The 57,671-nt window shown below is 30.7% G+C and carries 62 protein-coding genes and 1 tRNA gene (2 of these 63 running past the window's edge); 28 read left to right on the plus strand and 35 right to left on the minus strand.

The features are described 5' to 3' along the window. Nucleotides 1-130, plus strand: the 3' portion of a protein-coding gene (locus tag P9515_RS05390) for a hypothetical protein (RefSeq protein WP_011820421.1). 74 nt of this gene lie to the left of the window's left edge; the window shows 130 of its 204 coding nt (coding positions 75-204); the start codon falls outside the window, past its left edge; the stop codon is at nt 128-130. A gap of 622 nt (nt 131-752) precedes the next feature. On the opposite strand, the gene P9515_RS05400 is transcribed toward P9515_RS05390, so the two are convergent. Both P9515_RS05400 and P9515_RS05410 read right to left on the minus strand, forming a co-directional pair. Further along, a complete protein-coding gene (locus P9515_RS05400; RefSeq protein ID WP_011820423.1) occupies nt 753-959 on the minus strand; it encodes a hypothetical protein in 207 nt (68 codons plus the stop codon). 561 nt (nt 960-1,520) lie between these two features. Beyond that, nucleotides 1,521-1,904 carry a DUF1499 domain-containing protein gene (locus P9515_RS05410; RefSeq protein WP_011820425.1) on the minus strand — a complete coding sequence of 128 codons (384 nt, stop codon included), beginning with the start codon at nt 1,902-1,904 and terminating at the stop codon, nt 1,521-1,523. 303 nt (nt 1,905-2,207) lie between these two features. On the opposite strand from P9515_RS05410, the gene P9515_RS05415 reads away from it, so the two are divergent. The 4 genes from P9515_RS05415 (at nt 2,208) to P9515_RS10065 (ending at nt 3,790) form a co-directional block, all read left to right on the plus strand. Beyond that, nucleotides 2,208-2,498, plus strand: a complete 291-nt coding sequence (locus P9515_RS05415; RefSeq protein ID WP_011820426.1) for a hypothetical protein — start codon at nt 2,208-2,210, stop codon at nt 2,496-2,498. Nucleotides 2,499-3,156: 658 nt separating this feature from the next. Further along, nucleotides 3,157-3,297 carry a hypothetical protein gene (locus P9515_RS09745; RefSeq protein ID WP_187146015.1) on the plus strand — a complete coding sequence of 47 codons (141 nt, stop codon included), beginning with the start codon at nt 3,157-3,159 and terminating at the stop codon, nt 3,295-3,297. 8 nt (nt 3,298-3,305) lie between these two features. Beyond that, nucleotides 3,306-3,554, plus strand: a complete 249-nt coding sequence (locus P9515_RS05420) for a hypothetical protein (protein WP_011820428.1) — start codon at nt 3,306-3,308, stop codon at nt 3,552-3,554. A gap of 101 nt (nt 3,555-3,655) precedes the next feature. Next, nucleotides 3,656-3,790, plus strand: a complete 135-nt coding sequence (locus P9515_RS10065) for a hypothetical protein (protein ID WP_263969682.1) — start codon at nt 3,656-3,658, stop codon at nt 3,788-3,790. A gap of 7 nt (nt 3,791-3,797) precedes the next feature. Here the strand turns inward: P9515_RS10065 and P9515_RS05425 are convergent, their stop codons facing one another. Further along, nucleotides 3,798-4,586, minus strand: coding sequence for a metal ABC transporter permease (locus P9515_RS05425; protein WP_011820430.1), 789 nt, complete (start codon nt 4,584-4,586; stop codon nt 3,798-3,800). 56 nt (nt 4,587-4,642) lie between these two features. Here P9515_RS05425 and P9515_RS05430 point away from each other — a divergent pair, with 56 nt between their 5' ends. Further along, nucleotides 4,643-5,050, plus strand: a complete 408-nt coding sequence (locus tag P9515_RS05430; RefSeq protein WP_011820431.1) for a Fur family transcriptional regulator — start codon at nt 4,643-4,645, stop codon at nt 5,048-5,050. 2 nt (nt 5,051-5,052) lie between these two features. Here the strand turns inward: P9515_RS05430 and P9515_RS05435 are convergent, their stop codons facing one another. Next, nucleotides 5,053-5,823 carry an ABC transporter ATP-binding protein gene (locus P9515_RS05435; protein WP_011820432.1) on the minus strand — a complete coding sequence of 257 codons (771 nt, stop codon included), beginning with the start codon at nt 5,821-5,823 and terminating at the stop codon, nt 5,053-5,055. A 142-nt stretch (nt 5,824-5,965) separates the two neighbouring features. On the opposite strand from P9515_RS05435, the gene P9515_RS05440 reads away from it, so the two are divergent. The 3 genes from P9515_RS05440 (at nt 5,966) to P9515_RS05450 (ending at nt 9,987) form a co-directional block, all read left to right on the plus strand. After that, on the plus strand, nt 5,966-7,486 hold the full coding sequence (locus P9515_RS05440; protein WP_011820433.1) for a metal ABC transporter solute-binding protein, Zn/Mn family: 1,521 nt from the start codon (nt 5,966-5,968) through the stop codon (nt 7,484-7,486). An 81-nt stretch (nt 7,487-7,567) separates the two neighbouring features. After that, the gene (locus P9515_RS05445) at nt 7,568-8,926 is read left to right on the plus strand and encodes a CobW family GTP-binding protein (RefSeq protein ID WP_011820434.1); all 1,359 of its coding nucleotides are present in this window, start codon (nt 7,568-7,570) and stop codon (nt 8,924-8,926) included. Next, entirely contained in the window at nt 8,914-9,987 is a 1,074-nt protein-coding gene (locus P9515_RS05450) for a WD40 repeat domain-containing protein (protein ID WP_011820435.1), read from the plus strand. The genes P9515_RS05445 and P9515_RS05450 overlap by 13 nt, the downstream gene beginning before the upstream one ends. A gap of 16 nt (nt 9,988-10,003) precedes the next feature. Here P9515_RS05450 and P9515_RS09750 read toward each other — a convergent pair whose 3' ends face one another. After that, nucleotides 10,004-10,168 carry a hypothetical protein gene (locus tag P9515_RS09750; RefSeq protein ID WP_011820436.1) on the minus strand — a complete coding sequence of 55 codons (165 nt, stop codon included), beginning with the start codon at nt 10,166-10,168 and terminating at the stop codon, nt 10,004-10,006. Between the two features lie 615 nt (nt 10,169-10,783). Between P9515_RS09750 and P9515_RS09755 the strand changes: the two genes are divergently transcribed. Further along, nucleotides 10,784-10,933 carry a hypothetical protein gene (locus P9515_RS09755; RefSeq protein WP_187146016.1) on the plus strand — a complete coding sequence of 50 codons (150 nt, stop codon included), beginning with the start codon at nt 10,784-10,786 and terminating at the stop codon, nt 10,931-10,933. Nucleotides 10,934-11,051: 118 nt separating this feature from the next. After that, a complete protein-coding gene (locus P9515_RS05455; RefSeq protein ID WP_011820438.1) occupies nt 11,052-11,318 on the plus strand; it encodes a DNA gyrase in 267 nt (88 codons plus the stop codon). 8 nt (nt 11,319-11,326) lie between these two features. Here P9515_RS05455 and P9515_RS05460 read toward each other — a convergent pair whose 3' ends face one another. After that, nucleotides 11,327-11,500 (minus strand): hypothetical protein, encoded by a 174-nt coding sequence (locus tag P9515_RS05460; RefSeq protein ID WP_225867077.1) that lies wholly within the window; start codon nt 11,498-11,500, stop codon nt 11,327-11,329. Nucleotides 11,501-12,014: 514 nt separating this feature from the next. On the opposite strand from P9515_RS05460, the gene P9515_RS05465 reads away from it, so the two are divergent. Further along, nucleotides 12,015-12,533: a pentapeptide repeat-containing protein gene (locus tag P9515_RS05465; protein WP_011820439.1), complete on the plus strand. Its 519-nt coding sequence runs from the start codon at nt 12,015-12,017 to the stop codon at nt 12,531-12,533. An 11-nt stretch (nt 12,534-12,544) separates the two neighbouring features. Here the strand turns inward: P9515_RS05465 and P9515_RS05470 are convergent, their stop codons facing one another. Next, nucleotides 12,545-12,898, minus strand: a complete 354-nt coding sequence (locus P9515_RS05470; RefSeq protein ID WP_011820440.1) for a hypothetical protein — start codon at nt 12,896-12,898, stop codon at nt 12,545-12,547. A 200-nt stretch (nt 12,899-13,098) separates the two neighbouring features. Further along, nucleotides 13,099-13,968, minus strand: coding sequence for a carbohydrate kinase family protein (locus P9515_RS05480; protein WP_011820442.1), 870 nt, complete (start codon nt 13,966-13,968; stop codon nt 13,099-13,101). Between the two features lie 41 nt (nt 13,969-14,009). Here P9515_RS05480 and P9515_RS05485 point away from each other — a divergent pair, with 41 nt between their 5' ends. After that, nucleotides 14,010-14,378: a DUF2834 domain-containing protein gene (locus P9515_RS05485; RefSeq protein ID WP_011820443.1), complete on the plus strand. Its 369-nt coding sequence runs from the start codon at nt 14,010-14,012 to the stop codon at nt 14,376-14,378. Between the two features lie 20 nt (nt 14,379-14,398). Here P9515_RS05485 and P9515_RS05490 read toward each other — a convergent pair whose 3' ends face one another. Then, entirely contained in the window at nt 14,399-15,625 is a 1,227-nt protein-coding gene (locus tag P9515_RS05490; RefSeq protein ID WP_011820444.1) for an MFS transporter, read from the minus strand. Nucleotides 15,626-15,630: 5 nt separating this feature from the next. Here P9515_RS05490 and P9515_RS05495 point away from each other — a divergent pair, with 5 nt between their 5' ends. After that, complete coding sequence (locus P9515_RS05495; protein WP_011820445.1) at nt 15,631-17,193, plus strand: alpha/beta hydrolase family protein; 1,563 nt, start codon at nt 15,631-15,633, stop codon at nt 17,191-17,193. Here the strand turns inward: P9515_RS05495 and P9515_RS05500 are convergent. The 9 genes from P9515_RS05500 to P9515_RS05540 all read right to left on the minus strand — a co-directional run bounded on the left by P9515_RS05500 (nt 17,190) and on the right by P9515_RS05540 (nt 25,045). Next, nucleotides 17,190-18,212 carry an ABC transporter permease gene (locus P9515_RS05500; protein ID WP_041710727.1) on the minus strand — a complete coding sequence of 341 codons (1,023 nt, stop codon included), beginning with the start codon at nt 18,210-18,212 and terminating at the stop codon, nt 17,190-17,192. The two genes, P9515_RS05495 and P9515_RS05500, sit on opposite strands and share 4 nt — an antisense overlap. After that, complete coding sequence (locus P9515_RS05505) at nt 18,205-19,776, minus strand: ABC transporter substrate-binding protein (protein ID WP_011820447.1); 1,572 nt, start codon at nt 19,774-19,776, stop codon at nt 18,205-18,207. The genes P9515_RS05500 and P9515_RS05505 overlap by 8 nt, the downstream gene beginning before the upstream one ends. A gap of 23 nt (nt 19,777-19,799) precedes the next feature. Continuing rightward, nucleotides 19,800-20,057: a hypothetical protein gene (locus P9515_RS05510; RefSeq protein ID WP_011820448.1), complete on the minus strand. Its 258-nt coding sequence runs from the start codon at nt 20,055-20,057 to the stop codon at nt 19,800-19,802. A gap of 62 nt (nt 20,058-20,119) precedes the next feature. Continuing rightward, a complete protein-coding gene (locus P9515_RS05515; protein WP_011820449.1) occupies nt 20,120-21,421 on the minus strand; it encodes a homoserine dehydrogenase in 1,302 nt (433 codons plus the stop codon). Between the two features lie 35 nt (nt 21,422-21,456). Further along, nucleotides 21,457-21,882: a SufE family protein gene (locus P9515_RS05520; RefSeq protein WP_011820450.1), complete on the minus strand. Its 426-nt coding sequence runs from the start codon at nt 21,880-21,882 to the stop codon at nt 21,457-21,459. Nucleotides 21,883-21,919: 37 nt separating this feature from the next. After that, nucleotides 21,920-22,477, minus strand: coding sequence for a 5-formyltetrahydrofolate cyclo-ligase (locus P9515_RS05525; RefSeq protein WP_011820451.1), 558 nt, complete (start codon nt 22,475-22,477; stop codon nt 21,920-21,922). A 9-nt stretch (nt 22,478-22,486) separates the two neighbouring features. Continuing rightward, the gene (gene ruvC / locus P9515_RS05530) at nt 22,487-22,960 is read right to left on the minus strand and encodes a crossover junction endodeoxyribonuclease RuvC (protein WP_011820452.1); all 474 of its coding nucleotides are present in this window, start codon (nt 22,958-22,960) and stop codon (nt 22,487-22,489) included. Between the two features lie 4 nt (nt 22,961-22,964). Next, nucleotides 22,965-24,053 carry a magnesium chelatase ATPase subunit I gene (gene bchI, locus P9515_RS05535; protein WP_011820453.1) on the minus strand — a complete coding sequence of 363 codons (1,089 nt, stop codon included), beginning with the start codon at nt 24,051-24,053 and terminating at the stop codon, nt 22,965-22,967. Between the two features lie 248 nt (nt 24,054-24,301). After that, nucleotides 24,302-25,045 (minus strand): RNA methyltransferase, encoded by a 744-nt coding sequence (locus P9515_RS05540; RefSeq protein ID WP_080513412.1) that lies wholly within the window; start codon nt 25,043-25,045, stop codon nt 24,302-24,304. Nucleotides 25,046-25,487: 442 nt separating this feature from the next. Between P9515_RS05540 and petG the strand changes: the two genes are divergently transcribed. Beyond that, nucleotides 25,488-25,607, plus strand: coding sequence for a cytochrome b6-f complex subunit V (gene petG / locus P9515_RS05545; protein WP_011820455.1), 120 nt, complete (start codon nt 25,488-25,490; stop codon nt 25,605-25,607). Here the strand turns inward: petG and rsmD are convergent. From rsmD to P9515_RS05565, 4 genes are all read right to left on the minus strand, one after another. Beyond that, the gene (rsmD, locus tag P9515_RS05550; RefSeq protein ID WP_011820456.1) at nt 25,593-26,180 is read right to left on the minus strand and encodes a 16S rRNA (guanine(966)-N(2))-methyltransferase RsmD; all 588 of its coding nucleotides are present in this window, start codon (nt 26,178-26,180) and stop codon (nt 25,593-25,595) included. The two genes, petG and rsmD, sit on opposite strands and share 15 nt — an antisense overlap. A gap of 13 nt (nt 26,181-26,193) precedes the next feature. After that, the gene (gene hisH / locus P9515_RS05555) at nt 26,194-26,811 is read right to left on the minus strand and encodes an imidazole glycerol phosphate synthase subunit HisH (protein ID WP_011820457.1); all 618 of its coding nucleotides are present in this window, start codon (nt 26,809-26,811) and stop codon (nt 26,194-26,196) included. Nucleotides 26,812-26,820: 9 nt separating this feature from the next. Further along, entirely contained in the window at nt 26,821-27,144 is a 324-nt protein-coding gene (gene trxA, locus P9515_RS05560; protein ID WP_011820458.1) for a thioredoxin, read from the minus strand. Between the two features lie 208 nt (nt 27,145-27,352). Then, nucleotides 27,353-28,516 carry a GuaB3 family IMP dehydrogenase-related protein gene (locus P9515_RS05565; protein WP_041710729.1) on the minus strand — a complete coding sequence of 388 codons (1,164 nt, stop codon included), beginning with the start codon at nt 28,514-28,516 and terminating at the stop codon, nt 27,353-27,355. A gap of 178 nt (nt 28,517-28,694) precedes the next feature. Here P9515_RS05565 and gyrA point away from each other — a divergent pair, with 178 nt between their 5' ends. Together gyrA and crtL are read left to right on the plus strand one after the other, a co-directional pair. Continuing rightward, nucleotides 28,695-31,286: a DNA gyrase subunit A gene (gene gyrA / locus P9515_RS05570; RefSeq protein ID WP_011820460.1), complete on the plus strand. Its 2,592-nt coding sequence runs from the start codon at nt 28,695-28,697 to the stop codon at nt 31,284-31,286. A 25-nt stretch (nt 31,287-31,311) separates the two neighbouring features. After that, complete coding sequence (crtL, locus tag P9515_RS05575) at nt 31,312-32,523, plus strand: lycopene beta cyclase (RefSeq protein WP_011820461.1); 1,212 nt, start codon at nt 31,312-31,314, stop codon at nt 32,521-32,523. A gap of 6 nt (nt 32,524-32,529) precedes the next feature. Here crtL and P9515_RS05580 read toward each other — a convergent pair whose 3' ends face one another. Next, nucleotides 32,530-34,113, minus strand: coding sequence for a glycoside hydrolase family 57 protein (locus P9515_RS05580; protein ID WP_011820462.1), 1,584 nt, complete (start codon nt 34,111-34,113; stop codon nt 32,530-32,532). A 221-nt stretch (nt 34,114-34,334) separates the two neighbouring features. Here P9515_RS05580 and P9515_RS05585 point away from each other — a divergent pair, with 221 nt between their 5' ends. Together P9515_RS05585 and P9515_RS05590 are read left to right on the plus strand one after the other, a co-directional pair. After that, nucleotides 34,335-35,975, plus strand: coding sequence for a 2-isopropylmalate synthase (locus P9515_RS05585; protein WP_011820463.1), 1,641 nt, complete (start codon nt 34,335-34,337; stop codon nt 35,973-35,975). 84 nt (nt 35,976-36,059) lie between these two features. Next, complete coding sequence (locus P9515_RS05590; protein WP_011820464.1) at nt 36,060-36,452, plus strand: hypothetical protein; 393 nt, start codon at nt 36,060-36,062, stop codon at nt 36,450-36,452. 8 nt (nt 36,453-36,460) lie between these two features. Here P9515_RS05590 and P9515_RS05595 read toward each other — a convergent pair whose 3' ends face one another. Then, complete coding sequence (locus P9515_RS05595) at nt 36,461-37,933, minus strand: HDIG domain-containing metalloprotein (RefSeq protein WP_011820465.1); 1,473 nt, start codon at nt 37,931-37,933, stop codon at nt 36,461-36,463. Nucleotides 37,934-38,007: 74 nt separating this feature from the next. Between P9515_RS05595 and folD the strand changes: the two genes are divergently transcribed. Genes folD through P9515_RS05610 form a run of 3 tightly spaced genes read left to right on the plus strand, consistent with a single transcriptional unit; the run spans nt 38,008 to nt 40,338 of the window. Next, nucleotides 38,008-38,904, plus strand: a complete 897-nt coding sequence (folD, locus tag P9515_RS05600) for a bifunctional methylenetetrahydrofolate dehydrogenase/methenyltetrahydrofolate cyclohydrolase FolD (RefSeq protein ID WP_011820466.1) — start codon at nt 38,008-38,010, stop codon at nt 38,902-38,904. A 37-nt stretch (nt 38,905-38,941) separates the two neighbouring features. After that, nucleotides 38,942-39,844 carry a geranylgeranyl diphosphate synthase CrtE gene (gene crtE, locus P9515_RS05605; protein WP_011820467.1) on the plus strand — a complete coding sequence of 301 codons (903 nt, stop codon included), beginning with the start codon at nt 38,942-38,944 and terminating at the stop codon, nt 39,842-39,844. 14 nt (nt 39,845-39,858) lie between these two features. Then, a complete protein-coding gene (locus P9515_RS05610) occupies nt 39,859-40,338 on the plus strand; it encodes a divergent PAP2 family protein (RefSeq protein WP_011820468.1) in 480 nt (159 codons plus the stop codon). Here the strand turns inward: P9515_RS05610 and P9515_RS05615 are convergent. The 4 genes from P9515_RS05615 to P9515_RS05630 all read right to left on the minus strand — a co-directional run bounded on the left by P9515_RS05615 (nt 40,335) and on the right by P9515_RS05630 (nt 45,835). Further along, nucleotides 40,335-41,726 carry a cobyrinic acid a,c-diamide synthase CobB gene (locus tag P9515_RS05615; RefSeq protein ID WP_041710730.1) on the minus strand — a complete coding sequence of 464 codons (1,392 nt, stop codon included), beginning with the start codon at nt 41,724-41,726 and terminating at the stop codon, nt 40,335-40,337. The genes P9515_RS05610 and P9515_RS05615 overlap by 4 nt on opposite strands. 10 nt (nt 41,727-41,736) lie before the next feature. Continuing rightward, on the minus strand, nt 41,737-43,038 hold the full coding sequence (locus tag P9515_RS05620) for a glucose-6-phosphate dehydrogenase assembly protein OpcA (protein ID WP_011820470.1): 1,302 nt from the start codon (nt 43,036-43,038) through the stop codon (nt 41,737-41,739). A gap of 7 nt (nt 43,039-43,045) precedes the next feature. Next, nucleotides 43,046-44,569: a glucose-6-phosphate dehydrogenase gene (zwf, locus tag P9515_RS05625; protein WP_011820471.1), complete on the minus strand. Its 1,524-nt coding sequence runs from the start codon at nt 44,567-44,569 to the stop codon at nt 43,046-43,048. A gap of 111 nt (nt 44,570-44,680) precedes the next feature. Continuing rightward, nucleotides 44,681-45,835 (minus strand): FAD-binding oxidoreductase, encoded by a 1,155-nt coding sequence (locus P9515_RS05630; RefSeq protein WP_011820472.1) that lies wholly within the window; start codon nt 45,833-45,835, stop codon nt 44,681-44,683. Nucleotides 45,836-46,016: 181 nt separating this feature from the next. Between P9515_RS05630 and P9515_RS05635 the strand changes: the two genes are divergently transcribed. Continuing rightward, on the plus strand, nt 46,017-46,556 hold the full coding sequence (locus P9515_RS05635) for an SRPBCC family protein (protein WP_011820473.1): 540 nt from the start codon (nt 46,017-46,019) through the stop codon (nt 46,554-46,556). 20 nt (nt 46,557-46,576) lie between these two features. Here the strand turns inward: P9515_RS05635 and P9515_RS05640 are convergent. Next, nucleotides 46,577-46,649, minus strand: a tRNA-Glu gene (locus P9515_RS05640). 41 nt (nt 46,650-46,690) lie between these two features. Continuing rightward, nucleotides 46,691-47,809 (minus strand): histidine kinase, encoded by a 1,119-nt coding sequence (locus tag P9515_RS05645; RefSeq protein ID WP_011820474.1) that lies wholly within the window; start codon nt 47,807-47,809, stop codon nt 46,691-46,693. A 106-nt stretch (nt 47,810-47,915) separates the two neighbouring features. Here P9515_RS05645 and P9515_RS05650 point away from each other — a divergent pair, with 106 nt between their 5' ends. Then, a complete protein-coding gene (locus tag P9515_RS05650) occupies nt 47,916-48,458 on the plus strand; it encodes a hypothetical protein (RefSeq protein ID WP_011820475.1) in 543 nt (180 codons plus the stop codon). A gap of 69 nt (nt 48,459-48,527) precedes the next feature. Next, entirely contained in the window at nt 48,528-48,953 is a 426-nt protein-coding gene (locus P9515_RS05655) for a hypothetical protein (RefSeq protein ID WP_011820476.1), read from the plus strand. Nucleotides 48,954-48,966: 13 nt separating this feature from the next. On the opposite strand, the gene P9515_RS05660 is transcribed toward P9515_RS05655, so the two are convergent. Then, nucleotides 48,967-49,962 (minus strand): ribose-phosphate pyrophosphokinase, encoded by a 996-nt coding sequence (locus tag P9515_RS05660; RefSeq protein WP_011820477.1) that lies wholly within the window; start codon nt 49,960-49,962, stop codon nt 48,967-48,969. Between the two features lie 260 nt (nt 49,963-50,222). Between P9515_RS05660 and malQ the strand changes: the two genes are divergently transcribed. Next, complete coding sequence (malQ, locus tag P9515_RS05665; protein ID WP_011820478.1) at nt 50,223-51,743, plus strand: 4-alpha-glucanotransferase; 1,521 nt, start codon at nt 50,223-50,225, stop codon at nt 51,741-51,743. A 15-nt stretch (nt 51,744-51,758) separates the two neighbouring features. On the opposite strand, the gene P9515_RS05670 is transcribed toward malQ, so the two are convergent. After that, the gene (locus tag P9515_RS05670; protein ID WP_011820479.1) at nt 51,759-52,247 is read right to left on the minus strand and encodes a helix-turn-helix domain-containing protein; all 489 of its coding nucleotides are present in this window, start codon (nt 52,245-52,247) and stop codon (nt 51,759-51,761) included. 780 nt (nt 52,248-53,027) lie between these two features. Continuing rightward, nucleotides 53,028-54,686: an ABC1 kinase family protein gene (locus tag P9515_RS05675; RefSeq protein ID WP_011820480.1), complete on the minus strand. Its 1,659-nt coding sequence runs from the start codon at nt 54,684-54,686 to the stop codon at nt 53,028-53,030. A gap of 64 nt (nt 54,687-54,750) precedes the next feature. On the opposite strand from P9515_RS05675, the gene P9515_RS05680 reads away from it, so the two are divergent. Then, nucleotides 54,751-56,148 carry an aminotransferase class I/II-fold pyridoxal phosphate-dependent enzyme gene (locus P9515_RS05680; protein ID WP_011820481.1) on the plus strand — a complete coding sequence of 466 codons (1,398 nt, stop codon included), beginning with the start codon at nt 54,751-54,753 and terminating at the stop codon, nt 56,146-56,148. Nucleotides 56,149-56,157: 9 nt separating this feature from the next. Then, entirely contained in the window at nt 56,158-57,015 is an 858-nt protein-coding gene (locus P9515_RS05685) for a phosphatidate cytidylyltransferase (RefSeq protein ID WP_011820482.1), read from the plus strand. Here P9515_RS05685 and P9515_RS05690 read toward each other — a convergent pair. Together P9515_RS05690 and P9515_RS05695 are read right to left on the minus strand one after the other, a co-directional pair. Next, nucleotides 57,012-57,620: a hypothetical protein gene (locus P9515_RS05690; RefSeq protein ID WP_011820483.1), complete on the minus strand. Its 609-nt coding sequence runs from the start codon at nt 57,618-57,620 to the stop codon at nt 57,012-57,014. The genes P9515_RS05685 and P9515_RS05690 overlap by 4 nt on opposite strands. Further along, a protein-coding gene (locus tag P9515_RS05695; RefSeq protein ID WP_011820484.1) for an alpha/beta fold hydrolase crosses the window boundary here: on the minus strand, nt 57,613-57,671 show its end. 841 nt of this gene lie beyond the right edge of the window; only the last 59 of its 900 coding nucleotides appear in the window; the start codon falls outside the window, past its right edge — the gene reads right to left on this strand; it ends in the stop codon at nt 57,613-57,615. Before P9515_RS05695 ends, P9515_RS05690 begins: the two co-directional genes overlap by 8 nt.

Here is a 57,671-nt window from a genome sequence, read left to right on the forward strand (position 1 = left end):
GCATGCTATTGCTCAAGCAGAAATGATGATTAAAGAATCAAAGATGAGTCAAGAAGATTTAAGTTTTTTGAAAAGAAAAATTGCAGATTCAAGACAGGATCTAGAGATTCTTTATTTAATGAAAATTTAAATAAATAAGTTCTATTCAAATTTTACTTTCAATATATTCGGAAAATTATAAATAATTGAAACAACTTAAATATAAATAAAATATTATGCAGAAGAAAAATATCTATATATCGTTAAAAGGTGTTTCATATATTTTTGTCGCACTTCCAGCAATTACAATTACTAATATTAATACTATAAATATAATTATTTAGTAATTTAAAGCTCTATTTCAGAATAATTTAAAAAATGTTTCAATAGAACAAATTAATTAATCAATAAATAAATAAAAACCCTCAATTCATGAAAAATTTAAGGATAACCTTAGCTCTCATCTTTTTATCTATGATCTTGCTAATAGGATTAAATTTTTACCGTAATTTAAGTATTTCTAGTAATTTAAGAAACGAAGAGAAAAAAAATAAATTAAAAAAATCAGCTGATATATTGTATGAATGCTTTGATCTTAAAAACAAGAGTCAGAGAAATCTAAAAGAATCCATGATATTGATTGAATATTGTTTAAAGGAGTATAGAACTGAAAAATAATTTAATAAGGATATGCTGAACTATTAATATCTTTTTAATAGCCCATTAAAAAAATCATTATAAATTTATTTATAAATCCATATTTTAGAGATTATTTAGGATACATTTCTAGACTTTCTATTTTTCTTTTCAAGCCACATTCTTTGCTTTTTGTTTAAATCTGAAATATATTCTCGAGATTTTCTCGCTAACTGAATTTTTCTTTCTCTTTGCCGAAGTTCATTTAATTCTTGTATAGAATAAATCTTAGTATCTTTTTTATTCTTAAAAATACTTAAAAAATTAAGATAATATTTTTTCATAAACTTAATCTACTGTCTTTTATCCTTTTGCCAATAGAGAGGTAATACTTTTATTAATTAATTTATTAAAAATGACTTTTGAATTATCATTTTTTATCAATTTCTTTATCAATCAGAGCAATTAATGGAACCATAAAATTTACATTTATTCCTACTGTGCACCATACATAAGTAACACAGAATATCAATTTAATATATATGTTAGAAGGTAAAGAGAGAAACAATTTAAAAAAACTACCAATAAATAATATTAAAATTCCTATTTGCAAGAAACCTTTTGCTATTAATAGTAAACTTTGTTTCTTAATGTTCTTATAGACCATAAAAAATAAAGTTCCAAATATTAATAATGTAATTAAATTTATCATCATATAATTACTTTAATTACTTTAATTACTTTAATTACTTTAATTACTTTAATTACTTTAGATAATAATACCTTAAATAACCTTTATTATAAATATTAAATTTATAAATTTTTTTAATATAAAAGCTTTTATATAGTCAAGAATAATTGTTTAACAAAATCAAAGAGTTTGACTCTATTTAGTTAATGTTATTTTAAAAAACTTTAGATTTCAACAAATTAACTCTTTTTTGATTCACTCCTAAGTCACTTTCACCCACCCTTGATTCAGACCTAACTAACAATTTGCTAGTTTCAGGAATAAAAGACACTTCTAAATCATCAACATATTTCATCCATTTACTTGTTACTTCAGCATGAAGATAATCGCCGTCAAGTTCAACTATCACTGATCTAGGGGTGTTTTTAATAATATCTCTTATTTCTTTAAAAGGCTGTTCAATTGAACTAACATCCCATTCTTCTCTGACACAATGTGCTATTTCAATACATTCTCTCAATTCAATGTGTGAAGCAAGTGTAGCTGAAGGAAATATAAATCCTAAAAAAATAAAAATGCTTACAAAAAAGACTTTCATTTGATAAAAGCATAACTACTTATAATTTAACCGACAAAAATAATAATTTGGTGGAATAAAAATTAGGGAAATTTATTTATTCTTATAGAAGATAAAAAACTTCTAAGAAATAGAATTAAGTTCAAAATACATATAAACGATTCGAAATAGATTTAAATAAGTAAAGAAGGTCTCATATGATAATTAAATTGACTTTATGAAAATAGATATAATAATTCAAAACTTTGTACTTAAAAACGTTTCAAATAATTAAACAAGGCTTTTAATAAAGGCTTAAAATTAGCGTATGTAATTCTAAATGCTGTGGAATTAACTGAACTAATAAGAGATTATGTAGCCACAGAACTACTCTCTAATATTGAACTAGACTTTCTAGAGGGAGAACTATGGGAAACAATTCAACATATATCAGAGATAAATTCGTTAATTTTGGCTCCAAGGGATATATGCAAGAAATTAGAACTTCAAGAAAAATCAAGTTGGCATTTATGTTGTGCTGCTGTTCTTGATTTATCAAGACCTTTAAAAGAGAAAAATGAAAGAGTTGATAAACTCAACAAACTAATAGTTAAATATAATCTTGGCAATAAATAAAAAAAAAGACCCCTATAAAAAGGGATCTTGAATAATTTTATTAAATCAAGTGTTTCCTTGTTTCCACTGATTTAATAAAACTCTCCTACACACAAATTAAATATCACATGAATTCTCAATAGACGAAATACCTAATGGGCATGTATAACAACTGTCACAAGGTTAAATAAAAAGTACTCAAACGATCGCTTGAGTACTTCGCATTATCAGAAAAATGTGTGTGAGGAGTTTCTGACTTTATAAATCTACACTTAGTTGAAGTAAAAGGCCTACGGTATAAATCCTCATTTATATTTAATTTATTAAATATAACTAGAGTAATTATGTGATAGAAGTATATTAAAAATGAAAAAAAAGAACCAAAAAATAATTTACACCTTTTCTGAAATCATCCATTTTTCAATTATTGGAGGCATTGCATAATATTCTCTTAGATATTTTGATAAGAATCTAGATAAATAAATCCTTAGACAAAGATATTAACTATTTAAATCGTTTTTCAATAGATTTCTAAAAGTAATTTGCAAATTTCACTAAATATTTAAAGATGTTCAAATCTAAAACCTCTAAAAAAGAAATATGGATAATTTTTAAGTATAAATCCACTTTAAAAAAAAACAAAACTATCTTATAAACTTCTCAACGATTGGAGGATTTTATGAAAAGTAAAAATACCTTTTTTATAGAGAAAGATAACGATCAAAACAACCTTTATGAAAAGGGTAACAATTCAATATTTAAAGAATATTCAAAGAAAAGAATAAAAGAATGTGAAGTAAATCTTTCTAAATTTTGCTAAATACAATTATGAATTTTATTATTTCTATTTTTCTAGCCTCTGTTATGTGGGTTCAAGTTCCTCAGTGGGACGCAGATTGGTCAAAGTGTGCAGTAGATGTGCCGGATACATCCTGTCATTGGTACGTAGCTGCACCAGATAATACTTTTGGAGAAGGATTTGATTGGGAAAGCGCTCCTTGGTTTGATGCTAACGGTCTACAAGATGTAGCAAAGATTGATAGAGAAAGCGTGGTAGAAAAGCTTCAAAATAATTAATCCATTTCTAAAAAAAAATACATATTTTCAAAATATTTTTATTTTTATTCCAATGAAATCTAATATGGATGCAACTATTTAAGATTTCAATGAGATTCAAGGTGAGTTTAAGAAAAAACGGTAAGGAATTTGAAGAAGTTGTAATAGCCAACAATAAAAAAGATGCTATAAAAGTTGCTTTAAAAAATAATCCTGAAGCAGAGGTTATTCATTCTGATTGGACATTCAAACTTTAAATATTTTTTAAAATTTAAATCCAATTTTTGGAATTACCAATGAAGCAACGCAAATGACGCTTATTGCTGGCCCGGGAGATAAGTTAAATACAATTGAAAGTATAAAACCTAATAAGGAAATACAAAGCCCAAAAAAAGAAGATCTCATCATAGCAATCCTAAGACTTTGCGCTTTATCAAGTCCCAATAAAGTAGGAGTTGATAGTAATGCAATTACAAGAATAACTCCGACAGCAGACATCGAACTAACAATAACTAGCGCAGTAGTAAAGCTTAGAGCTAAGTTTAATAAAGAGACATTTATTCCATTAGCTGAAGCCCCTTCTGGATCTAATCCCACATACACAATTTTTTCATATCCAAAAGATATTAATGAAATAAATGCCAGAAAAGCAATAATGGTTCTCAATAGATCGCTAAAGTTTGCAGTTAATAAATCTCCAAATAAAACTGCCTCTAAATCAATTCTTATACCAAGAAGGGGAATAAGCAAAACCCCAAAACCAAGCATTCCTGCAAGAATTGTATTCATTACTGCTTCATAATTTTCACTTTTTTTGTTTGTTAAACTTTCTGCAATAATTGAACCAACAAGACCACTAATAACACCTCCAATTGAAGGATGAATGCCAAGTGCTAAAGCGAGCGCAAGTCCTGGTAATACGCAATGAGAAATTAAATTTACTTGTAATAATCTTCTATGAGTTATTAATACAGTTCCCATTGCAGGGCATAAAATTCCGGAGAAAATAGTAATTATTAAAGGAATTAACCACCAGTTGTTTATAAAAGACATTAATCGTATGATTCGTTATGATCAAAAAAAGATGATTTAAAAAGATCTTGAAAAATATGGTAACCAAGCCTGACATTACCAAAAGACAAGAGCAACTTCTTGAAGAACTTAATAAATGTGATGATGAATTGAGCGGTCAGGAATTGCATAGACAACTGATTATTGATGGCAAATCTATGGGTTTGACAACAGTTTATAGAAATCTTCAAGTTCTTATAAAACATGGCTTAATTAGATCTAGACATCTCCCAACCGGAGAAGTCCTTTACACACCTGTTGATAGAGATATTCACCATGTGACATGTGTTCAATGCGGAACAACATCGAAGATGGAGGGTTGTCCTGTAAAAGATATAAATACTCCCAATAAAAAACCAAAAAAATTTCAATTATTGTTTCATACACTTGAATATTTCGGTATTTGCCAAAACTGCGATCAATCTCAAAGTAAAAACCAGATATAGTCTTAATCACAACAAGCATTTTCCTCTAAGCTACTAATATTCATATCTTCCAATTTATCTTTTATTGAACTTGGACTCCCACAAGCTAGTACTGTTTTATCGAGAACAATTACTTGATCATAACTATTTAAAGAATCTCCCCAATCATGACTACTTATAAATAAAGATAAGCCCGCATCTGCAAGCTGACGTACTATCTTGAGAAAATCATCTTTAGCAGGAGGATCCAATGCCGCGCATGGTTCATCTAAAAGAAGAATCCTTGCCGGAGAAATTAAAGTTTTAGCCAAAAGGGCCCTTTGTTGTTGTCCGCCAGAAAGAGAATCAAGTCTTCTTTTTCCGATATTTGAGATCCCAACTCTTTGCATTGTTGCTTCCAATTCACAACACTTATTGACCCAGGATTTAGGATTTGCGAGGAGATCTTTTATTTGAAACGGATTAGTGCTTTTTGATTTTGAATATTTTATTTGGCCTAATGAGACTAGTTTTTCAACTGTAATAGGAAATTTCCAATTCATCGAACTTCGCTGGGGCATCAATGCAACTTCCGATCTAACATTAACTAAACTTTCCCCATCAATAGTTATATTGCCAATATCAGGATTATGTTGTCCTTGCAATAATCTTAAAAGAGTAGATTTACCAGCTCCATTTGGCCCCACAAGAGCGGTTAGTGTTCCTGGTTTTATGGAAACCGATACATTATTTAAAGCTGGTTTATTTTTTCTAGAGTAAGAATAAGTTAAATTATCTGCAACTAAAGTAGGCATAAAATAAAGTAATTAAAAAAACATCAATGAATCAAGTTTATCAATATAAAAATTTTTATACTTTTTTCATAACAAATCCTATTAAATGATTGCCAATTAAAATGAAAACGATTATCATTATTATGATAACATATTTTCATTTATGTCTATTTTCAAAAAACTTCTTATTAAAAAAAACGAGAAATCTAATAAATCGCTTTTAAAAACTACTTTAGTTGCTGGGAGTATATTATTTTCAACTGTTGGACAAGATGTTTTAGCGGAAGGTAAATCATATGTAGCTGTAGAGCCATTCGTCTGTGATTTAGTTAAATCAATAGCATTAACTTCTGACAAGGTAACTTGTTTGGTTGATAGAAAAGAAGATGTGCATGACTTGAAAATCACTCCAAGACAGGCTCAATTACTTAACAATGCGGATAAAGTTTTTACTTTAGGGAAAGAAATGAATCCAACCATGAAAAATTGGGAAAGTAAAAAGCAAACTGTTGTTGTAGGTGTTAGCGCAATAGATGTAGATGATCACTCAGATCATGGAGGACATGATGATCACGATGAACATTCAGCTAAGGTAGATGATCACTCTGATCATGGAGGTCATGATGACCATTCAGACTATGGTGGACATGATGAACATGCTGAGGGTGCTTTCGAATGGGCAGGAAAATTCCAGCTATCTAAGGGTTCTTACAAATGGTCATTTGAAAAAGTCGATGGCGAATATGCAGATCCTGCAATGAAGATGGTGATTCTCAAATCTAATGACATAGAAGGGTCTGAAGATTTAGCTAAAGAACTATTAGGATCTAAAGACTCAATAATCAAGAAAAATAATGATACTTTGATCGCAAGTAATAAAGCTTTTGTTCTTAACTTTGATCAAAGAAAAGAAAGCACTGTATTTAACGTGGATATTAAAGAAGATGGTCAATATATATTTTTTACTGAACACATGCCTTTTGAGTTTGAAGCAACTCAACACTTTTTTAAAGACGTTTTAAATAGTGATGTCGAGCCAATAGCACAAGTACCAGATGAAGGGGATGGGCATCATCACCATCATGACCATGGAGGTCTAGATCCACATGTATGGCATGATCCACATAACATCATAAAAATGGGTGAAGTAGTAAGTAAAAATTTAAAGAAAGATATCTCTGTTTTTAATAGATCTGACAGGAGATTAATCAATGAGAGTTTTACTTCTGTGGAGTCAACACTAGAAGAACTTGATAGCTGGATTGTTAAACAGGTTTCAACAATTCCAAAGGCAAATCGAATTATTGTTTCTAAACATAATGCTATGCAATATTACGGAGATGCATTTGGATTTAAAATTATTAGCTTACTTGATTCTTTAGGGGAATCATCAAGCTTAAGACCAGAAAAAATTAAATCTACTTTAGAAGAACTCAAGAAAGATAATGTGAAAGTATTGTTCTCTGAGCAGAAGCCTGTCTCAAAGTTAATAAAAAACCTAAGCAGACAAAGTTCAATACCTCTTTCTTCTGATCAAATATATAGTGATGGACTAATGATGACAGGAAATACAGTTTCAGTGGCAGTTCACAATACATGTACAATTGTTAACTCATTAGGTGGATCATGTGATGAAGAATTTGGGTCTATCATAGAAAATAAATGGGATTCTCTCTCAAATTAATTTTTTATAAATAACGGTTTTCATTATCATTATTGATTAACATATATTTGTTAGTCATCAATCAAGAAAACTATTAAAAAGATGAGTATTAACGAAAGAGTTCCCGTTACAATCCTTACAGGATTCTTAGGTTCAGGTAAGACAACTCTCCTAAATAGAATTTTAAGCGAAGAACATGGTAAGCGAATAGCCGTTATTGAGAACGAATATGGAGAAGTTGGAATTGACCAAGGATTGGTAATAAACGCCGATGAAGAAGTATTTGAAATGTCTAATGGTTGCATTTGTTGTACTGTTCGAGGAGATCTTATTAGAGTCCTTGGTAATTTGATGAAAAGAAGGGATAAGTTTGACTATGTTTTAGTTGAAACCACTGGATTAGCAGACCCAGGTCCCGTTGCTCAAACATTTTTTATGGATGAAGAAATCAGTTCTGAATTTATACTTGATGGAATTGTTACTTTAGTTGATGCAGCTCATATTGATCAACAACTTGGACGAAGTGATGAGAGTTCTGAACAAGTTGCATTTGCAGATGTCCTAGTTCTTAATAAAACTGATTTAGTCTCAGATGAAGCTCTTAATAGCCTTGAATCAAGATTAAGGGACATGAATCGAATGACTCGTATTATTCGAGCGGAGAATGCACAGGTACCTATTAATACAGTCTTAAATCTTAGTGCCTTCGATCTTGATCAAATTCTAAAGCGTAGACCAACTTTTTTAGAACCTGAATATCCTTTTGAATGGTCAGGAGTTTATGATGTTGAGTCTGGAAAATATGAATTAACACTTGAAGATGGGCCTGATCCTGAAATGTCATTAGTAGCTTTTGCTAATCAAGGAGTCAGTGAGCAAGAATTAAAAGAGGGTGCTGAAGCTTCTGTAAGACTTTATGCTGAAAAAGCTAAAAACCTAGAGCCTGGAAATACCATTCCATATGATGAGCATGTAAGTCTCAAATTAGAAGAGAAAGGTACTAAATCTTTTATTTTGGTAGTAGAAAGATCTTCAAAAGTTGGTTTGTTTACACAACATACTGCTGAAGAATTTGAAATGAAAGTACTAAAAGTAGATGACAAAAAAAACATAAGGGAAATTCCTTTAAAAAAAGAGAGGAACTGGGTAGCAGAGCATGAACATGATGACGAAGTTGGATCAATCGCAATAGAACGTTTTGGAGATGTTGATCCTGAAAAGTTAAATACATGGATGGGAAGACTTCTTTCTGAGAAAGGGGTTGATATATTCAGGACAAAAGGTTTTATAAGTTATTCTGGTAATCCACGCCGAATAGTCTTTCAAGGAGTTCATATGTTATTTACTGCTCAGCCAGATAAAGAATGGGGTAATGAACCTCGTAGAAATCAACTTGTATTTATTGGCAGAAATCTTAATGAAAAAGAGATGCAGGAGGGATTTGATAAGTGCCTGATATAGAACCGTTTAACCCTAGAGGGATGTTTCATGAGGGCTGGTCTGCTGAAGTTGAAGATTATGCAATAGTTTGTGGTTGGGCTTTAGGAGGAAAACTTTTTATTGTCGGAGATGTAGCCGGAGGAGTTTACGGGTTCGAGGGGGATACAGGTAAAATTGTTTGGGAAAAGAATGAAGCCCATTCAGGAGGTCTTCTTGCAATGTCTATTCATCCAAATGGAAATATTTTTGCGACTTCAGGACAAGATGGAATAGTTCGAATATGTAATTGTAATAATGGTGAGAAAATTAAGGACATTAAACTTGGCAAATGTTGGGTAGAGCATCTAAGTTGGTCAAATGATGGCTCATTTTTAGCTGCAGCCTTTTCCAAAAAAGTGTATGTACTTAATCAGGAGGGTAATGAAAATTGGGTTTCAGAGGAACATCCAAGCACAGTAAGTGCAATATCATGGTCAAATAAAAATGAATTAGCAACTGCCTGTTATGGTCAAGTAACTTTCTTTGATGTAGCTAATAATAAAACCAATCAAAAACTTAAATGGCAAGGATCCTTGGTGTCGATGAAGTTAAGCCCCGATGGAGATATTGTTGCATGCGGAAGTCAAGATAATTCTGTACACTTCTGGCGAAGATCAACTGGACAAGATGCTGAAATGACCGGTTATCCAGCAAAGCCTTCTCACCTCTCTTTTGATGAAACAGGCATGCTATTAGCAACTAGTGGAAGCGAAAGAATTACTGTATGGAGTTTTTCAGGGAATGGCCCTCAAGGTACGATCCCGGGAGAATTATGTCATCATACAGAACCAGTTTCTAGCCTAGCTTTTTCTAACAAAGGTTTGCTAGTTGCTTCAGGATCAAGAGATGGTTCAGTCGTAGCTAGTTTTCTTAAAAAAGACGGGAATGGGGATCCTGTTGGAGCTGCTTTTGCCGGTGATTTAGTTGGAGATATTGCGTGGAGACCCGATGACTGCGCTTTAGCCGCAGTTAATGCAAAGGGTGTTGTAACAGTTTGGAATTTCAAAGTCCGTACGACTTCCATTTCAAAGGGGTTCAAGTAATTACAAGCTAATAGCTTTACCAATAATTAGCTTTTAAATGTCTCTCCATACAAATCACTTCGCAATCATTATCAATACCTTTTGGATGAATATCGCAATATGAAAGACATTGTAAATATTCATCTATGGGATCATGAATATCAATATTATTTTGTTTATTTTGAATTTTTGAATTAGTCATAAAGAGATACTCCTTAATTCATTTATGGTCAACATAAACGAAGGTAATAAAAAATGAAATAAGCAAAATTTCCTAGAATTTAAAGATAAAATATTTAAAATTTAAAAACAAAAATAAACAAATTTATTTGCACTATCGGACATTTTCGATTAAAAATCAATGCGTATAAAAACGGATTGTTTTTTTTTATATTTTTAATTAATTTGAGATTGTTGAGTTTTAGGAGGTCTTTCAAAATGATCGATAGCCTGCCTGCAATTTCGGAATAATTCCGAACTGATTTAATTAACTGCTCCAATTATTTTTTATTAATGTCTGAACTTACTTCTTCAGCATCGTATAGGTGCCCTATAAGAAAAAAGTTCAATACTAGTTTCTTTGCCCCAGTTAAGAACAATTAGTTTTTTAAAGGTATTCAGACTGAAGAATAATTAACAACAAGGATCAATGATTTAGGCTTGTTGTTAAATTTAATAGATAAAATATTTAAGAGAATAAAAAGAGAGCTTTTAAAAGCTCTCTTTTTATTTTTGCCAAAACAAAAATCTTTGGCATTATTAAATCATTTTAGCTATTAATTGTAATAAGTAACTTTTTATAAATATGTATAAAATAATGTCAAAAAAACTTAGATATTTTTCTAACTTTTTGGCTAGCATAATTAATGAAACAGAATACAAAAAAGTTTTAAAGAAATTAAAGAAAAAAGATATTGTGGCAGATGTAGACGATCAAAGATATCACCATTTCTCTTGTTATAAATGAGTTTAAATTTTTAAAAGATCACTGCATCACTAATTAATTACATCTTTCAGTCCCAAACCATGTTATAAATTTAATTTTTTATATTTCTAATACTAAAAAAATAATTTTCTTTAAATTAATGCATAATTATTATTGTCCTTATTGTAATCCCAAATATCAATTTCATAAGAAAACAACATCTGGAGAATTAATATGTGGTTTATGTGGGGACCCTCTGAAAAAAAAACCATTTATTAAAATCACTAAAATAATAGCTATTCTCGCATCCTTGACCTTAGTTCTACCTTTAATTTATTCGTTTATAATTTTAATTAAAAATCAGATTAATGCTCCTAGGAGAAATTATCAAGCCTATGGGAGTTTAATCAAGACAATATCAAAATAATGTATTTATCAACCTCTACATAGTGATTTATTTAAACAAGAATCGTTATCCGAAAAATGATTTTTATTACTAATAATATTTAATTCTTTTTCCACAGTTAGGAAATCAACTGATTCTATACAATGATCCTTACAATCACCATTAAATGAATCGTGAGACTGTAAAAATTGAGTATTTGACATGAAGATAAAAAATATTAAATTCAAAGTTTGTTTTATTATTAATTTCATTTTCTGTAAAAATTTTATTAATCCTTCATAAATAATATCAACTAATTCATAACTCAAATATCAAAGAAAAGAGGAAATAGTAATAATTACTAAATCCTAGGCCCTTTTAATAAATTCCAATAGGCTATTTAAATTATGACGGGGAATATTCTTTCTTTAAAATTGGATTAGAATTATGCCAACTACACTTGATAATTCACAGAAAACCCTTTCATAGATGTATTTCCAAGGAGAATGGTTCTGTTTTTTTTATTTAGCGATAAGAGATACGAAAGGAACCATCGATACTGAATTAAAATTTCCCAATAGTAAATATAATCAAAAAGTCGGCTATTGCTGAACTACTTCCCAACCTAAATTTTAATTTTATAGTGTTAAATAACTTTAAAAACTTTATTCAAATTTTAAAATCAATTTAAATCAATATCTTATTGATATAAGATAAAAGTAATGTAAAAAACTCAATATGAAATTAATTAGGTTCTTAAAATATTTTTTATGTATATCTTTTGCTTTTTTGATTATTTCTTCTCCTGTTTTTGCTGGAGCAAATGTCGCCACAAAAGGAGAGGGAGATGAAGTTCCTAGTTATGTAAGATCTAACATAACTGGTTTTGATTTTCATGGAGAGGATCTTCATTTATCCTCAATAGCAGGGGCAGTAGCAAGAGATGCTGACTTTAGCGATGTTGATCTTCATGGAACAACATTAACTTTATCTGATTTAAAAGGTTCTAATCTCAATGGAATTGATCTGACTGACACTCTGGCAGATAGGGTTAATTTCCAAAAAACAGATTTAAGAAATTCAATTTTAATAAATATGATAGCTTCTGGTAGTAGCTTTGCTGGTGCTCAAATAGAAGGAGCAGATTTTTCTTACGCAATTCTTGATAGCGAAGATCAGAGGAATCTTTGTAAAATTGCTGAGGGAGTTAACCCTACCACAGGAGTCTCTACAAGGGACAGTCTTGAATGTAGTTAATAATCTCTAAATTAGATAAATTTTTTCTTCCCATTAATATATTTGAAGATTTTTTGATCTTTGTCTATAAATATAATTTCACCATTTAATTTTGACTTCTTAAATTTTGAAAGTCTTGCTCTATGAATATTTAATTTTCTATTTATGTTATCTTCATTTTCATAAAGACCAATTCTAATATTAATATCTGGATCTGAACACGTTTTTTCATCATCTCTTGTAAAAATTTTCTCAATATTAGATTCTTTACTAAGTAGTTTCTTTTTAAATTTAAATAAATTATTATTCTTATTTTTTCTAAAGAATTTAATTTTAATAATCAGAAAAATTAAAGCTAAACCAAGGAGAATAAATTGTATATTCATTTGATTTTAATCTTAAAATCAAATCCCAAGTTGCTTTTATTAGTCAATATTTCTTTTTTAAAAATACCATAGGTGAAAAGTCCACTTAAAGTTTTTAAAGATTCAAAAATCAAAGAAGAGATTAACAAAAATATAATAATAATTGAATCAATAAGAGATAAACCTTTGTTGTTTAAAAAATTTTTCATAAAATCACCTTATTAAATTTTAATATCATATTTATAAGGTCCAAAATGTTCACTACAGCTTTTACCCATTATTTTAGCAAGATTTAAACTTTCTTCTATGTTCCATCCTGATGATAATCCATAAAGGATACCAGCGGCGAAAGAATCTCCACATCCATATGAATCAACCTTATTCTTTTTATTTTCAATAGCTTTATATCTACCTCCTGGGAATACTATCCCACCATTCTCTCCTTCCGTTTTAATAATATATTTTGGATTTAATTTTAATTCATTTAGAGAAAAAACTTCTCCCGGATCAAGATTACTTCCAATTAATCCGTCTAAAAATATACCAGAGTCATTAATAATATCTAAACCTGCTCTCGGAGTAGTACACAACGATTTCACAATCCTAGATTTTTTAAATATTTCCTTATCAGCTGCTGTAATAAAAATCCCATCCATTTCATCAAGAATACTCCAATTTAAATTATCTTTATGCGTTGGAGCTAATCTATCGCCAATAATAGTAATAGATCTTTCGCCTTCAGAGTCAATAACACTAAAACCTTTTCTTGTTGGTTTATCACGCCATGCAACATGTAATTTAATACCATTATTTTCTAAAATGTTTAAACATTGATTGCCATAAAAATCATCTCCTAAAGATGTAAAAAAATGAACTTCGCTCTTGGTTAGTTCACGAAGTCTTTTAGCAATTACTGCACCTCCACCCGCAGGATATTCTAGAGATTTTCTTGAATGAGAGATTAAACCTGGCTTAGGCAGTTGATCAACTTCGATAAAATTTATCCATTCTATATGACCAATAACAGCAAACTTTAAGTTCCCTTTTGGAAATTGATAATCTCTAAATAAATTATTTTTTGTTTCAAACATAATTCACTGAATACTATTATTATGATAAATATCAATTGCATATGAATTCATTAAACATTTTAAAAGATAATAAAAAAGTACTTTCTTATATTTATCTTTGTCTATCAATACTTGGGGCAATACTTCCTATGATGGCAAATTTTGATTTTGCTATGGAATATGGCAATAGTTTTGACATCAAGAACTTTATTTCATTGGCAAATGCTAATCCTGCAGCTCAGTCGATTTCTAGAGATTTATTCGTCGGTGCTAGTGCAGTTTTTATTTGGATAGTAAATGAATCTCAAAAATTGAAAATAAAAAATATGTGGATTGTTTATATAGGAACTTTTTTAATAGCATTCGCCTTCTCTGCTCCCTTTTTCTTATTTCTTAGAGAGAGAAGAATCATGGAAATAGAAAATAATTAATATTATATTTCGAATGTTTTTTAAAATAATTTCTTAAATATTATTGCGAACATTAAAAAACAGACGAATGAAATAGCGGCCCAAATTATAGAGGCATAACCAAAAAGATCTAAAATCCCTCCAGAAATTAAAGGTCCAAAGAAATAGCCCATAGCAAAACATTGTGATAGAAGTGCAAGTGCATAACCTTTTTTATTTGAAGGGGCTATGCTAAAAACAACATCGGTTGATGTTGGAAGAAAAGAAGAGGTGCCTAAACCCACAAGAATAATTGCAATAAATATAAAATAAAAAGCCGAAATATTTAAATAACTAGATATAAATAATAAAAGTGAAGCAAAAGCAAAGTTGATCAAGCTAAATTTCAACCCAAACAATTTTCCTTTTTTGGATATCCATGAACCAATTGGCCATTGTATGATTAATAGTAGAATTAATTGAAAAGAAATTATAAAGCTAATTAATTGTTCATTTATAGCCTCTCTATAAATACCGCCCTTAACTAGATCAAGAGGAAGTGTAACCTGAATTAAAGCAAGAGATGTAGTAATTAAAACCAAAGATGAAACTATTATGATTGTATTTTTATTCCACCTTTCTTGATTTAATTTAATTAGATCTAAAGCTTTTTTTTGAGATTTTTCTAAAGTAATTTTTATAGAAGCTTTATTTCTTAAAACCAATAAAATAATCGTGATCATACAAAAAATATCATTAATAAAAATAGATTTGAGATATATAAAACCATTCATAAATCCACCAATAAATACTCCTAGAAATATCCCCAAAGCCTCAGAACTTCTTACTAGAGCATAAGCTTTTCTAGTATCAATATTTTGACAAAAATATGGGACTACAAACTCAGCTGTTGGCCAATATATACCTGCAGCTGCACCAATAAAAGCTTGCCCAATGATATAAAAATAAGCATCTTTTGAAATAATTAGAAAAATTCCTGCAGCAATACTTGTTAATGAAGAAATAACAAAGGGATAATGAACTTTATATGTTTTATTTAAGAAATTACCTGTAATGATTCTTGTTAAAGTACCTATAATCGCTGATATCGTAAAACCTAGGCCAATTTCAGTTGCTGACAACCCAATATTATTAAAAATAAGGGATGTTAAATAAATAACTCCTCCTGCTCCAAATGAAGCAAAAAATCTTATTTTAGTAATTAACCTTAAATGAAAAGGAAGTTTATTCCACCAAAGTTTATTAATTAGAAATTTATTCGAGACCAAAACAATTGAAATTGATTTTTGTACTATTTTTAAGTTTTTTTAGTCTTTATTCAGCTAATAATTTAAAAGCCGCTGAAAAGATAAATATTAAGTTTGAAGAAATGTCAATCCCTTTAACTATGGATCAATTATCAAACTTAGAAACTTTTAAGAATGATTCTACAGAAGTAATAGATTGGTTGAAAGAAAATGGATTTTCAAGAATATTTGAGTTATCCAAATTTTTAAAATTCCCCGTTTTTAAAGAAGAAAGTTTAAACAGACAGGTTTTAAGAAGCTGGGTAGGAAGAAAGATTCTTACAGAATTAAGTAATACAATATTAGTTCCAAATGACAAATATGGTATTAAGATTTTTAATACTATAGAAAGTCTGTTGGAATCAAAACAGGAAGTTTCAACTTTAGATATCCTAAAGGCCCTACCTTCAGAAGAAATTACATTAGATATTGATAATTTAATTACAATAATTTCTTCTTGGAAAAAAGAATTAGCAAAGCAACAAAATCTAATAATAAAATTAAATTCATTAGAGAAAACTAACAACTTTTTTCAGAAAAAAAAAGAAACCAAATATGATCAAAGCCTTATAAAAATCAAAAAGAAAATTTATACGAATCATCGAGTTGATCCTTTAAATATAGAAATATGGAAACCTAGCAATGAAATAGTTGAAAAAGATTTAATAATATTTATGCCCGGTCTTGGAGGGGATATTAATAATTTTAGGTGGATAGGGTTCGAATTAAGTCGACTAGGATGGCCTGTATTATTTATAGATCATAAAGGAAGTAATTCTGAGGCTATTTCAGACGTTCTCCAAGGTAGTGATGCAGTTCCAAGTAGTGTTGATTTATTCTCCTATCGTATGAAAGATTTAGATGCAGTAATTAAAGATCATAATAATGGAGTTTTTGGATTAGCCAATAATTCCTATATTTTAATGGGACATTCACTAGGGGCTTTGATAGCATTTTTATATGAAGGTGATTTACCTAAAGATGGATTCTTAAAAAGATGTGATTTTGCTTTAAAAGATTTAGCATTAACAAATTTATCAAAACTATTTCAATGCCAATTAAACGAAATCCCATTACCTCAAATTGATAATCTAAGGAAGGCAAATGCCATAATAGGATTTAATTCATTCGGCAGCATAATCTGGCCAAAAGAAAAAGATTCTGGAATCGAAATTCCAATATTACTTATTGGAGGAACCTTCGATCTTATTACTCCTTTAATTAGTGAGCAATTCAAGTTATTTCTATCTACAACTAATAATCCATTAAATAGATTTTTAATTATTGAGGGTGCAAGTCATTTTTCTCCAATTAGGATTAATTATAAGGATACAGAATTTATTGAAAGTAATGATATTTTTAAAATTAATCAATCTTTTATTGGATCAAATCCTAATTCTGTTCAAAATTTATCTTTAAAAGTCATTGTTGAATTCCTAGAAAATATTAAAAAGAATGAAAGTATTAAAGTCATGAAAAACCTTTCTGAAAGTAATCTTGATTTTCATATTTTAGATAGAAAGACCATAAAAGAAATCATCAAAAATTAGTATTCAATACGAGGATCTAATAATGCAATAAAAATATCTACCAAAAGATTTAAAGAAACTATTAGGAAAGAGGTAACAATTACGATTCCTTGAACGACAGTATAATCCCTTTGGGTGATGGCTTCATATAATCTTAAAGCTATCCCTGGCCATGAAAAAGTGACTTCAAAGAGAAGCGCTCCTCCTGCTAAAGAAGCTATGGTTAAGCCAGCAATAGTAACAATAGGCAAAAGTGAATTAGGCAAAGCATGATTAAATACAATTTTTCTTCTTGTAATTCCTCTGGTTAAAGCGGCTTTTACATAATCGCTTTTTATAGTCTTGTCTAGATTTATCCTTAAAGATCTACTAAAAATACCACTCAAAAGAAACCCAAGTGTTAACGAGGGGAGTGCAAGATGATATATGCTATCTCTTAAATAGACAATATTATTATCAATTAGACTATCTAGAATTAAAAAGCCTGTAATGTTAGGTTGGCTATGAATTATAGGAAACCTCCCGCCAATTGGAAAAATTCTTAAATATACAGATAATATTAATTGAACTATCATTGCCCCCCAGAAAGGAGGTATTGCATATGAAGCAATTCCAATCAATCTAGCTATGTAATCTCCTTTTTTACCTTTATATTTAATACTCAAAAATCCCAAAGGAAATCCTATTAGGATTGCAAAAAATATTGAAAAGATACCTAATTCAAGACTTGCTGGTAATGACTTAAGGATAATATTAAAAACCGGCTCTTGAGTACTTAAGGATTCTCCAAAGTTTAAGTGCAAAATATTATTAATGAAAGTTAGATATTGATTTAAAAGAGATTCATTTAACCCTAATTTGGATCGAAGAAGTTCTCTTGAAGCTTCATTTGCTCCTGATCCAAGAATTGCATCAACTGGGTCACCGGGAGCAACTCTCAACAAAATAAAAACTAATGTAGATATAAGCCATAACATTAAAGGGATCAAAGAAATCTTTAATAAAGAATAATTTAAAATTTTATTGAAATCTCTACTCATTAATAAATTTAAGATCGCTAATTGAAATAATTCCTGCCCCATTAAAAATAGGTTTTGATACTTTATTTTGAGACCAAGCTTTTTGAGATGAAATCCATATAGGAATATAAGGTATTGATTCTGAAGCTATTTTCTCTATTTCAATTAACTTGGCTAATCTTTCATCTCCATTTAATTTTTCACTCTCAAGAAATAAATCATCTACAATCCTCGATCCCCAAAAACTTCCGCTATAAACTGATTCTCCTTTTTTACATTTTTCACCATCTAACTCACTACAACTTAGAAGAGGTGTAAGGTATGCCTCAGGATCAGAATAAGCTCCTGTCCAATCAAGAATGACCGCTGTGTAAAGACCTAGATTAAGATTTTTATAAATTGTTGTTGACTCTACCCCGTTTAGTTGGATACTAATACATTCATTCAATATATTTTTGATTTCCTCTTGCCAAGAAAGAGCAATAAGTCTATCAGCAGGCACATTAGATCGGAAAGTAAGAGGTAATTCTAAAATGTTTCCATTACAGAAACCTTCTTTTTGTAATAAATTTTTCGCTTCTACAGGATTATATTCTGGCCATAATTCCTGCTTATTTTTTTTTAAAATGGGAGGAACAATCGATCTTAATGGTTCCCTCAAACCATAACTAACTTTATCGCTAATTAATTTTCTATTTAGACTTTTAGCAATCGCTAACCTTACATTAAGGTTATTTAACGGATAAGAATTTGTTCTAAGACTAATGAAGCTTATTTCTGTAGCAGGACTATTTCCTTCTTTAATTTCATTCTTTTTGCTTAAAGAATTTAAATTATTTCTTTGACTATCATCAATTGAATTTGATAATAGAACATCAATTTGTTTACTTTTTAAAGCTCCGAAAAGAGAAGAAGAATTGGAATATCCTATAAAATTCACACCCTCATTATTAGGTTTATTACCCCAATGATTTAAATTTGGATCAATTATTTGAACTTCATTTGAAAATCTCTTAAGTATATATTTACCAGTTCCAACAAATTGATCATTTAAAAATTTATCAGAATAATCCTTATAAAAAGTCGGGGAAATAGGTGTTAAATATACAGCTGTAAGTAATCCATTAATAGAACTAGATGGTTTGGTTAAATTAATGACAACCTTGTATTCGCTTGGTGTTTCTATTGATTGTATTTTATTCCCCAAAATATAATTCATTGTTCCAATTCTTTTAAATCTGTCAAAAGAAAATTTTAGAGCATTTGAATTAAATAAAGTTCCATCATGAAAAAGAACATTTCTTCTAAGATTAATTGTTATTTTTAATTTATCTTTTGAAAAAATTGGCATTCCTGATGCTAATTCAGGGATTAATTCTCCCTTAGAATTTAATTCATATAAAGTATCTCCAAGAGAACTTAATAGTTGAATTGACTTAAGAGTACTAGCCCTTGCAGGATCTAAAGACTCTATTTTTCCTGAACTCGCAATTGTAATTCTTTTGGGTCTACTATCTGGAACGCAAGAAAACTGTGATAAGGAAATAAAGAAAAGGAAAGTGGTTACTAAAAAATTATTTTGCATTTTATTTAAAATTTCAATAATTATTATTCAATAAAACTTCTAGTACAAAAGGTCAATATTGTAATTTGATTAATTTCCAAAGAAAAGGGTCTTTTAACTTCTAAAGAGAAAGGCCACTCTCTTATCCAACAAACTTTACTCTTTTGATTGATTCCAATAACCTGAAAGGTCTTTTGACTATTTTTAATTTTCACGCACGCCCCTTTATAGAGGTTTTTTCGAATCTCATCAGGATTAAGTTTATTATTACTTTTACTATCTATTAAATTTGAATAAAACATTACTAAAGTAAATTTACTTACTTCGGTTTAACAAGCTAAAGAGGGATTTGCAAATATTTTCTTCAAATACAACTTAATTGGCTGGCAATTAATTCAACTTCAGGAAGGGCTCTTATCCCCTCCTTTGATTTTTCAAAGTTACCATTTGACACTTCATGAGTGATAACAACTATTTCAGCTTTATTCTCACTTGCATCTAGTTGAACTATTGATTCTATTGAGACATCATTCTTCCCAAATAAATCTCCGATCTTACCAATTACACCAGGAGAATCTAAACAAATAATTCTGAGATAATTCTTTTTTGATATTTGATTGAAATCTATTATGTGACAGTCTCTCCAAAAATTAAAAGATAATAATGGATCTTTTGTAGGTAAATTTTTTGATAATGAAGCCTGAAGATTTAATATATCAGAAACTACAGAAGCTGCCGTTGGACCACTGCCCGCACCTGGGCCGTATAACATTATTTCTCCAAGTGGATATGACTCTATAAGAATGGCATTATTTACACCGTCAACCTTTGCTAAAGGATGATATTTAGGAATTAAAGAGGGTCCTACCCAAATATTTAAGGAAAGAGAATTTTTGTTATTGATAGTATTTCTCTCTGAGAAGGCTAAGAGTTTTATTTCAAAACCAAGTTTATTTGCATATTCAATATCTTTAATATTTATTTGATTAATGCCTTCCGTACTAATTGAATCTCTATTAATTCTTCCTCCAAATGCCAGTTCAGAAAGAATTGAAATCTTATCAGCTGCATCATGACCTTCAACATCAGCAGTTGGATCAAATTCTGCAAACCCTAGTTTTTGAGCTAGTTTTAATGTTTCCTCATAATCAGCTTTTTCATTTGTCATTTTTGAAAGAATAAAATTTGTTGTGCCGTTTATTATCCCAACTATTTTATTTATTTGATTACTTTTAAGAGATCTTTTTAAAGGTTCAATTATTGGGATCCCTCCGCAAACTGCTGCTTCTGTTAAAACATAAACCCCATACTTTGCAGCCGTAGCATATATTTCACTCCCATATCTTGCGATGACTGCTTTGTTCGCTGTAACTACAGATTTTCGAGCTTTTAGAGATTTTAAAATAATATCTTTGGCCATATCCGTACCTCCCATTACTTCTACAATTACGTCAATATTAGAGTCGTTAATTAATTTATTAGGATCATCTATTAATAGATTATTTTCTAATTCAATATTTCTATTTTTATTAATATTTTTAACAGCTATTCCAACAATTTCTATATCTTTTAAAATAGGATGAACATCATTTCTCGATTTCAAAATTCTATAAATACCAGTCCCTACAGTTCCAAAACCTATAATACCAATTTTACATTTTCCCATTTTTTAAATTTTAATATAGGTTCAATTTTATAATATTATTCCGACAAAAAATCATTTGCCTGAGACTGCATTTTTAAAAGTATATTTAAAAATCCATTTGATCTTGAGGGAGTTAAGCTCGCTTTAAGACCTGTGTCTTCTATAAATTTGTTGTTTATATTTACAACTTCTTTTGGCGTCAACTCGTTCATCCCACAAATAAGAAACGCTAGTAAACCTTTTGTTATCAATGCATCAGAATAACCTTCCCAATAAAGCTTACCATCTTGAAAAGTGGCTTTAACAAATACTTCAGAAACACATCCTTGTACTTTATTTTCTTGAATTAAGATATTACTATTTGGAACTTTCAATTTTTTTCCTAGCCATAAAATATATTCGTATTTTCTTTTAGGATCCTTTGAATTCTTAAGCTTCTCAACTTGCTTAAATAAATTAATATAAATTTGTTTATTTTCCATACTTACATAAATCTAGTAATTATAAATTAATTCCACATTAGACTAATATCTCTTTTTCTGTAATAAAGCCAGATAGGGGGATATCCCAATCCGCTTTAGTTAATAAATCATTACTGACACAATTAGAAGTTAATACTCCAATACATGGAATAGTTCTCCAATTCTCATCTTCTCTAAATCTATCAAAATATCCACCTCCATATCCTAGTCTTGTCAACTTTTTATCGACTGAAAGACAAGGTACAAATATTAAACTTATATTTTTATAACTTAATTTGAAAGAAGGATCAGGAGAGGGTATTCCCTCATTATCTTTAGTCAATTGTTCATTATTCCATGAACAAAAGCAGAGTTCTTTATTTTTTTCACATCTAGGCAAGGCTACGGAATATTTATTATTAAGATTTCTTATATCAACTTCATTTTTAAGAGGCCAATATATCCCAATATGATCAATTATCATCTCTTGCTTAACTAAGGACTCAAGATATAAGTCCACATTAATTGCTACATTTCTTCTATCAATAGAAGAACTTTTTATCATTAAATTCTTAAAATTTCTCCTCTCAAAGTTCTTTTTTTCAGAGTAGATCATAATTTAAATCTAATTTATTCCAGCTTCATTTAATTTTGTTAGAGCTATAGCCAGTGCATCTGCGGAGTCATCAGGTTTTGGTGCATAATTCAAATTTAAGTTAAACATAACAGCTTCAATAACTTCTTTCTTTGATGCTTTACCTGATCCTGCAATAGTAAGTTTGACCTGAGAAGGTGCATACTCGCTAACTTGAATATTTTTGGAAGCCAATACCATCATAATTACACCTCTTGCCTGAACGACACTAATGGTTGTACTCGATTTGTAAAAGAAAAACTTCTCGACCGCTGCAATATCTGGTTTCCATTGATTTATTAATGTATTAAGATCATTAAAAATTTCATAAAGTCTATCTTCTTCTTTTTTATTTTTATCAGTTTCAATTACGCCACAATCAAGAAATTTTTTCTTTTCATTTTGTATTTCAATAATTCCATATCCAACTCTTCCTAATCCAGGATCAATGCCAATAATCCTCACTTAATTATTCTTCTGATGACAATTGAAATTTAGAAAGGTTATCTTTTTCGTTAAAGTCAAAGACTTTACAGAATGCTTGAATAACCCTTTCACCAGAATCTACTTGCTCTAATGGATCTTTTCTTAATCGATGCCTTAAAGAACAAGTAATTACTCTAGCAATATCCTCTTCTTGTACTTCAGTTCTTCCCTCAAAGGCAGCTATTGCCCTAGCAGATCGATTAGTGACAATATCTCCTCTTAGTCCGTCAACATCAAGTTCTCCACATATAGCTGATATATTTAATCTGAGATCATCATCCAATTTAACTGAATTAAGTATTTCCTGAGCTTTGATAACTTTTTGCTGAAGATCATCCTGTTGCCTCTCAACACTTATTGAAAATTCATCAGGATTATCATCAAAAGAAGTTCTTTGATCCACAACTTTAACCCTTAATTCTGCGTCTCTTACTGTTTTAACCTCAACGCTCATACCAAATCTATCTAATAACTGAGGCCTCAGTTCTCCTTCTTCTGGGTTACCAGAGCCAATCAGTACAAATCTTGCAGGATGCCTCACTGAGACGCCTTCCCTCTCAACAGTATTCCATCCAGAAGCTGCTGAATCTAAAAGAACATCGACCAAATGATCATCTAGTAAATTAACTTCGTCTACGTATAATAGTCCTCTATTAGCTTTTGCTAATAACCCTGGTTCAAAAGCTTTAATACCTTCGCTTAAAGCCTTTTCAATATCAATAGTTCCACATAATCTGTCTTCGGTTGCGCCCAATGGCAAATCTACCATTGGTACTTGTTTTTTGTCTTTCTCTAAACTCTCTCCTTGAATAATTCTCTCTAAAACTTCTTTACTTTGTAAATCAGGATCAACAAGAGAACTATTATAAGGATCATCTTTAACAACATCTATTGCAGGTAACAAGTCTGCAAGAGCTCTAATAGTAGTTGATTTACCAGTTCCTCTATCACCCATAATCATTACTCCACCAATTCTTGGATCTATAACATTTAATAAAAGAGCTAATTTCATTTCTTCTTGACCAATTACTGCCGTAAAAGGAAAAACTCTTCTTTTCTTTGTAGTGCTCACAGCTGTAGTTTTACTTTATGTACGTATGATCAGTCGATGATACTTCAGAAAATGTTATTAGTAAATATCAAAATCAAATTGAACATTTTTATCAATCTAGAGCTTTTTGAAATATAAAATCATTTCTGATTCTAAATTAATTTTTATAAATTCTAATTTTTTAAACTGAATATATACTTTTTAAAATAAATTCAGCCATAAAATCAAGAACAAATATTTGCTTGAATTTTTATCTAACAAAGTTAATTTCAATTGCCTTTTGAATTATTTAAGAACCATTTGATTTGACGAACAATTCCTCTTAAGACATTTATCTCATGACTAGATGTTTTCGCTTTTAAAATAAATTTTTTAAACTTACTTATTTTTGAAAAGGATGTATGTTCTAAAAGATAACCGGTCCTAATAAGTATTTCTTCTAAATCTTTAAATGATTCGTAAATTTGCTTTGATGATGCAAGGTTAAAAACTTTTAAATCTTTCTGAGGAGTATTTTTTGAACATTTGTTTAATTCATACAAAATTATTGCAACCGCGTGAGAAAGGTTTAAAGAGGGATAGTCTTGGGAAGTTTTTATGTTAAAAATCTTGTGAGCAAAAAGTAATTCACTATTAGTTAAACCTCTATCTTCTCTTCCAAATAAAATAGCCAAATTATTAATAACCTTAAAAGATGAAATCCATTTAGAAATCACCTCAGGATTTTCACACTCAATATCATTACTTAAATCAATCCTTCCACAAGTAGCAAGAACTAAATCACAATCAAATATTGCTTGTTCAATACTATTAAAAACTCTACAATTATTTATATATTTTTGACCCTTTAAGGCCATTTTTTTTGCTTCCAAAGAAAAAATATCACATTTAGGTGAAACAATCCTTAATTCATTCACATCAAAATTAGAACATAGTCTAGCGATACTGCCAATATTTATTGGCCCATTTGGTTCAACCAAAACAACCTTCAAGTTAACAACATTTTTCTTCAAAATTTATTTTTTTGCTATGTGGAGATGTTCTAAATTTGGAAATATTTTGAGGAACAGTTTCAAACTTTAGCATTGGGAGAGTGAAAGCCTTAATAACATGTTTTATAATTTATATATCACTTAAACGCTAAGTTATTGAATGTAAGTCTGTTTAAACTAAACCTATCTCTGTTTTATACCATATAATTTCACACAATTTATTTTGAAGATTGTTTACGGCCTTAACTGAATGGCTAAGTTAAACAGTTTTTAAAAAATATACGAATTCTACTCTTTTTGATTTAAATCAAATAAATCGCCAAATATTAATCAAATCGCAAAAATCATAAATCTGTGTTTCCCGAATTTAATTATTAAATCTTCTTCTGCTGCAGATGATGAAGATTTTGACACAAAAAATCGTAGCTGTGTAAGAATTGAGAAATAAGAAAAATGCAAGAAAATGATTGAACCTCTTTTATGTGGAATAGTTTTAGGATTAGTTCCAATAACACTTCTAGGATTATTTGTAAGCGCATGGAATCAATATAGAAGAGGGTCAGGTTTGTTAGATATGGATTAAAAAAGTCAATTTTGATTGACCATAAGTTCTAACATCATAAATCTCCCATAAAATATTCTTCTTTATCTCCAAATCTAATGAATGTTCGCAGATAACTATCGTATCTTTTCTTATAAAGTTGCAATTAAATATTTGATTTAAAACCAGTTCATGATAATCAGCTCTATAAGGGGGATCTAAATATATAAAGTCAAATTTTATTTTATTTAAATTATTCTTAGTAGAATAATTTTTGGAGGCACTGGGTTTTGTCCAAATCAATACATCTTTGCAAATAACCTCAATATCATTTTTTCTATTATCCATATTTTGCAATGAATATAAATTCTTTAAACATATTTTTGAGAGATTTTTATTTTTTTCAACTGCAATTATTTTTTTTGCACCATGATTATATGCCTCACAGGATATTGATCCTGTCCCACTAAATAAATCCAACCAATTAGAATTTTCAACTGTATTTTTCAAAATATTAAAAATAGCTTCTCTAACCATTAAAGTAGTTGGCCTAGATTCATTAGTATTTGGGCTCTCAAGCTTTCTTCCTCCAATTAACCTTAAATTTGATTTCATATATCACATAGAATTATTGAATATTTTTAAGCCATCTACGTAAAAGTTTTTCTCCTGTTTTTCCTGACTTTTCAGGATGAAACTGACAAGCAAGTAAATTATCTTGTTCAATTATTGCAGTTAATTTTTCAGAACCATAACTTACATTTGCAGCTATTACATCAGTATTTGAAGGAACAGCATGATAAGAATGAACAAAATATACCCAATTATTTAATTCTTCATTTCTTAATAAGCTATTTTTTCTTGTTGGAAGAAGTTCACACCATCCAACATGAGGAATTCTTTGATTAGGTAATTGAGGAATTTTTTTTATTTGGCCTTTAACTATGCCAAGTCCATTTATTGAGCCTTCATCACTTGATTCAAAAAGCAATTGTAATCCAAGACAAATTCCTAAAAATGATTTTCCACTATTAATCCAGCTTTTAATATCAATTATTAAATCAGTATTAATTAGATTATTTATTGCCGGATCGAATGAACCAACCCCAGGTAGTATTAAAGCCTTACAATCTTTTGTTTGGTGCTTATTTTTAATTAAAAGTATTTCTTCTTCAAGATTTTCTAAGGCTTTCGTCACGGAATGAATGTTACCCATTCCGTAATCTATAAGTCCTATTTTAGACAATTCTTTAATTTATAAGTGCTTAGACAAGGTACTTGAAAGAGTCGCTTTTGGAACAGCTCCAACGACAGTATCAACCTTTTGACCACCTTTAAATATCATTAAGGTCGGAATACTTCTTATTCCATATTGACTTGCAACATTTGGATTCTCATCTGTATTCAACTTAAATACCTTGATTTTACCTTCAAAGTCTTTTGAAATTTCCTCAACAACAGGGGCGACCATCCTGCAAGGACCACACCATGGAGCCCAAAAATCAACTAGGACTGGCAGATCACTTTGCAAAACTTCTTTGTCAAATGAAGAATCAGTTACGGCGGGAGCTGATGACATAATTTAGATATTCCTTTTAGAAAATTTAGCAGGCTATTCTTTTAAGTGATGATTTCATTACAGATAAACACATTTAAGTAACAAAATGTCTTAAAAAAAGCCCGATAAATCGGGCGATTTAGTGTGTGAGGAGTATGGGGTTTCCCCCATAATTTAATGATAACTCCTAATGAGAAATTTTTTATATTTTAGGAGATAAGATTTTATATTATTTACCCATTCCAAGCTGTTGAGCTTTTTGATATACTTTTCCCTCTGTTAAAAGAGATGGCGCAATTACAATATCAACATTTTGCATCTCTTTGATATTTTTAGCTCCAAGAGTACTCATTGATGTCCTAATAGCTCCAAGTAAATTGTGTGTCCCATCATCAAGTATTGCGGGTCCTTTTAATATTCTCTCTAAGGAACCTGTAGAGCCGACTTCAATTCTTGTACCTCTAGGTAATATAGGACTTGGTGTGGCCATACCCCAATGAAATCCATTGCCCGGAGCACTTGTTGATTTAGCTATTGGAGAACCAATCATAACTGCGTCAGCACCACAGGCGATGCATTTGCAAATGTCACCACCAGTAACAATTCCTCCATCAGCAATTATGGGGACATAACGACCAGTTTCTTGAAAATAATCATCTCTTGCTGAACTACAATCAGAGATTGCTGTTGCTTGGGGGATTCCTATTCCCAATACTCCTCTCGAAGTGCAAGCTGCTCCTGGGCCGATTCCCACCATAAGACCTGCAACACCTGATTTCATAAGAAGTTCTGCAACTTCATAAGTTACACAATTACCTGCAACAACTGGTACTTTTAAAGATTGACATAAGCTTTTGATATTTAATGTCTCATTCCCCTCCATACCTAAATGTTCGGTTGAAACTACAGTACCTTGAAGAAAGAATAAATCTATTTTCGACTTCACAAGTGTTTCTTTAAATTTGATAGCTGCTTGCGGTGTTCCACTTAATGCTGCTATTCCATCTTTTTCTTTAATTTCGTTAATTCTTTGCAAAATAAGTTCTTGCTTGATGGGTTCTTTATATATTTCTTGCATCAAAGGTACGAATTCATTTTTTCCTACGGAGGAGATTTGACTTAGTATTTCCTTTGGATTTTCATACCTAGTTTGTATACCTTCCATGTTGAGAACACCAATAGCTCCTAATTTAGAGAGATCTACAGCTGTATTCACATCAACAACACTATCCATTGCACTGGCGATAATTGGAATATCTCTTTCAATATTTCCAATTGACCAAGAAGGATTTGTTAATTCGTAATCTAGGGTTCTTGTTCCTGGCACTAATGCAATTTCATCAATGCCGTAAGCCCTTCTAACTTTTTTGTTTAAGCCAATTTCAATATTCACGGTTTTTTTAATTATTCTGATTAAGTTAACAACTAAAGGTGTAATAAGCCAATAATTTCTTAAAAACAAAAGAGTTTTTTTATAATTTTGTAGAAATATGAGTATTTGAAAATTAATTATTAGCATTATTTTATTCATTCTGACAATGAGGGATTATTATTAAATAAAGGTTTTTAATATGTCCGATATTGTTGATTCTGGTGATTCTAGTTTGAGTGAAAATAACGAGCGAATCATTCAAACAGACTTGAGGAATGAAATGTCACGATCATACTTAGAGTATGCAATGAGCGTCATTGTTGGTCGTGCTCTTCCTGATGCAAGAGATGGGCTAAAGCCAGTTCACAGAAGGATTCTTTACGCAATGTATGAGCTTGGATTGACAAGCGGTAGGCCTTATAGAAAATGTGCAAGGGTTGTAGGAGAAGTTTTAGGTAAGTATCATCCTCACGGAGACACTGCTGTTTACGATGCATTAGTACGAATGGCACAAGATTTCTCGATGAGAATGCCACTCATTGATGGCCATGGAAATTTCGGCTCAGTAGATAATGATCCTCCCGCTGCGATGAGATATACAGAGTCACGTCTTCAATCCCTAACAGATGAAAGTTTACTTGAGGATATTGAATCTGAAACAGTTGATTTTTCCGATAATTTTGATGGATCACAACAAGAACCAACAGTTTTGCCAGCTAGAATACCCCAACTCCTTTTAAATGGATCATCAGGTATTGCGGTAGGAATGGCCACTAATATTCCTCCTCATAATTTAGGAGAATTAATTAATGGTCTTAAATCGATAATCAAAAATCCTTTAATGGAAGACAAAGAACTTTTTGAATTAATTAAAGGTCCTGATTTTCCAACTGGCGGACAGATCTTAGGCAGAGATGGAATTAAAGAGACTTTCAAGTCTGGGAGAGGATCTATAACCATGAGAGGGGTAGCAGATATTGAACAAATAAAATCCCCAGGAAGAGCAGAAAAAGACGCTGTGATAATAACTGAACTTCCATTTCAAACTAACAAAGCAGCTTTAATAGAGAGAATTGCAGATTTAGTAAATGACAAAAAATTAGAGGGTATTTCTGACATTAGAGATGAAAGTGACAGGGACGGGATGAGAATTGTAATAGAACTAAAGAGAGATGCCTATCCTCAAGTTGTCTTAAATAATTTATTTAAGTTAACACCTCTACAAAACAACTTTAGTGCAAATATTTTAGCTCTTGTCAACGGAGAACCTACAACTCTTTCTCTAAGAAAAATGTTGGATGTATTTCTTGATTTTAGAATTGTAACGATTAAAAGAAGAACAACATTCTTATTGAAAAAAGCAGAGGAAAGAGATCACATTATAAAAGGACTTCTTTTAGCGCTAGAAGCCATGGATAACATTATAAATTTAATAAGATCTGCAAAAGATACAACTTCTGCGAGAGAACAATTACAAAAAGATCATGAATTATCTGTTATTCAGGCAGATGCTATTTTACAAATGCAATTAAGAAGATTAACCGCTTTAGAGGCAGATAAAATCAAATCAGAGCATGATGAACTTACCCGGAAAATTACAGACTATAAAAATATATTGCAGGATAAAGACCGCATTAATGAAATAATTCTTGAAGAGTTGAGTAAAATAGATGAAAGATTTTCATCCCCAAGGAAAACTGAGATTCTTAATTTAGGGGGTGGTTTAGATGATATTGACCTTATAGCTAACGAGAGATCAGTTGTTTTACTAACTTCAGCCGGTTATTTAAAAAGAATGCCAGTTAGTGAATTCGAATCTACCAGCAGAGGTTCAAGAGGTAAAGCCGGAACAAAAAATCAAGAAGATGATGAAGTTAATTTATTTATAAGCTGTAATGATCATGACACTCTTTTACTTTTCAGTGATCGAGGGGTAGCTTATGCACTTCCAGCATATCGAGTCCCTATGAGTAGCAGAACAGCCAAAGGTACTCCTTCTGTTCAACTACTTCCAATCCCAAGAGAAGAACAAATCACTTCTATTGTTTCAGTAGAGTCTTTTGACAATGATCGTTATTTATTAATGCTTACTAAAGCTGGATTTATTAAAAGAACTCCATTATCAGCTTTTTCAAAAATACGTTCAAATGGTTTAATAGCAATTAACCTAGAAGAGGGAGATGCCTTAACTTGGGTCAGATTATCAAAAGAAGGCGATAGTGTATTAATTGGATCAAGCAAAGGAATGACGATTCATTTCAGGTTAGATAATAATGAATTAAGGCCTCTTGGCAGAACTGCGAGAGGTGTTAAATCTATGAACTTAAAGGATGGAGATAAACTTGTATCCATGGATGTTTTAACTTCTGATCTAGTTGACCAATTAGCAAGTCTTGAGAATGAAAATGACGAAGATATTGAAAGCAATTCATCAAAGGGGCCATGGGTTTTAGTAGCTAGTGCTTTTGGTCTAGGGAAGAGGGTCCCAGTAGCTCAATTTAGATTGCAAAAAAGAGCGGGAATGGGTTTAAGAGCAATAAAATTCAGAATTAAAGATGATTCACTCGTAGGACTTAAGGTTCTTGGAGAAGGTGAAGAATTAATTTTTGTCACCGAGAGAGGAGTTATCGTAAGAACAAATGCCGATAAAATTTCGCAACAATCAAGAGCTGCTACAGGAGTAAGATTACAACGGCTAGACGATGGTGATCATTTATCTGAAGTTGTGTTAGTTCCACATGAGCAAATCGATGATTCAGATCAATTAATGACTAAAGAAGAAGAGCTCTAACAAAGTAGGAGATTAAACCGTTCCCATGGAAATACTTGATATTTTAATTTTAGGTTCTGGACCTGCAGCATTATGTTTAGCCTCAGAATTAGCTAAACAAAATCTTAATATAATGGGAATATCAACAAAATCTCCTTATGAAAAGTGGGAAAATACCTACGGGATTTGGGCCTCTGAATTAGAAGAATTAGGTTTAGATTCTTTGTTATCTCATAGATGGTCAAAAACTTTGAGCTACTTTGGAGATGGATTGAATAAGAAAGGGAATAATCCAACAAAACATTTTTATGATTATGGATTAATAAATCAGGAAGCTTTTCAGAATGAACTTTTAAAATCCTGCAAAGATATTCAATGGTTGAATGAAACTGCAAAATTAATAAAATCAGAAAATAAACATTCTGAAGTAATTTGTTTTTCTGGATTAACACTAAAGGCAAGATTAGTAATTGATGCCAGTGGACACAATAGTAAATTTATTAAAAGGCCACTTTTAAAAGAAGTCGCCCAGCAAGCTGCTTATGGGATAGTAGGGAAATTCTCTTCTCCTCCTGTAAATAAAGACCAATTTGTTTTGATGGATTTTCGTTCTGACCACTTAAATAATGAAGAGTTGTTAGAGTCTCCCTCTTTTCTTTATGCAATGGATCTTGGAAGTGAAACTTATTTTGTTGAGGAGACATCACTGGCTAGTTATCCTGCTTTATCTCAGGATCATCTAAAAAAAAGACTTTTAAGTAGGTTAAATAATAAAGGTGTAAAAATAGAAGAGATTTTCCATGAAGAAATTTGCTTATTCCCTATGAATTTGCCCTTACCATATAAAAACCAATCAGTTCTTGGTTTTGGAGGTTCAGCAAGTATGGTTCATCCTGCTTCGGGATATATGATTGGATCATTATTAAGAAGAGCTCCATTTCTTGCCAAAAAATTAGCAATCTTTCTGAAAGAACCACAATATAGTTCAAGAGAATTGGCGACAAGAGGTTGGTCAGTCTTATGGCCATATGAATTAACTCAAAGACATAAACTTTATCAATATGGATTAAGGAGATTGATGAGCTTTGATGAGAGTAGATTAAGAAGTTTCTTTTCTAATTTCTTCAAATTATCAACAAAAGAATGGGTAGGTTTTCTTACCAATACTCTTCCGTTACCAAAACTAATTTATGTAATGAGTAAAATGTTTATTAATTCACCTTTAAAAGTTAAGCTTGGGATGTTGAAGATCAAATAAGTTTTTTCACAATTGCCAATCTTCAATTCTTATCTCAGGAAATATATTGTCTTCTTCTTCAATATCTTCAATAAATTTGAAGTCAACAATAGATCTTTTTTCTAACATATCAATTAATTTCCAGAATCTGAAAAGATGCCTATCAATCCTTTCTTTGGCGAGTTCAGTCGTTGTTCCTGCTCTTAAGATAAAACTCCAATCAGAAGATTCAGAAAGAAGTAACTCTCTTGCTGCTTGTTTTAATAATCTTATAGAAAAAGCATCATTAAAGTTTCTGGAAGATAATTCAACAAAAACAGAACCTGCTTTAGTGATTTTTGGCACTATCCATGCATTTTTATCATTAAGCCAATAATTGTGATACCCCCCCTGTCCCCAACTTGATGGAGAGGGATCACAAATTTGAATATTAGGTTTATTAAGAAGAATTTCCTTTAGATTTGTAAGCTTAATTGAATATTTTATAGATTTTCTAAGAATATTTTCAATAAATCTTGGTCCTTCATACCACCAATGTCCAAATAATTCAGCATCAAATGGAGCTATCAACAATGGATCAAATGATGATGATAAGGAAAGGTTCTTCAATTGTTTAGATCTTGATAAAAGATATTGATCAGAATGTTCTTCAATTTTTTTTATAGCTTCATCTTCTTTATAAAATTCTTTTTTGCCTAATGAGGCTTCATTGTTTGTAATCCTATAAAATTTTAATCCTAAAGGCCTGCTTGTTGTAATGCCTTTTTTTTGTAGTTCTGTGGAAGACAATTCCCAACCTAAGTCTTTATGATATTCTCTATAAACAGGGTCACCGGGGAATCCTTCTCTTGAAGACCACACTGGCAATGTTGATTCACTATCTCTACCAAAAAAAGCGACACCTTTCTTTGAACAAATAGGCGCATAAACTCCATACCTTGGCCTTGGAGATCCATTTAAAATACCATGACCATCTAAAACTGCATATCTTATCCCGCAATTACATAAAATCTCATCTAAATTCTCATAATAAGCGCACTCAGGTAACCAAATTCCTAAGGGTCTTGCTCCAAAAATAAGTTCATGATTTCTGATCGCAGTTTTTATTTGACCTAATACTGTCTCAGGGTTTTCTCTAAGAATTGGTAAATATCCATGAGTAGCTGCACATGTAAGGATATCTAAGTTACCAGTTATAAATAAATTTTTAAATCTCTCTACTAAATCTCCATTGCACTCTTCCCAATATAAATAATTGTTTTTTATATTCCTCATAAGAAATTCAGAGGCAGCTTGTTCTTCATGAGGCAAATCACTCAGAAATTCTATTCTTGTTTTAATCCATGACGAGAATTTTTTTTGAATTTGTTTATTTTTTAAAAGAGATAATAAGGTCGGAGATAAACTGAGAGTTAATTTTGTATTACAAGCATCTTGCTTTTTACTAGATTCCATGACTTTAAGCAATGGAATATAACATTCAAGGATTGCTTGGAATAACCAATCCTCTTCTAAGGAATTCTTTTCATTTTTCCTGACATACGGAAGATGAGCATGTAAAACTATTGCCAGTCTGCCTAAGTAATTTTTATTAGGGGAAGGCCCATTCATACTTTTTTATGACTTTAAAATATAAAAATTCACCTATAGGCAAATATTTAGCTATTTATTTTCAATCAAGAATACTTTATTTAATTAATATAAATACTTTTATTTATAATAATTTAACCAATAATGTATGAATATGATTTCTTTACTTTTAATTTAAAATTAATCCAAATCTAGTAATTTTTTTTTAATTGGCTTAATATGGATAAAGATACATTTAGTTAATGTCCAAAGATCCAGGCAGAATATTGATCTTTGATACAACTCTTAGAGATGGAGAACAATCTCCTGGCGCAAGTTTAAATCTTGAAGAGAAACTTGCAATTGCGCATCAACTTGCAAGATTAGGTGTAGATGTTATTGAAGCAGGTTTTCCTTTTGCAAGTCCTGGAGATTTCAAAGCAGTAAATAAAATTTCAGAAGTAGTTGGAGGAGAAAATGGTCCAATAATTTGTGGTTTAGCAAGGGCTTCTACAAGTGATATAAAAGCTTGTTACGAAGCCATAATTCCCGCTCCTAAAAAAAGAATACATACTTTCATAGCTACTAGCGATATCCACCTAAAACATAAACTCAGGAAATCAAGAAAAGATGTTCTTTCAATTGTTCCTGAAATGGTCAGTTATGCTAAATCATTAGTCGATGATATTGAATTTTCCTGTGAAGATGCATCAAGGAGTGATCCCGAATTCCTTTATGAAGTAATTCAACTAGCAATAACATCAGGTGCTACAACAATTAATATTCCTGACACTGTTGGCTTCACGACTCCGAGTGAATTTGGGAAGCTTATTTTTGATATTAATAAAAATGTTCCAAACATTGATGAGGCAGTTATTTCCGTTCATGGTCATAATGATTTAGGATTGGCAGTTGCAAATTTCCTAGAAGCAGCAAAAAATGGAGCAAGGCAACTTGAATGCACCATTAATGGTATAGGTGAGAGAGCTGGAAATGCATCACTAGAAGAATTAGTAATGGCATTACACGTAAGAAAAAGCTTTTTTAATAGTTTCTTTGGAAGAAGTTCAGATTCACCCACGCCTCTTACAGCAATAAGAACAGAAGAAATAACAAAAACTTCACGGTTAGTATCAAACTTAACTGGAATGAATGTTCAGCCCAATAAAGCTATTGTTGGAGCAAATGCTTTTGCTCATGAGTCAGGAATCCATCAGGATGGAGTACTAAAAAATAGGCTTACGTATGAAATTATTGATGCAAAAACTGTTGGTTTGAATGATAATAAAATCTCTTTAGGGAAACTTAGTGGTAGAAGTGCAGTTAGAGCAAGATTAGAAGAGATGGGATACGATTTAAGTAGGGAAGATTTGAATGATGCATTTGCTCGTTTCAAAGATCTAGCTGATAGAAAACGAGAAATTACTGATAGAGATTTAGAAGCTATCGTTAGTGAACAGGTTCAACTTCCTGAATCTAGGTTTCAACTAAGTCACGTTCAAGTTAGTTGTGGCAGTACATCTAAGCCTACAGCTACAGTTACTATATTAAATACAGAGACACATACTGAAGATACTTCTGTTGCCATAGGTACTGGACCTGTAGATGCGGTTTGCGAAGCAATAAATGAACTTGCTAAAGTTCCAAATGAATTAATTGAGTTTTCAGTTAAATCTGTGACGGAAGGTATAGATGCATTAGGTGAAGTTACCATAAGAATTAGGAATAAGAATAAAATATATTCAGGACATTCTGCAGATACAGACGTGGTTGTTGCAGCTGCAAATGCTTTTTTAAATGCTTTAAACAGGCTTATCTTTTCAGAAAAAAAAGAATGTATTCATCCCCAATTTGATAATTTAGAAAATTCTGAAAAAAAAGTATTTTCAAATCCCAAAAATTAAATTAATTTTGGGATTATTAACTTTAGCTAAAATCTCGTTACCAATAATGTAGATTAAAGGTCGAAGTTTAAATTTAGTCAAATAATGAGAGAAAGGGTATTTGGATATTGGACTCTTGCATGGGCCGGTTTGATCAGTAATATAATTGCTTTACCCATAATTGCTTTAATAATAAGTTATGGTCCCCCATTAAAAGTGGCTAATATTGCTATTGCTATAAGCCTTGGCTGGCCTTCAGCAATAGTTGGAATCGTTGCTTCTTCCGCTCTTTTGGCTGAGAAGAAATGGGGAATCACCTTGGCTTTAGTATCTCTTTCAATGATAATTTCTGGAACGATCCCATATTCTATTGTTCGATTAGTCAACTTTAAAGATCTTTTTGGAATAGGTGGATTAACACTTTTATCTGCTTTATTTGCCTTATTGGCTTTAATCTATTGGTGCAATCCAAGACACAGAAGAACTATTAGATTATAAATATTAGATTAGGAAAAAGTATTATTTTTGGTTGTTGGATATTGTATTCTTCTATGTCTAATTCTTTTCCAAACATTCAAAAAAGATTTTTTTATAAGGAAAATTTCTCCCTTTGATAAATTACTATCTACTAACTGGCCATCTATTTGTCTTGAATTAACTATTTTGGATATTGTTTCTAATGCCTTATGATCAGAAGCCTTTATGTCCATTGCCCTTAATGCTGCTTCACAACCATCTGCAAGCATCAATATAGCTGTTTCTTTAGATTGAGGGATCGGACCTTTATATCTAAAATCACTTTCCTTAATATTTAGTTTTTTTTCTTCCGCTTTATGAAGAAAATATCCCATTTTTAAAGTTCCTTGATGTTCAGGGATGAAATTAGCTATTGGTTTTGGTAATCTATTTTTTCTTGCAAACTTAAGACCTTCATCTACGTGAGCTTGAAGAACCTCCGCACTTTTTAAAGGATCATCTAATTCATCATGTGGGTTTTTTGATCCATCTTGATTCTCAATAAACCAATTTGGTGCATGTAATTTACCAACATCATGATATAAAGATCCAGTTTTAATTAGATCAATATCTCCACCTATCATTCTTGTCGCTTCTTCAGCTAAGCCACAAATCAACAAAGTATGTTCGAAAGTTCCTGGGGCTTCAATAGAAAGTCTTCTAATAAGTGGTTTCTCTTTATCAGCTAATTCCAATAATCTTGCTTTTGTTAACAATCCAAATATTGACTCAAAAATAGGAATAAATAATATAGTAATTAGCATGATTATTGCCAATAAAAAAGAATCCGAAAATATTTGGCCATTTGAAACAAAAAACTCTTGATTATCTACTAGAGAAGTTTTATCGTTTCCAATAAATAACCATTGAGCAATTAAAGCCCCTAGAGGAACAAATATTGATAATTGAAGTAACTGTGCTCGACTTCTTATTTTCCCTCCTAGAACAGAAACAATGCATGCGCAAATTAATGTTATAAGTAATAAATTACTATTAATTTCTATTACTGAATCAGGCCAGCTTAGACTTGCTATAGAGACCCATGCTAGAGCTGTTATGGTTCCCATTCCTTGAGAAATGATTAAAGAAGGAGGAACGATAATTGATAAAGGACTAATTCTATATACAAAGAGAGTTTTTATAGCTTGAACAATCAACAAAAGAGAAATAATTAAGAGGATTTGTCTGGAATTGATAGTTGGATTTTCTTTTCTAGAAATTATTATTAAAAAACCGCAGCTAACTAGAACCTCTAAGAAAGTTAGACCCCAAGAAAGAACAACTGAACTTTGCAAAAATGGGGCAAGAAGTATTTTATAAGAGGAAATAATGGAAATAACTATACATATTAAAAAAATTATTAACTTATCTATTGTTGAAATTTTACTAGGTTCTTTAGTAGGAACCTGACTTCTTTTCCAGTAGTAAATAATCTTTTTTAAAGTAGTTTTAAGGTTATGCACAGAATATGAAGAAATCTATTTGAATAATTTAAAATTATAGGCATGCTAGGTGTAAAAAGGAGAAGTTTTTCTAAATGTCATTAAAATTGGATGGTAAAAAATTATCTTTAGAAATTGAAGAAAAATTAAAAAAAGATATTGAATCTAATATAAATTCAACAAAAAGGCCTCCAGGTTTAGCTGTAATAAGAATTGGAGAAGATCCTGCTAGTGGCGTCTATGTTAAGAATAAAGAAAGAGCATGTGCAAGAGTTGGGATAAAGAGTTTTATTTTTCATTTGAAAGATACTATCGATCAAAAAGAAGTTGAACAATTAATAAATAAATTAAATCTTGATAATGATATTGACGGAATGCTACTGCAACTTCCCATACCAGATAAATTTGATGAGCAAAGATTGATAAGTTTAATCAATCCAGACAAAGATGTAGATGGATTAAATGAGAAAAATATTGGCAAATTAGTTAAAAATGAACCGGGGATGAGATCTTGTACACCAGCAGGGATAGTTAATTTATTAAGATCCCAAAATATTACAATTGAAGGAAAAAAAATTGTTGTTGTTGGAAGAAGCCTCTTGGTTGGGAAACCCCTATCTCTAATGTTGTTAAATCTAAATGGTACGGTAACAATAACTCATTCAAAGACTATAAATTTAAAGAAGATATGTAAGGAAGCGGATATATTAATTGCTGCCGCAGGAAAACCTAATCTTATAAACTCTAGTTATGTAAAAGATGGTGCTGTAATTATTGATGTGGGAATACATAGATTAACAAGTTCTGATAAAAGCCAAACTAAATTATGTGGAGATGTATTATTAGAAGATGTAATTCCCAAAGTTTATGCATACACACCGGTTCCTGGAGGTGTTGGACCAATGACGGTAACAATGTTACTAGTAAATACTATTTTTAGTTGGCAAAAGCAATTTGTTTTATTATCAAGGCTTAGTGACCTTTTGCCATAAAGTCCACGATGCAGAAAAAATTTACTCAATGTAAAAAATGACAGAAGTTATCGATAATATTTCAGATTTTGATAAATATCTAAAAGAGACAAAAAAAATCGTAGAAGAAGCTCTTGATTTATCCTTAGGTCCAGAAAATCCAGAAATACTTAGGGAATCAATGAGATATTCTCTCTTGGCTGGAGGTAAAAGAATACGTCCAATTTTATGTCTAGCGTCTTGTTCTTTAGCAGGAGGAGAACCATCTCTAGCTGTCCCTACAGCAGTGGCAATAGAAATGATTCATACCATGTCATTAATACATGATGATTTACCCGCTATGGACAATGATGACTTAAGAAGAGGAAGACCTACAAATCATAAAGTTTATGGAGATGCAATAGCTATACTTGCTGGAGATGCATTATTAACGAGAGCATTTGAAATGGTCTCATTAAGAAGCCCTGGTGTTGATCCAAATAGATTATTAAATGTAATTGGAGAACTTTCCCTTGTAGCAGGAGCGCCTGGACTTGTTGGAGGTCAAGTTGTTGATCTGGAATGTGAAGGAAAAGAAGTTGACTTAGAAACCCTCGAGTATATTCATCTTCATAAGACGGGTGCCTTACTAAAAGCTTGCGTGAGAACTGGTGCGATGATTGCAGGAGCTAATGATGAATTATTAAAAGCTCTAACCACATATGCAGAGGGAATAGGTTTGGCATTCCAAATAATAGATGACATACTTGATTTAACTTCAAGTAGTGAGAAACTCGGTAAAACAGCGGGTAAAGATCTTTTAGCAGATAAAACTACCTATCCAAAGTTACTTGGAATGGAAGAATCAAAGAAGAGAGCTTTTGATTTGGTTGATAAAGCAAAAAAAGCAATTGAGCCTTGGGGTTTAGATGCACAATATTTAATCTCCTTAGCTGATTTCATTACAAATAGAGATAGGTAAAAAGTATTAAATTTATGTCAGAATTTTTAGCTTTCTTAGATAATTCAGTTCTTTTCTGGAGTTTAATATCTTGTTTATTAGCTCAATTCTTTAAAATTATTTTTAATTTCTTTGCAACGGGAAAGTTTAGATTTGGAATCATGTTCGAAACTGGTGGGATGCCATCGAGTCATTCTGCTCTAATAACTGGAGCAACTTCAGGAATAGGTCTTCAATTAGGATTTGATAGCCCAATATTTGCATTGGCGATTGCAATTTCACTAATTGTTATGTATGACGCTAGTGGGGTTAGAAAATCAGCTGGAATTCAAGCTGCTGAAATTAATAAACTATCAAAAATACTAGATCCTAAATCGCAAGTTGATTTAAAAGAAGCTCTTGGTCATACAAAATCTGAAGTCATTGTAGGCAGTCTTCTAGGCCCACTAATTACATTACCAGGAATAGTATATATAGGTTCTCCTCTCCATATATTAGATTTGATAATAAATTAGGAATTCCTAGAATAATCATTTTGTGTAGCTTCTAGAAAGTTTCTTGCAGCTTCTGGGCAACTTGGTAAATGTAGGTGTATCCAACTTGCGTGTAATTTTTTATCTGACCAACCTTCATTTTTAAATTCAGTCTCCCACGATTTTATTTCCCATGGTGAAGTGAATTTGTTCTTATGCTTTGTTTTCTTTAAATCTACTTCTGATGAATAACTTTCAATTTCCCAATAATGAAATTCATGTCCTCTAATTGATTGATTTTTTTTAATAATTGGGGAATCTTTTAAACCTTTTATATATCTATACCCTACAGATAAATTACTTTTTTTTGATTTAAAAGGTAGTATTCCGCTCATTTTATGATTGTCACCATTTTCATCTTTTATAAAATCTCCTAAAATCATCATCCCACCACACTCTGCATAAATAAATCCTTTTTTTCGGAATTCCCTTAATGAATTTAAGCTTTTATCAGAATCACTTATGTGACTTGCATATTTTTCTGGAAAGCCTCCAGGAATAATTAAAGATGAAGCTTCCTGTGGAATTTCTTCATTATTATATATGCTCCATGAAAGTAGAGGTATTCCCATTTCATGAAGAAACTCCTTCGTTTCAGTGTATTGGAAATGAAAGATTCTATCTTCAGCTATTGCGATAGGTTTGTTTTTATCTATATTAAAATTTTTACCAAAAGATGTATTAAATATTTTTTCTGAAGGAGCTTTCAGAAATTTGATTAGAGAAAATACATCAAGGTTTTCTTGAGCGAAACTTGCAAAATAGTCAACATCAATTTTTCTAGCATCATCAAATGGAGAAACTAAACCTAAATTTGCTTTTCTAACAGTTATTTTTGAATCTGAGGGTAAAAATCCAAGAATTTCTATATCTTCATTTTTAAAAACTTCTCTAATTAAACTTTTATGTCTATCTGAATTGACGTTATTGAATATAATTCCTTTTATCGATAATCCTTTATCAAAATCTCTGAAACCTCTTAGGGTTGGTAAAAGAGAGGCCACTTGACCTCTTGCATTAACAATAAAAATTATTGGAGTATCAAGAAGCTTAGCAACATTTGCAGTACTTGAATATGAAGTCGCCCCTAACCCATCAAAAAGCCCCATTGCTCCTTCAATTAATGAAAATTCATATTTCATAGAATGCTTTAAGAAATTATTTCTAACCCATTCTTCACCGCTTAAAAAAATATCTAAATTCCTACAAATAGGTTGGCCAATTGAACTCATTTGTTGTTGATCAAGATAATCTGGCCCGATTTTAAAAGTTTGTATTTCTATACCTTTTGAAAAAGCCCAACAAGAAATTAACAGCGATAAAGTAGTTTTTCCACTATCAGTTGAAGGAGAAGATATTACACAAGACATTAAATTACTTTTATTTACAAAGACTATTAAATATTTGAACTGCAACCTTAATAGCATTTTCAAAAAGTGGGCTAGTATTTCCTCTACTACTCCCCAATAACTTACTAACATCAAATTCTGATGAAGAAAAATCATTTGGGACAACTTGTTCTATTAATTGCATATCAGCCATACCTCCGGCTTCAAGTCTCATACATTCAACAGATTCACATCCAAGAATTACACAAGTATTATTTTTTTGAACCTCACTAATTTTGGAAATCAACCTTAATCCAATGACTTGTCCCGAATGAATACTTGGATTACCTAAAGGTAAAGGGTTTATACATGTTGAAATTTTCTCACCATTGTCTCTTTTGAATTCTATTTTTATTAATCCTCCATGTTTATCTATTTTTGAAAATACCCATTCTAATTTGTCACTAATCCATGATATTAAAAATAACGCTTGAAGCAAATTACCTTCTGCAATATCTATGTCAATATCCGAAATATGATCTAATATAGGTCTCCTCGATGGAGGATCAAAAATCATTGCTAATGATTCACGCCAACTTTTAAGTCTTAACCAATTTAAATCATTAATAGCTTTATTTGACCTTATTGATTGATCAAGAATCTTTAAGCATCTATTAGGCGAGCCATTTGCAGTATCAACAATTAACCTTATACCATAGTCTGTAAAATAATTAAAAATTTCTGGGGATTCATCTAGGCTTCCATTCCACCATAACCAAGTAGGTAATTCTTTTATGGATAGTTCATCAATAATTTTCAATCCTTTCTTTTTTATAGAATTAGAATCCCCCCTTATAACAACCAAGTCACCACAAATAGGTTGATTTATAGCGTTATCACTTAGTGGGCAATAGGCAGATACAAAAGTTTTAATCTCTGATTCTTTATTAAAAGTTGGTGCTAGGGTAATTAATCTTCTAGGATTTAGAGTACTTATTGAGGATTCAAAGAATTGCCCTCTCAGGTCTTCATAATCATTATTTAAAGAATTATCCTTCAACGAAGTTAATAACTCTTCGCTTTTAATCGAAGTCGTATGAGGCAACCTTTTATCAACGATAACTTTCTTAGCAACTTTTATAATCTCTGGACTTAAAGTACCAGTGATTGGTCCATTTATTAAGCCTGATTGAACTAAGCATTGTTCAAGCCACGCAGGCTGCCAGACCATCAAAGTAAAAGTATTGGCTCCAGAATTATCTTCATCTTCAGAAATCCATAATTGATTTAAGTAATTAGATATTTCTTGAGGAGGAAGTTCTAGTGGGGTTTGAAGTGTTAATTGTGGTTTCATTATAAGGTTAGGGTCTGCGCCAGAAAATATTATCTTTAGAAAGTAATTGATCTGATTCAGGAGGCCCCCAAGTCATTGATTCGTATTTGTGAATAGGTAACTTCCAAGGAGCATTCTCCATTAACTCTATTAGTGGTGTATAAAGTTTCCAAGCAGCTTCTACCTCATCACTTCTTGTGAATAATGTTGGATCAGAAAGCATAGCATCAGCCAACAATCTTACATAACCTTCATCAGAAGGTTCTCCAAAAGATTCATCGTAAGAAAATTCCATCTCAACTGGTCTTGATTTCATCCCTGAACCGGGTGATTTGACTTCAAATTTAAAAGTAGCTCCTTCATTTGGCTGAATTCTAAGAATAAGCTGATTTGGAGATGGATTAATTATTGTTGATTCAAACAAGTGTACAGGAACATCTTTAAATGTTAATACAATCTCCCCAAGTCTTTTAGGTAGCCTTTTACCTGTTCTTAAGTAAAAAGGAACTCCTTGCCAACGCCAATTATCAATAAAAACTTTTGTGGCGATATAAGTTTCTGTTGTACTATTTAAATCCACTCCATTCTCGTCCCTGTAACCTTTAAGTCTTTTTAGACTATTTCCTCCTTTTGCATACTGCCCTCTTATACAGCAATTCCATGGTTGATTCTCATCAGCAAGTTTTGACGCTTGAAGAACTTTCGCTTTTTCATTCCTTATTGCCTCAGGTTCGAATTTACCTGGTGGCTCCATTGCAGTAACAGCAAGCATTTGAGTTAAATGATTTTGGAGCATATCTCTTAAAGCCCCAGAGCTTTCATAATAGCCAGCTCTATCTTCAACCCCAACTGTCTCTGATGATGTTATTTGAATACTTGAAATATAATTTCTATTCCATATGGGTTCAAAAATAGTATTAGCAAAGCGCATAACAAGTATGTTCTGAACAGTCTCTTTTCCTAAATAATGATCTATACGATATATCTGACTTTCATCTGCACAACTTTGAACAATTTTATTCAGTTTTTTTGCACTTGAATAATCTCTTCCAAAAGGTTTTTCAATAACGATTCGACTTTTCTTAGGGTCTTCCAATAATCCAGCAGACTTAAGGGCTTTACAGCCACTTCCGTAGAAGTTTGGAGATACTGATAAGTAGAAGGTCTTGTTTCCATGAGTAGCCTGTGATTTATCAATTTCATTTAATCTTTTGGAGAGCCTTACAACATGCTCACTTTGTTGTAGATCAACTGGCTCATAGAAAAGATAATTAGAAAAAAGTTCCCATTCTTTTTCATTACCAGTTATTTGATCACCCAATTTAGCTTTCATTTTCTCCTTAAACTCTTGATCAGTCCAAGTTCTTCTAGCACAACCAACTATGGCAAATTCACTTGGTATTCTTCTTTGTAAATACAGTTCAAATAAAGCAGGTATAAGTTTCCTATGAGTAAGATCTCCACTAGCACCAAAGATTATTAGACATTGTGGAGATATCACTCTTTCTTGACGTAATCCTAATCTAAGAGGATTACTTATAGTTTTTAGCATATTTTTATTAGTCTTATATAAATAAAATCGTCTTTTTTTAGCTAATTAGCTACATTTTGTGTCTAAACCAAAAAAGTCTTGAAATTATAATTTAAAACCTTTTAAGAAAAATTAATAGGTTTCTACGTGCCATCTGCCAGCTTTTTTAAGTTGTGGTCTCAACTCTGACCAATTCAAACCCTTTTCTGCTGCTGCTTTTGTCATAGCTTCATCTATCCCAGGTTCCATTCCTTTTAAACCACAAAGGTAGATATGAGTTTTTTCATCCTCAATCATATTAAAGATTTCATTAGCTGATTCTAAAACTCTATCTTGAATATACATTCTTCCACCTTTTGTATTTTGTTGTTCACGACTAATCGCTTTAGTATATTTAAAGTTATCTGGATAGTTTTCAAGATATCTTTGCAAATCTTCTTCGTATAGCAAGTTAGCTGATTTAGGAGCACCCATAAATAACCATGCTTTACCTTTGAAATTCCATTTATTTTTTTCCTTTTCTGTAGCTTCAAACATTCTTCTTAGATAAGCTCTCATAGGAGCTATACCTGTACCAGTAGCCAGCATTACTATGTTTGCATCCTCTTCTTCAGGGAGAAGCATTTCTTTCCCCACAGGACCTGTAATTTTCACCTTATCTCCTGGCTTGATATCACATAAGTAAGTGGAACAAACGCCATTAATAGTTTCACCATCTTTCTCGTATTGGAGTTGTCTAACGCAAAGAGAAACTGTATTGCCCTCGAAATCATCACCATGTCTTGTACTTGCTATTGAGTAAAGTCTAAGTTTGTGAGGTTTACCATTAGCATCTTCACCAACAGGCATAATTCCTATACTCTGACCTTCAACATAATTTAAAAAAGGATCACTTCCCTTTAGATCAAATGTTATGTGATTTACTCTCCCAATAGCACCTTCTTTGAGAAGACTATAATTACCGATAACAGTTCCTTCAAATGGAGTTTTTGGTCTGTATATATTTACCGGTACATCTGCATGCTTTTTCTTCATAGTTTTTTTATCTATCTTAGAATTTTCAACTTTTAATGGGGCTTCTGTTTTTGTTTCTGCATTTACTGAAGAGGTTTCTTTAGCCTTAACCTTAGTTTCAACTACCTTCTTTTCAACTTTTTTAGGTTTATTCGCTTCAGCATAATCTATGGCTCTTTTATTAAAAAAAGTCATTATAAAATAAAAAACACCTATCACGATTGGGATATGAGCCAATCCACCTGCGATAACTTTTGCTTGGGAGTAAACCATTTTGTAAATTTCTTTAATAAAAGATTATCAATTTGTATCCTAATTTGTACTTGTTTTATAAAAATGGTTACGTTTTGAGATCGGAATATATACATATAATTTTGTTTTTTTATCTTTTTTTATTTGTTTTATCGGTATAGTTACTCAGGAATAATTTTTTATTTAATTAAAAAATTCATCTATGAATAATTCTCAGGGATCAGTTAATCATTATCAAAATAATGATTACAGAACAATTGAGCAAACCATGGAAAAGTTTGATGGCGGAACGAGGAGGCTTGCTGCACAGTTGACAACTTCTGCCACTTTCGACTCTCTATGGAACGTTCTAACTGATTATGATCGCCTAAACCTATATATTCCAAATCTTTTATCAAGTAAAAAAATTTATAAAAATAATAATAATGTTCATCTTAAACAAGTTGGTGCTCAAGATTTTCTGGGGATGAAATTTTCTGCAGAAGTTACTATTGATTTATTCGAAGAGAAAGAACTTGGTTTATTAAAATTTAGTCTGATTAAAGGCGATTTTAGGAAATTTGAAGGAAGCTGGAAAATTCAAAAGATAAAAGACACCTCAAAAAACTCGTTGATATATGATCTCACTGTGCAGGGATGCCAATGGATGCCTATTGGGATGATAGAAAAAAGGTTAAAAAAAGATCTCTCTGAAAATTTGATTGCAGTAGATAAGCAAGCAAAATATTCAATTAATAATTAAAATCCTAAAAAATTAATTAATAGCCCCAAGGGGATTCGAACCCCTGTCGCCTCCGTGAAAGGGAGGTGTCCTAGGCCTCTAGACGATGGGGCCAAGGAAATAGCTGTATAGCTTATAAAAAATTAGGAGTAAAGCTATCCTTTCGTCAAGTGTTGTTGATCTTTGTTTTGGCCTTGCCACACTGGGACCGTAAAATGAAAGCACGAACCTTCCCCAACTTCTGATACTACCCATATTCTTCCTCCATGAACTTCAACAATTCTTCTGCATACAGATAAGCCAATACCAAATCCAGAGGTTCCCTCAGATGTCTGTGGTAGCCTCACTCTATCAAGAAATATTCTTTTTTGTTCACTTAAAGGAATCCCAGCTCCTTTGTCACAAATTGTTATTTCTACCCATTGATTTGTTTTATGAATCATTGTAATTTTTATCAATCCAGAATCTTCTGAAAATTTAAGAGCATTTTCAATTAAATTTAAAAATACCTGTCTCATTCTTCTTTGATCTGCAAATACACACGGGAGATCGGAAGGAATATCAGTATCAATTTCAATTCTTCTTAATCTCCAAAATTTTTCTAATTCAAGTATTGCTTCGGCACTTATATTTCCTAAGTCAATTTTTTGAGGATTAAAAAGTGCTTCCCATTTAGTGGTTCCAACTTCTAGAAGATCTTGAGATAAAAGTTCAATTTCTTCTAAGCGTCGTTTAATAACATCTTGTAATTTTTTTATATCAATTTGACCTAATTTTTGACTTTGAATAGCCAGAGTGGCAGCAGTTAAAGGTGTTCTCAATTCATGTGCAACCATCCTTAAAAGTCTTTCTTGCGATTCGATTCTTTTTGTAAGCGTCTCATTTTCTTGTCTTAGGACCAACAATTCCTCCTCAAGGAGAAATTCTTTTTGTGTTCTAATTGAATCTATTTTGGAAGGTTGAAGATTAATACCCAAATTATTAGTTACCCCTTCTTGCTTCCATCTAGGCAACCAAGTCTGCAATTGAACAAAAATATTACTCCCAGCAAATATTTGCTTTGGACCCGGTGAAACTTTTATAAGAGCTGGAATAGCAACCAATCGATGCAACTCAAGTAATTCCGGTTGTTCCGTTGGTTCAGAAATTTGAAGAGAAATATCAAATTCACAATCATCTGATTCTAAATAAGACAATAATAATTTCAAATCAACTCTAGAAAGGTGATTTCTAGCAGCTACTAGTATTAGTTTTAGTTCTTTTTTTTCATTCAAATCATTTCCCCTGAAGTGTTGAAAAGCTTTTATTGCTTATAAACACATTAAGATATTTATATTTATTTTACAGATAAGCTATGAAATAAATAGATGCTATTTATAAATGGTTGTTATTAATCAAAAACCTAATTTTAATTCCGGCGATTATGATTCCCCCGAAATAAGTATAAATAGTAATTTAAAAAGATGGTTTTCTCGCAATATTGGCCTTTGGAAATCCAATAGAACATATTTTCTTGAGGAAAAAAAGAAAACTTATAATCTTTGTATGTATATAAATGTTGAGGGCATTGAAACTACAAAAGAATGGGAGTCACATTACAAATTCACATGGTATCCAGAAAAGAAATATAGTTTTTTTGATGAGAATCCTAAATATAAAGAAAAAGGCGAAATGCAAGCTTTTATTAAGGGACATCAATTAATAAGAGAAAATTTTTATTTAAGTAATATTGATGGCATTTCTAATATTAAACAAGTTGATGAACATGAAATGATTTTCGAATCTACCTATGAAGACTGGTATATACTTGAACACACTAGACTTATTGATGATGATAAATATAGGTATAGGGTTATATATTCATGGAATAAGGATAAACTTAAAATAGTTGAGACTCATCACGAAATTAAAATTATTACATAAGTTCGATTGGCTGATAGAGTTTAAAAATAAAAAATGTTATCTTTAGGTAATAAATAAAAGAAGTAATTAATGTTTACAAAAATATATTCAAAAAAAATCTTTAATTTAGTAAGTCTTCCAATACTTTTATTTCTAACTTTTTTTTACGTAACAATCTTTAATAAAGAGATTAAATCAGACAAGAAAATTCAGGCTGCTACGGAAGAAGATTTATATTTGTATAAAGGTATGGGAGCTTCATATCTTTGTATCGCTTCAAAAGCTGGTATAAAATTCCCAAAAGCTGTTGGTGTTGCTACTGCAACCTACGTACAAGTAATAGAGGGCAAACATGGAGGAATAATTAAAGAATTAGGGGATAAAAAGTTGGAGAGAGATAAATTATTTGCAGGTGCAGAATTTCAAATAGTTACTACAGCAATAAAGTATTGTCCTGATAGTGTTCCGAAAGATGTGACGAAAAAAGTTAACGAAATTCTAAAAGAAAATAAATAAATAAATAAATTAATTATCTAAACATAGAACTAACAGAGCTTTCTTCATGAATCCTCCAAATTGCCTCTCCCAACATATTAGCGACAGAAAGTACTTTTAACTGCTGGAAGTTATTATTATCAAGAACTGGAATACTGTTAGTTACTATAACTTGTTCAAACAAATCTTTTGCACTTAATCTTTCATAAGATGGGGGAGAAAATACCGCATGTGACGCACATGCAAAAATTCTCTTTGCTCCTTCTTTCTTTAATAAATTTGCCCCTGAGCAAATTGTTCCCCCAGTATCAATCATGTCATCTATGAGAATAGCAGTTTTCCCCTTTACCTCTCCAATCACAGTCAAACTCTCTGCAATATTGTGAGCGGATCTTCTTTTATCAATAATGGCTAATGGAGCATCTTTCATTAATTTGGCAAATGCTCTTGCTCTGGCCACACCTCCCACATCAGGAGATACAACTACAACTTCTTCCAAATTTAAAGTTTCCAAATAATCAATCAGAACTGGAGATCCATAAATATGATCACAAGGGATATCAAAATATCCTTGTATTTGGGCAGAATGTAAATCCATGGCAAGAACTCTATCTACACCAGATTTTTCAAGTAAATTTGCGGTGAGCTTTGCTGTAATTGATTCTCTTCCGGAGGTTTTCCTATCTGCCCTAGCATATCCAAAATAGGGTATTACAGCTGTAATTTGCCTGGCTGAAGCTCTTTTGCACGCATCTACCATTATCATCAGCTCCATTAAACTATCGTTCACAGGAGCGCATGTGGGCTGAATAAGGAATACATCACAACCTCTTATAGATTGCTGAATTTGAACATAAAGTTCCCCATCAGCAAATCTTTTAGAAACTAAGGGAACATTTTCTATCCCTAAATATGAAGCAATTTCTTCTGCTAATTTGGGATTAGAAGTTCCACTGACTAACCTTAGTCGACTATTGGCTAGATTAAAATTTGGGACTTCATTGTCCACTGCCGTGATAAAACTTGTCACGAAATTAGCATTTAAAAAAATCTATTTTCATCGTAGTGCCTAATGTCGATTTAGCAAAAATAAATTAACTTTTTTTATCTTCTAAAGTCGAAAGTGCCATAATTAATACTTAAAATATTATGAAAATATATATTTGAAAAATTTACAGAAAAAACCTCCCCTTTTTTAATTTTATTTGTTAAATCTTATATATCTATCTAATCTTAGTTTAAATAATAATTTAAATGCAAATTATAAAAAATATTAGAAACTAACAATTTATGACTTTAAAATCTGTTTTAAAAAAAAAATCTTTAGGAATACTATTCCATCCTTCTAGCATCCCAGGAGGAAGCTATAGTGGCACTTTTGGAAAGGGTGCAAAAGAATGGATTGAAAAGCTTTCCAAGCATAAGATTGATTTTTGGCAATTTTTACCTCTTACACCAACAGATTCAACTGGATCTCCTTATAGTTCTCCATCTAGCTTTGCTTTGAATCCTTGGTTTCTTGATATTAATGAGTTAATTGAAAAACATTTTATATTTTTATCCAACAAGCAGGAATTGCAATCAGATAATCAGAGTGAATCTCATTTTGATTTTGATTTCGCAAATAAATTATCTAAATCATTAGGCGAATATCTTTTAATTGGATGGGAATCTCAATCTGAAGAGAGGAAAACTGATTTCTACAAATGGAATAAAAAAAATAATTGGGTAGACGATTATTCACTATTTATGACTATTAGAGAGGAATTTAATATGTTGCCTTGGTGGGAGTGGCCATTTGAGTTTAAACAAAGAAAAATTGAACTTTTAAAGCCATGGCTAAAGGACAAAAGTAATGAAATTCTAAAAACAAAATTAATACAGTGGCATCTTAATAAACAGTGGCTAAATATCAAAGAGTTTGCAAAAAATAAAGGAATTACACTTGTAGGTGATTTACCTTTTTATGTTTCAAGAGACAGTGCAGATGTTTGGAGTAATAAATCACTATTCTCAATATCTCAAAATGGAAAATTACTTTTCCAAAGTGGAGTTCCTCCTGATTACTTTTCATCTAATGGACAACTATGGGGTACTCCTACCTACTATTGGTCTAAACATAAAAGAACAAATTTCAAATGGTGGAGAGAAAGATTTAAAAGACAATTTGAACTTGTTGACATTCTAAGGCTTGATCATTTTAGAGCTTTGGCTGGATATTGGAGGATTGATGGTGATGCTAAAAATGCTATTAATGGAACTTGGATTAATTCTCCTGGTAAAGACTTACTAAATATTCTAAAAAAAGACTTTAATTCTAATTATTTACCTATCATTGCCGAGGATCTTGGCGTAATAACCAAAGATGTGGAATTACTAAGGAACAATTATGAATTGCCGGGTATGAAGATTTTGCAATTCGCATTCGATGGGAACGAAAACAATCCTTATCTTCCTAAAAACATCACAGGTGAGAATTGGGTTGTTTATACAGGAACACACGATAATGCCACTTCTTCTTCGTGGTGGGACTATTTAGATGAGCATGTTAAAAATGATATTAAATTCAACTACAATTTTTCTGATGATCCCTCTTGGAATTTAATAGAGGTTGGAATGAAAACAAAAGCTAAACTTTTTATCTCCCCAATACAAGATATCTTATCTTTAGATGACTCTTGTAGATTAAATACTCCCGGCACAATTAAAAATAATTGGAAATGGAAATTAAATAAAAAACTAGACGAGATTGATTTAAATTTACAAAAATATAGTGAACTTGGAAATACTTATGGAAGGATAAGTGATTAGCAATTAAAAATTATTTTATTTTGCTTTTTCTTCAATCATTTGAATCTCAATAATATTGATATTTGAAATAAAATATCTATTAAGGATAAATAATGTTGAAATTAAAGCTAAAAAATAAAAAATACTTACCTCCCAAGAATTTAGAAAATCAAACTTTCCTATCACATAATTATTATTTCTTTTATCGAAATTATTAGTTTCTTCAATGGCTAAACCTACCAGGGTATTATCTTTCAAAAATAAACATTTTTCCAGCTTAAATAATATTGATCTTATAAAAGGATATTTAGGTCTAAGGTCTTTAATATTATTCTCGATTGAATTAATCGAAGATTCTGGGATTTTTGAGATGTAGGATAATTCTTTGATTGAAAGATTATTTTGAATCCTTGCTTCTTTTACTAAATTACCAATTTCATCGTATCGATCATATTCTTGACTATTATTTTCTTTTTCTTCTATTTGATTTTTTTTCTTTAGAAAATTAAATTTGAATAATTTCATTTGATATTTTTTATTTTATTAATTTCAATAAGTTTCTAATCACCTTCTTTAAGATTATCTAATGAGATATTAGCAAAATTATCCATTTGTAAATCAATTACTTTATAAAATAGTAGGCTTAGAATCGTCCTTATTTCATATTTCTTACTTCTTTAAAAGCAATTTTTTAAAAGATATATTTAGAATCTTTATTTTTATTATATTTTTTGAAAAGTGAATTTTTCGCTTTCTAAATCTATACGAGACAAATAAGTATTACGGCCTTTTTTATTTTAATCCTCATTTATTATTACCTTATATATTTTTTATTCTTCGAATTTTGGATGTATTAATTCCTAAGAAAAAATCTAAAATTTTTTTAATCAAGAATATACGTCTATTTAAAAAATCTTTTTTCTCAAGAGAAAAAACACCTTTTTCACTGATCGGGGAAAATAATTATCCTTTTTTTATTAAAATATCAGAATAAAAGGTGATAAAGTTTTCAGGTTTATTTAATAATATATTTATTGGAATAATATTTATATTTTTAATCATTTATTATTTACGTTATTGCTATGAGAATTAAGATTAACTTTCATACATATTTCTGAATTGATCCATTAAATAAAATTTCTTATCTCGAACAAATATCATCTGATTAGATTCTTGAATAAATTCTATAATTTGCAAGGAAGTTTATTTAAATTTAGCTACTTAATAATGGCATCTAATTAATGGTTTGTATTGTATTAATCAATTCATAAATCAAAAATTATAATTTGAGGAATTGATAAAAAACTAAACTGCAGAGATAATATTTTGAACGGCACTTTTAGCTAATTTTAAAGGACTAAAAGTATCCCTCAATAAACTTAAGAGTTTTTCAGCGTCTTTGAGTTCTAATTTGTCATCTTTAACAAGGCTCAATAAAAGGTTTTTTCTAACTTCAGATCCTTTTTCACTTACAAATAGTTTTAACCCTGCATTGGCGACTGGTATTAGATCTGAATTAATGTTTTCAGTATCCTTAAATAAGGTGTTTAATAAACTTTCAAGCTTATCAATCTGAATTCTACCTTCACTATCAAATACAACTTCAAGAAGAATATCTACAATTTCATCTGAATTATCTGTTAAAAGTTTTTTTGCAATATATGGATATGCAATTTTCAAAATTTTAAATTCAGGATCAAGTCTTAAAGCTAAACCTTCTTGACTAACAACAGCTCTTATTATTAAGGCAAACCTACTTGGAACTCTAAAAGGATAAGAATACATAAGTTTTGAGAATTTATCAGTTACATTTTTTAAATTAAAATTGCCAACCTCAGCGCCAAAAGCTCCACCAAGAACCTCTTTTAGTGGTTCTACAAGTTGTTCAAGATCTTGGTCTTTTGTTAAAAAGCCTAATTTCTGAAAATCTTTAGCCATTAATAAATACTCTTGATTTATTAAATGAACAATTGCTTTTATAAGTGTAAGCCTATCTGAATTAGTAATAGTATCCATCATTCCAAAATCAACGTAAGCTAAGTGTCCGAAATCTGAACTTCCACCTTTAAGAGCAAACATATTTCCAGGATGAGGATCCGCATGGAAATAACCATATTCGAATAATTGCTGTAGTCCACTTATCACGCAAGTTCTTATGTAAGAGGAAGGTATCAAATTATTTTGCTCTAATATTTCTCTGTCTCTTAACTTAACTCCTTCAATCCAAGATGTTGTAATTACCCTTTTTGAGGAAAAATCTTTTTCTAATTTTGGTATAAATACATTGGGATTTGCTTTAAAATATTCTGCAAATTTTAATGCATTTTCCCCTTCTTTTTCGTAGTCAATTTCTTCAAAAAGGGCTTTACCAAATTCATCTATTATTTCTCCAATTCCAACACCAATATTTAGTGGTAATAATGATCCAAATGTATTTGCTAAAATTTTTAGTATCACAATATCTCTTCTAATAAGAAAAAATAGATTAGGTCTTTGTACTTTTACCGCACATAAAGAATTATTTTTTATTTTTGCTTTATAAACTATTCCTAAGCTAGCTGAAGCAATAGGTTTATCTGGAAAATCATCAAATAATTCATTAGCAGGAGCTCCAAGTTCCTCCTCAATTATTTTTAGAGCAATTTTGTGATCAAAAGGTGGAAGATTATCTTGTAAATTAGTCAGTTCTGTTAACCAATCTTGCCTTACAAGATCAGGTCTCGTTGAAAGTGCTTGTCCTAATTTAATAAAACATGGGCCCAAATTTGTAATAACTTCAAAAAGATATTTAGAAAGATTTTTCTGTACATTATTGCTATTACTGTTACCTTGAAAAAGTATTCTTACTAAAAGAAATATTAAAGTTAATAGGATATATAAAATTCTTGGAAATAAGATCCATGGCCTCAAAAGTAACCAAAGCAAATCTTTTTTGGGTGAATATTTTGTATAAGAAGCTGCCATTAAAATTTAAAATATTAAAGAAGAATTCATTTTCAATACATTCTATATGTGCCAATAATACTTTATGAGTATTTCTTCTTTTCTAACTAAAAAGTTTTTAAAGTCACTTTTCTTCCCTGCCCACAACAGAGGAAAGGCTTTACCAAAGGGTTTGATTCGATTATTAAAAAAAGAACCAGGTTTTTGGGATTTACCCGAACTACCTGAAATAGGCTCTCCCTTATCAAAAAGTGGATTAATACATGATGCTCAAATATCAATTTCAAAAAAATTAAACACCAAAAAATGTTTTTTTGGAGTAAACGGAGCATCAGGTTTAATTCAATCAGGAATAATTACCATGGCTAATCCTGGAGAGTATATTCTTATGCCAAGAAATGTTCATATTAGCGTTATCAAAGCTTGTGCTTTGCAGAATATTATTCCAATATTTTTTGACATAGAGTTTTCAATAGAGACTGGCCATTTTATGCCAATTACTAAAAAGTGGTTTATGAATGTATTCAATAATATAGATCTTGAAAAGAGGAAAATTGCAGGAGTAATACTGGTTAATCCCTACTATCAAGGATATGCCTCGAATATTGAACCCTTAATTAAAATTTGTCATCAACATAATTTACCTGTTTTAGTTGATGAAGCTCATGGGTCATATTTTTTATTTTGTGAAAATCTTGGTTTACCGAAATCAGCCATAAGATCAAAAGCAGATTTAGTAGTCCATTCACTGCATAAGTCACTTAATGGCCTAACCCAAACAGCCGTGATTTGGCATAATGGGAATCTTATAGAAGAAAATAATTTAATTAAAAGCATAAATTTGTTGCAGACTACCAGTCCGAATTCGCTTTTGCTTTCATCCTGTGAGGAGTCCATTAAAGACTGGCTTAATAAAGATAATCTCGATAAATACAAAAAGAGAATTTCTGAAGCAAAAAAGATCTTCAAAGAGTTAAAAAAAAGAAAGATACCTCTAATTGAAACCCAAGATCCTTTAAAAATAGTACTTAATACTTCTGAAGTTGGAATTGATGGTTTTACTGCAGATAGATTTTTTTATAAAAACGGACTAATTGCTGAATTGCCTGAAATGAAGACACTTACTTTTTGCCTAGGGTTTTCCAATCAAAAGGATTTTATTTCCTTATTCCAAGATTTATGGGAAAAATTACTAATTCAAACTAATAAATCTTATAGTTTGAAAGCCATAAAACCACCCTTTAGATTAGTACAATCACCAGAAGTCCCAATAGGAGTTGCCTGGAGGAGTAAGACTTATAGTATTCCTCTTGCTGAGTCTTTAGGAAAAATTTCCGCTGATATTATTTGTCCTTATCCTCCAGGAATACCTCTAATAGTTCCTGGGGAGAGAATAGATAAAGAAAGAATAGATTGGATAGAAACTCAAAGTTTATATAACCAAGATCTGTTAAATTCTTATATAAGGGTCCTACATAACTAGAAATTCAATATGAGATTGCGAAGTGGTTTACTAATCGGATTATTTGGGTTAGTAGTTGTGTTATTAGGAGGATGGTTTTTCACAATAGCAATCGTATTACTTACTTATATTGCACTACTCGAATTTTTTAGAATGGCTGAATTCACTGGAATAAAACCAGCCACTAAAACTACATTATTTTCATGTTTCATAATTACGATCTCAACATATCTAGAAACTATCGGATTCCTTGATAGAGAAATATACAATTCGATATTACCCATGTGTTCAGTTGGAATATGTACATGGTTACTGCTTCAGCCAAAGTCAGGGACTATTTCTGATATCGCAGCATCTATTTTTGGCTTGTTTTACTTAGGTTTTTTACCTAGTTATTGGATTAAATTAAGAGCAATTGAATCGACTATGGATAATTTGTCAGAGGGAATATTATCGTTCGAAAGCTTCTCTAATTCCACAGGTCTCTATCTAACATTAATTTCTTGCTTGTTAATAGTGGCGAGTGATATTGGTTCTTATTTTATTGGCAAGTCATTTGGGAAAAAGGCCCTTTCTCCCATATCCCCAAGTAAAACTCTCGAAGGTTTGATAGGAGGAATAATATGTTCAATTTTAGTCGCAACTTTTTTTGGTTTTTTACTTAATTGGCAAAATCCAATTTTAATTGGAATATTGTATGGAATGTTAGTTTCACTTATGGCTTTAGTAGGGGATTTAATCGAATCAATGATGAAAAGAGATGCAAAAATAAAAGATTCTGGAACTTTTTTACCTGGTCATGGTGGCATTCTTGATAGAATTGATAGTTATATTTTCACCCCATCAGTTATCTATTATATAATTATAATTTTAAAGTATTTTAGTTAATCATCAAAAATTACTTTTGATGATAAATCTACATTTATTACTTCATTTTTAATATTGCAGTAATTAACTTTAATATTTTTATCTAAAGGTAGGAATATCTTATTTTTATTTTTTATATCTTCTAGAAAAATCAAATTTTCCTTTAAATATAACAATAGAAATATCTGATTACTTAATTTATTTGTATTATAGTTACAATTAATTAAGTTATTAATAATAAATATATTTGATATAAACCCACTCTTTATAAGTGCTTTCTCTATTTTTTTTCTTAGATTTTTACATTTTTTTGAGAAAAAAGTATTTTCTAAACTTCTTGCATCTATTGTTAAAAAACTATTAATAATTAAATCTTCAGAATATACTAGATGATTTCTATAATTGAACTTTAAATTACAATCAAAGATTTTAATTATTATTTTATTTATATACAAACCTTCATAAATAATATTTTCAGCAACTAATTTGATTGCATCTATTTTGCCAAAACTATTTTTATTTAAAATTAAATTTAAAGAATGAATCTCAATCCTTGTACATACAGATTTCAACCAAGATTTAATTACAAACTTAATAAAATTATCAACTAAATTTTTGCTAATCACAAAAATAATCGTAAATAATTTTACCAGTTAATGATGGCATATCTATATGCG

It is taken from the genome of Prochlorococcus marinus str. MIT 9515, assembly GCF_000015665.1.
GTDB lineage: Bacteria > Cyanobacteriota > Cyanobacteriia > PCC-6307 > Cyanobiaceae > Prochlorococcus_A > Prochlorococcus_A marinus_P.

Excerpts from the sequence above, each read along its gene's own strand:
- P9515_RS05400 (WP_011820423.1), bottom strand. The coding sequence starts at position 959 with ATGAAAAAATATTATCTTAATTTTTTAAGTATTTTTAAGAATAAAAAA.
- P9515_RS05410 (WP_011820425.1), bottom strand. The coding sequence starts at position 1,904 with ATGAAAGTCTTTTTTGTAAGCATTTTTATTTTTTTAGGATTTATATTT.
- P9515_RS09745 (WP_187146015.1), top strand. The coding sequence starts at position 3,157 with ATGAAAAGTAAAAATACCTTTTTTATAGAGAAAGATAACGATCAAAAC.
- P9515_RS05420 (WP_011820428.1), top strand. The coding sequence starts at position 3,306 with ATGAATTTTATTATTTCTATTTTTCTAGCCTCTGTTATGTGGGTTCAA.
- P9515_RS05425 (WP_011820430.1), bottom strand. The coding sequence starts at position 4,586 with ATGTCTTTTATAAACAACTGGTGGTTAATTCCTTTAATAATTACTATT.
- P9515_RS05430 (WP_011820431.1), top strand. The coding sequence starts at position 4,643 with ATGGTAACCAAGCCTGACATTACCAAAAGACAAGAGCAACTTCTTGAA.
- P9515_RS05435 (WP_011820432.1), bottom strand. The coding sequence starts at position 5,823 with ATGCCTACTTTAGTTGCAGATAATTTAACTTATTCTTACTCTAGAAAA.
- P9515_RS05440 (WP_011820433.1), top strand. The coding sequence starts at position 5,966 with ATGTCTATTTTCAAAAAACTTCTTATTAAAAAAAACGAGAAATCTAAT.
- P9515_RS05445 (WP_011820434.1), top strand. The coding sequence starts at position 7,568 with ATGAGTATTAACGAAAGAGTTCCCGTTACAATCCTTACAGGATTCTTA.
- P9515_RS09750 (WP_011820436.1), bottom strand. The coding sequence starts at position 10,168 with ATGACTAATTCAAAAATTCAAAATAAACAAAATAATATTGATATTCAT.
- P9515_RS09755 (WP_187146016.1), top strand. The coding sequence starts at position 10,784 with ATGTCAAAAAAACTTAGATATTTTTCTAACTTTTTGGCTAGCATAATT.
- P9515_RS05455 (WP_011820438.1), top strand. The coding sequence starts at position 11,052 with ATGCATAATTATTATTGTCCTTATTGTAATCCCAAATATCAATTTCAT.
- P9515_RS05460 (WP_225867077.1), bottom strand. The coding sequence starts at position 11,500 with ATGTCAAATACTCAATTTTTACAGTCTCACGATTCATTTAATGGTGAT.
- P9515_RS05465 (WP_011820439.1), top strand. The coding sequence starts at position 12,015 with ATGAAATTAATTAGGTTCTTAAAATATTTTTTATGTATATCTTTTGCT.
- P9515_RS05470 (WP_011820440.1), bottom strand. The coding sequence starts at position 12,898 with ATGAATATACAATTTATTCTCCTTGGTTTAGCTTTAATTTTTCTGATT.
- P9515_RS05480 (WP_011820442.1), bottom strand. The coding sequence starts at position 13,968 with ATGTTTGAAACAAAAAATAATTTATTTAGAGATTATCAATTTCCAAAA.
- P9515_RS05485 (WP_011820443.1), top strand. The coding sequence starts at position 14,010 with ATGAATTCATTAAACATTTTAAAAGATAATAAAAAAGTACTTTCTTAT.
- P9515_RS05500 (WP_041710727.1), bottom strand. The coding sequence starts at position 18,212 with ATGAGTAGAGATTTCAATAAAATTTTAAATTATTCTTTATTAAAGATT.
- P9515_RS05505 (WP_011820447.1), bottom strand. The coding sequence starts at position 19,776 with ATGCAAAATAATTTTTTAGTAACCACTTTCCTTTTCTTTATTTCCTTA.
- P9515_RS05510 (WP_011820448.1), bottom strand. The coding sequence starts at position 20,057 with ATGTTTTATTCAAATTTAATAGATAGTAAAAGTAATAATAAACTTAAT.
- P9515_RS05515 (WP_011820449.1), bottom strand. The coding sequence starts at position 21,421 with ATGGGAAAATGTAAAATTGGTATTATAGGTTTTGGAACTGTAGGGACT.
- P9515_RS05520 (WP_011820450.1), bottom strand. The coding sequence starts at position 21,882 with ATGGAAAATAAACAAATTTATATTAATTTATTTAAGCAAGTTGAGAAG.
- P9515_RS05525 (WP_011820451.1), bottom strand. The coding sequence starts at position 22,477 with ATGATCTACTCTGAAAAAAAGAACTTTGAGAGGAGAAATTTTAAGAAT.
- petG (WP_011820455.1), top strand. The coding sequence starts at position 25,488 with ATGATTGAACCTCTTTTATGTGGAATAGTTTTAGGATTAGTTCCAATA.
- rsmD (WP_011820456.1), bottom strand. The coding sequence starts at position 26,180 with ATGAAATCAAATTTAAGGTTAATTGGAGGAAGAAAGCTTGAGAGCCCA.
- trxA (WP_011820458.1), bottom strand. The coding sequence starts at position 27,144 with ATGTCATCAGCTCCCGCCGTAACTGATTCTTCATTTGACAAAGAAGTT.
- gyrA (WP_011820460.1), top strand. The coding sequence starts at position 28,695 with ATGTCCGATATTGTTGATTCTGGTGATTCTAGTTTGAGTGAAAATAAC.
- crtL (WP_011820461.1), top strand. The coding sequence starts at position 31,312 with ATGGAAATACTTGATATTTTAATTTTAGGTTCTGGACCTGCAGCATTA.
- P9515_RS05580 (WP_011820462.1), bottom strand. The coding sequence starts at position 34,113 with ATGAATGGGCCTTCCCCTAATAAAAATTACTTAGGCAGACTGGCAATA.
- P9515_RS05585 (WP_011820463.1), top strand. The coding sequence starts at position 34,335 with ATGTCCAAAGATCCAGGCAGAATATTGATCTTTGATACAACTCTTAGA.
- P9515_RS05590 (WP_011820464.1), top strand. The coding sequence starts at position 36,060 with ATGAGAGAAAGGGTATTTGGATATTGGACTCTTGCATGGGCCGGTTTG.
- folD (WP_011820466.1), top strand. The coding sequence starts at position 38,008 with ATGTCATTAAAATTGGATGGTAAAAAATTATCTTTAGAAATTGAAGAA.
- crtE (WP_011820467.1), top strand. The coding sequence starts at position 38,942 with ATGACAGAAGTTATCGATAATATTTCAGATTTTGATAAATATCTAAAA.
- P9515_RS05610 (WP_011820468.1), top strand. The coding sequence starts at position 39,859 with ATGTCAGAATTTTTAGCTTTCTTAGATAATTCAGTTCTTTTCTGGAGT.
- P9515_RS05615 (WP_041710730.1), bottom strand. The coding sequence starts at position 41,726 with ATGTCTTGTGTAATATCTTCTCCTTCAACTGATAGTGGAAAAACTACT.
- P9515_RS05620 (WP_011820470.1), bottom strand. The coding sequence starts at position 43,038 with ATGAAACCACAATTAACACTTCAAACCCCACTAGAACTTCCTCCTCAA.
- zwf (WP_011820471.1), bottom strand. The coding sequence starts at position 44,569 with ATGCTAAAAACTATAAGTAATCCTCTTAGATTAGGATTACGTCAAGAA.
- P9515_RS05630 (WP_011820472.1), bottom strand. The coding sequence starts at position 45,835 with ATGGTTTACTCCCAAGCAAAAGTTATCGCAGGTGGATTGGCTCATATC.
- P9515_RS05635 (WP_011820473.1), top strand. The coding sequence starts at position 46,017 with ATGAATAATTCTCAGGGATCAGTTAATCATTATCAAAATAATGATTAC.
- P9515_RS05650 (WP_011820475.1), top strand. The coding sequence starts at position 47,916 with ATGGTTGTTATTAATCAAAAACCTAATTTTAATTCCGGCGATTATGAT.
- P9515_RS05655 (WP_011820476.1), top strand. The coding sequence starts at position 48,528 with ATGTTTACAAAAATATATTCAAAAAAAATCTTTAATTTAGTAAGTCTT.
- malQ (WP_011820478.1), top strand. The coding sequence starts at position 50,223 with ATGACTTTAAAATCTGTTTTAAAAAAAAAATCTTTAGGAATACTATTC.
- P9515_RS05670 (WP_011820479.1), bottom strand. The coding sequence starts at position 52,247 with ATGAAATTATTCAAATTTAATTTTCTAAAGAAAAAAAATCAAATAGAA.
- P9515_RS05675 (WP_011820480.1), bottom strand. The coding sequence starts at position 54,686 with ATGGCAGCTTCTTATACAAAATATTCACCCAAAAAAGATTTGCTTTGG.
- P9515_RS05680 (WP_011820481.1), top strand. The coding sequence starts at position 54,751 with ATGAGTATTTCTTCTTTTCTAACTAAAAAGTTTTTAAAGTCACTTTTC.
- P9515_RS05685 (WP_011820482.1), top strand. The coding sequence starts at position 56,158 with ATGAGATTGCGAAGTGGTTTACTAATCGGATTATTTGGGTTAGTAGTT.